Source organism: Micromonospora sp. NPDC023737 (assembly GCF_040639715.1).
GTDB lineage: Bacteria > Actinomycetota > Actinomycetes > Mycobacteriales > Micromonosporaceae > Micromonospora.
Genome location: NZ_JBFAAL010000002.1, coordinates 226956 through 283953, shown reverse-complemented (window position 1 = coordinate 283953; position 56998 = coordinate 226956). Strand labels below are relative to the sequence as shown.

Annotated in this window: 49 protein-coding genes and 1 pseudogene (2 of these 50 only partly in view); 20 read left to right on the top strand and 30 right to left on the bottom strand. The window is 73.0% G+C overall.

The window, feature by feature from the left end:
- A protein-coding gene (locus AB0F98_RS06720) for a response regulator transcription factor (protein WP_357730874.1) crosses the window boundary here: on the bottom strand, positions 1-209 show its beginning. The gene continues 478 nt to the left of window position 1, outside the view; only the first 209 of its 687 coding nucleotides appear in the window; the start codon lies at positions 207-209; the stop codon falls past the left edge of the window.
- Between the two features lie 2 nt (positions 210-211).
- Entirely contained in the window at positions 212-1459 is a 1248-nt protein-coding gene (locus AB0F98_RS06715; RefSeq protein WP_357730871.1) for a PspC domain-containing protein, read from the bottom strand.
- Between the two features lie 202 nt (positions 1460-1661).
- On the opposite strand from AB0F98_RS06715, the gene AB0F98_RS06710 reads away from it, so the two are divergent.
- From AB0F98_RS06710 to AB0F98_RS06700, 3 genes and pseudogenes are all read left to right on the top strand, one after another.
- Positions 1662-3569 carry a PspC domain-containing protein gene (locus AB0F98_RS06710; RefSeq protein WP_357729759.1) on the top strand — a complete coding sequence of 636 codons (1908 nt, stop codon included), beginning with the start codon at positions 1662-1664 and terminating at the stop codon, positions 3567-3569.
- Positions 3566-3748, top strand: a pseudogene (locus tag AB0F98_RS06705) (hypothetical protein); the annotation flags it as partial. The gene AB0F98_RS06710 and the pseudogene AB0F98_RS06705, both read left to right, overlap by 4 nt.
- Before the next feature lie 677 nt (positions 3749-4425).
- Complete coding sequence (locus AB0F98_RS06700) at positions 4426-5679, top strand: phosphatidylserine decarboxylase (protein ID WP_357729756.1); 1254 nt, start codon at positions 4426-4428, stop codon at positions 5677-5679.
- A gap of 81 nt (positions 5680-5760) precedes the next feature.
- Here the strand turns inward: AB0F98_RS06700 and AB0F98_RS06695 are convergent, their stop codons facing one another.
- From AB0F98_RS06695 to AB0F98_RS06685, 3 genes are all read right to left on the bottom strand, one after another.
- Positions 5761-6669, bottom strand: coding sequence for a CDP-alcohol phosphatidyltransferase family protein (locus AB0F98_RS06695; protein ID WP_357730869.1), 909 nt, complete (start codon positions 6667-6669; stop codon positions 5761-5763).
- Between the two features lie 373 nt (positions 6670-7042).
- Complete coding sequence (locus AB0F98_RS06690; protein ID WP_357729753.1) at positions 7043-7942, bottom strand: NUDIX domain-containing protein; 900 nt, start codon at positions 7940-7942, stop codon at positions 7043-7045.
- Between the two features lie 147 nt (positions 7943-8089).
- A complete protein-coding gene (locus AB0F98_RS06685; RefSeq protein WP_357729750.1) occupies positions 8090-9037 on the bottom strand; it encodes an NUDIX domain-containing protein in 948 nt (315 codons plus the stop codon).
- 144 nt (positions 9038-9181) lie between these two features.
- Between AB0F98_RS06685 and AB0F98_RS06680 the strand changes: the two genes are divergently transcribed.
- Positions 9182-9547, top strand: a complete 366-nt coding sequence (locus AB0F98_RS06680) for a PspC domain-containing protein (RefSeq protein ID WP_357729747.1) — start codon at positions 9182-9184, stop codon at positions 9545-9547.
- 7 nt (positions 9548-9554) lie between these two features.
- Here the strand turns inward: AB0F98_RS06680 and guaA are convergent, their stop codons facing one another.
- Together guaA and AB0F98_RS06670 are read right to left on the bottom strand one after the other, a co-directional pair.
- Positions 9555-11108, bottom strand: coding sequence for a glutamine-hydrolyzing GMP synthase (gene guaA, locus AB0F98_RS06675; RefSeq protein WP_357729744.1), 1554 nt, complete (start codon positions 11106-11108; stop codon positions 9555-9557).
- A 97-nt stretch (positions 11109-11205) separates the two neighbouring features.
- The gene (locus tag AB0F98_RS06670; RefSeq protein WP_357729740.1) at positions 11206-12891 is read right to left on the bottom strand and encodes a GMC family oxidoreductase; all 1686 of its coding nucleotides are present in this window, start codon (positions 12889-12891) and stop codon (positions 11206-11208) included.
- Between the two features lie 142 nt (positions 12892-13033).
- On the opposite strand from AB0F98_RS06670, the gene AB0F98_RS06665 reads away from it, so the two are divergent.
- On the top strand, positions 13034-14149 hold the full coding sequence (locus tag AB0F98_RS06665) for an LCP family protein (protein WP_357729737.1): 1116 nt from the start codon (positions 13034-13036) through the stop codon (positions 14147-14149).
- 26 nt (positions 14150-14175) lie between these two features.
- Here the strand turns inward: AB0F98_RS06665 and AB0F98_RS06660 are convergent, their stop codons facing one another.
- The 4 genes from AB0F98_RS06660 to guaB all read right to left on the bottom strand — a co-directional run bounded on the left by AB0F98_RS06660 (position 14176) and on the right by guaB (position 19984).
- The gene (locus AB0F98_RS06660; RefSeq protein ID WP_357729734.1) at positions 14176-15630 is read right to left on the bottom strand and encodes a M1 family metallopeptidase; all 1455 of its coding nucleotides are present in this window, start codon (positions 15628-15630) and stop codon (positions 14176-14178) included.
- 182 nt (positions 15631-15812) lie between these two features.
- On the bottom strand, positions 15813-17216 hold the full coding sequence (locus AB0F98_RS06655) for a M1 family metallopeptidase (protein ID WP_357729731.1): 1404 nt from the start codon (positions 17214-17216) through the stop codon (positions 15813-15815).
- A gap of 49 nt (positions 17217-17265) precedes the next feature.
- Positions 17266-18384: a GuaB3 family IMP dehydrogenase-related protein gene (locus AB0F98_RS06650; RefSeq protein ID WP_357729728.1), complete on the bottom strand. Its 1119-nt coding sequence runs from the start codon at positions 18382-18384 to the stop codon at positions 17266-17268.
- A 37-nt stretch (positions 18385-18421) separates the two neighbouring features.
- Complete coding sequence (gene guaB / locus AB0F98_RS06645) at positions 18422-19984, bottom strand: IMP dehydrogenase (RefSeq protein WP_357729725.1); 1563 nt, start codon at positions 19982-19984, stop codon at positions 18422-18424.
- Between the two features lie 183 nt (positions 19985-20167).
- On the opposite strand from guaB, the gene AB0F98_RS06640 reads away from it, so the two are divergent.
- Positions 20168-20590, top strand: coding sequence for a DUF5319 domain-containing protein (locus AB0F98_RS06640; protein WP_357729722.1), 423 nt, complete (start codon positions 20168-20170; stop codon positions 20588-20590).
- Positions 20591-20638: 48 nt separating this feature from the next.
- On the opposite strand, the gene AB0F98_RS06635 is transcribed toward AB0F98_RS06640, so the two are convergent.
- Complete coding sequence (locus AB0F98_RS06635; protein ID WP_357729719.1) at positions 20639-21466, bottom strand: helix-turn-helix transcriptional regulator; 828 nt, start codon at positions 21464-21466, stop codon at positions 20639-20641.
- 255 nt (positions 21467-21721) lie between these two features.
- Here AB0F98_RS06635 and AB0F98_RS06630 point away from each other — a divergent pair, with 255 nt between their 5' ends.
- Positions 21722-22135: a WhiB family transcriptional regulator gene (locus tag AB0F98_RS06630; protein WP_357729716.1), complete on the top strand. Its 414-nt coding sequence runs from the start codon at positions 21722-21724 to the stop codon at positions 22133-22135.
- 90 nt (positions 22136-22225) lie between these two features.
- Here the strand turns inward: AB0F98_RS06630 and AB0F98_RS06625 are convergent, their stop codons facing one another.
- From AB0F98_RS06625 to groES, 3 genes are all read right to left on the bottom strand, one after another.
- A complete protein-coding gene (locus AB0F98_RS06625) occupies positions 22226-24064 on the bottom strand; it encodes a molybdopterin-dependent oxidoreductase (RefSeq protein ID WP_357729712.1) in 1839 nt (612 codons plus the stop codon).
- Between the two features lie 125 nt (positions 24065-24189).
- Entirely contained in the window at positions 24190-25836 is a 1647-nt protein-coding gene (gene groL, locus AB0F98_RS06620) for a chaperonin GroEL (protein ID WP_357729708.1), read from the bottom strand.
- A 69-nt stretch (positions 25837-25905) separates the two neighbouring features.
- A complete protein-coding gene (gene groES, locus AB0F98_RS06615) occupies positions 25906-26220 on the bottom strand; it encodes a co-chaperone GroES (protein ID WP_018222648.1) in 315 nt (104 codons plus the stop codon).
- 250 nt (positions 26221-26470) lie between these two features.
- On the opposite strand from groES, the gene AB0F98_RS06610 reads away from it, so the two are divergent.
- The 6 genes from AB0F98_RS06610 (at position 26471) to AB0F98_RS06585 (ending at position 32937) form a co-directional block, all read left to right on the top strand.
- Complete coding sequence (locus AB0F98_RS06610) at positions 26471-27697, top strand: methyltransferase domain-containing protein (protein WP_357729705.1); 1227 nt, start codon at positions 26471-26473, stop codon at positions 27695-27697.
- Positions 27698-27707: 10 nt separating this feature from the next.
- Positions 27708-28187 (top strand): Cys-tRNA(Pro) deacylase, encoded by a 480-nt coding sequence (gene ybaK / locus AB0F98_RS06605; RefSeq protein WP_357729701.1) that lies wholly within the window; start codon positions 27708-27710, stop codon positions 28185-28187.
- A gap of 246 nt (positions 28188-28433) precedes the next feature.
- Positions 28434-29531 carry a sugar ABC transporter substrate-binding protein gene (locus AB0F98_RS06600; RefSeq protein WP_357729698.1) on the top strand — a complete coding sequence of 366 codons (1098 nt, stop codon included), beginning with the start codon at positions 28434-28436 and terminating at the stop codon, positions 29529-29531.
- 121 nt (positions 29532-29652) lie between these two features.
- Positions 29653-30477, top strand: a complete 825-nt coding sequence (locus tag AB0F98_RS06595) for an ATP-binding cassette domain-containing protein (protein WP_357729695.1) — start codon at positions 29653-29655, stop codon at positions 30475-30477.
- Complete coding sequence (locus tag AB0F98_RS06590) at positions 30474-31733, top strand: ABC transporter permease (protein ID WP_357729692.1); 1260 nt, start codon at positions 30474-30476, stop codon at positions 31731-31733. The genes AB0F98_RS06595 and AB0F98_RS06590 overlap by 4 nt, the downstream gene beginning before the upstream one ends.
- Positions 31734-31755: 22 nt before the next feature.
- The gene (locus AB0F98_RS06585; RefSeq protein WP_357729689.1) at positions 31756-32937 is read left to right on the top strand and encodes an ROK family transcriptional regulator; all 1182 of its coding nucleotides are present in this window, start codon (positions 31756-31758) and stop codon (positions 32935-32937) included.
- Positions 32938-33161: 224 nt separating this feature from the next.
- Here AB0F98_RS06585 and AB0F98_RS06580 read toward each other — a convergent pair whose 3' ends face one another.
- The 6 genes from AB0F98_RS06580 to tsaB all read right to left on the bottom strand — a co-directional run bounded on the left by AB0F98_RS06580 (position 33162) and on the right by tsaB (position 39366).
- Entirely contained in the window at positions 33162-35024 is a 1863-nt protein-coding gene (locus AB0F98_RS06580) for an ABC transporter ATP-binding protein (RefSeq protein WP_357729686.1), read from the bottom strand.
- Positions 35024-36724: an ABC transporter ATP-binding protein gene (locus AB0F98_RS06575; RefSeq protein ID WP_357729683.1), complete on the bottom strand. Its 1701-nt coding sequence runs from the start codon at positions 36722-36724 to the stop codon at positions 35024-35026. The genes AB0F98_RS06580 and AB0F98_RS06575 overlap by 1 nt, the downstream gene beginning before the upstream one ends.
- A gap of 81 nt (positions 36725-36805) precedes the next feature.
- Positions 36806-37060: a hypothetical protein gene (locus tag AB0F98_RS06570; RefSeq protein ID WP_357729680.1), complete on the bottom strand. Its 255-nt coding sequence runs from the start codon at positions 37058-37060 to the stop codon at positions 36806-36808.
- Positions 37057-38118, bottom strand: coding sequence for a tRNA (adenosine(37)-N6)-threonylcarbamoyltransferase complex transferase subunit TsaD (tsaD, locus tag AB0F98_RS06565; RefSeq protein WP_357729677.1), 1062 nt, complete (start codon positions 38116-38118; stop codon positions 37057-37059). Before tsaD ends, AB0F98_RS06570 begins: the two co-directional genes overlap by 4 nt.
- Positions 38119-38121: 3 nt before the next feature.
- On the bottom strand, positions 38122-38574 hold the full coding sequence (gene rimI, locus AB0F98_RS06560; protein ID WP_357729674.1) for a ribosomal protein S18-alanine N-acetyltransferase: 453 nt from the start codon (positions 38572-38574) through the stop codon (positions 38122-38124).
- Positions 38575-38688: 114 nt separating this feature from the next.
- Positions 38689-39366 (bottom strand): tRNA (adenosine(37)-N6)-threonylcarbamoyltransferase complex dimerization subunit type 1 TsaB, encoded by a 678-nt coding sequence (gene tsaB, locus AB0F98_RS06555; RefSeq protein WP_357729671.1) that lies wholly within the window; start codon positions 39364-39366, stop codon positions 38689-38691.
- A 507-nt stretch (positions 39367-39873) separates the two neighbouring features.
- Between tsaB and AB0F98_RS06550 the strand changes: the two genes are divergently transcribed.
- On the top strand, positions 39874-40572 hold the full coding sequence (locus AB0F98_RS06550; RefSeq protein ID WP_357729668.1) for a helix-turn-helix transcriptional regulator: 699 nt from the start codon (positions 39874-39876) through the stop codon (positions 40570-40572).
- Between the two features lie 42 nt (positions 40573-40614).
- On the opposite strand, the gene ung is transcribed toward AB0F98_RS06550, so the two are convergent.
- The 6 genes from ung to AB0F98_RS06520 form a co-directional block, all read right to left on the bottom strand.
- Positions 40615-41313: a uracil-DNA glycosylase gene (gene ung, locus AB0F98_RS06545; RefSeq protein ID WP_357729665.1), complete on the bottom strand. Its 699-nt coding sequence runs from the start codon at positions 41311-41313 to the stop codon at positions 40615-40617.
- Between the two features lie 113 nt (positions 41314-41426).
- Positions 41427-41915, bottom strand: coding sequence for a tRNA (adenosine(37)-N6)-threonylcarbamoyltransferase complex ATPase subunit type 1 TsaE (tsaE, locus tag AB0F98_RS06540; RefSeq protein WP_357729662.1), 489 nt, complete (start codon positions 41913-41915; stop codon positions 41427-41429).
- Positions 41909-42985: an alpha/beta hydrolase gene (locus AB0F98_RS06535; protein ID WP_357729659.1), complete on the bottom strand. Its 1077-nt coding sequence runs from the start codon at positions 42983-42985 to the stop codon at positions 41909-41911. The genes tsaE and AB0F98_RS06535 overlap by 7 nt, the downstream gene beginning before the upstream one ends.
- 31 nt (positions 42986-43016) lie before the next feature.
- Positions 43017-44135 (bottom strand): alanine racemase, encoded by a 1119-nt coding sequence (alr, locus tag AB0F98_RS06530; RefSeq protein WP_357729656.1) that lies wholly within the window; start codon positions 44133-44135, stop codon positions 43017-43019.
- A 131-nt stretch (positions 44136-44266) separates the two neighbouring features.
- Positions 44267-45736, bottom strand: coding sequence for an NAD(P)H-hydrate dehydratase (locus tag AB0F98_RS06525; protein ID WP_357729653.1), 1470 nt, complete (start codon positions 45734-45736; stop codon positions 44267-44269).
- A gap of 53 nt (positions 45737-45789) precedes the next feature.
- Positions 45790-46158, bottom strand: a complete 369-nt coding sequence (locus AB0F98_RS06520) for a holo-ACP synthase (protein WP_357729650.1) — start codon at positions 46156-46158, stop codon at positions 45790-45792.
- Between the two features lie 175 nt (positions 46159-46333).
- Between AB0F98_RS06520 and AB0F98_RS06515 the strand changes: the two genes are divergently transcribed.
- Both AB0F98_RS06515 and AB0F98_RS06510 read left to right on the top strand, forming a co-directional pair.
- A complete protein-coding gene (locus AB0F98_RS06515) occupies positions 46334-46630 on the top strand; it encodes a type VII secretion target (protein ID WP_357729647.1) in 297 nt (98 codons plus the stop codon).
- Complete coding sequence (locus AB0F98_RS06510; protein WP_357729644.1) at positions 46627-48219, top strand: alpha/beta hydrolase; 1593 nt, start codon at positions 46627-46629, stop codon at positions 48217-48219. The genes AB0F98_RS06515 and AB0F98_RS06510 overlap by 4 nt, the downstream gene beginning before the upstream one ends.
- Positions 48220-48366: 147 nt before the next feature.
- Here AB0F98_RS06510 and glmS read toward each other — a convergent pair whose 3' ends face one another.
- Entirely contained in the window at positions 48367-50280 is a 1914-nt protein-coding gene (glmS, locus tag AB0F98_RS06505) for a glutamine--fructose-6-phosphate transaminase (isomerizing) (protein WP_357729641.1), read from the bottom strand.
- A 257-nt stretch (positions 50281-50537) separates the two neighbouring features.
- On the opposite strand from glmS, the gene AB0F98_RS06500 reads away from it, so the two are divergent.
- Together AB0F98_RS06500 and AB0F98_RS06495 are read left to right on the top strand one after the other, a co-directional pair.
- Positions 50538-51314 carry an MmpS family transport accessory protein gene (locus AB0F98_RS06500; protein WP_357729638.1) on the top strand — a complete coding sequence of 259 codons (777 nt, stop codon included), beginning with the start codon at positions 50538-50540 and terminating at the stop codon, positions 51312-51314.
- A 31-nt stretch (positions 51315-51345) separates the two neighbouring features.
- Positions 51346-52539, top strand: a complete 1194-nt coding sequence (locus tag AB0F98_RS06495; RefSeq protein ID WP_357729635.1) for a pyridoxal phosphate-dependent aminotransferase — start codon at positions 51346-51348, stop codon at positions 52537-52539.
- A gap of 128 nt (positions 52540-52667) precedes the next feature.
- Here AB0F98_RS06495 and AB0F98_RS06490 read toward each other — a convergent pair whose 3' ends face one another.
- Positions 52668-53270, bottom strand: a complete 603-nt coding sequence (locus AB0F98_RS06490; RefSeq protein ID WP_357729632.1) for a PadR family transcriptional regulator — start codon at positions 53268-53270, stop codon at positions 52668-52670.
- A 76-nt stretch (positions 53271-53346) separates the two neighbouring features.
- Here AB0F98_RS06490 and AB0F98_RS06485 point away from each other — a divergent pair, with 76 nt between their 5' ends.
- Together AB0F98_RS06485 and AB0F98_RS06480 are read left to right on the top strand one after the other, a co-directional pair.
- Positions 53347-56181 (top strand): FtsX-like permease family protein, encoded by a 2835-nt coding sequence (locus AB0F98_RS06485; protein ID WP_357729629.1) that lies wholly within the window; start codon positions 53347-53349, stop codon positions 56179-56181.
- Between the two features lie 3 nt (positions 56182-56184).
- Positions 56185-56931, top strand: coding sequence for an ABC transporter ATP-binding protein (locus AB0F98_RS06480; RefSeq protein WP_357729626.1), 747 nt, complete (start codon positions 56185-56187; stop codon positions 56929-56931).
- A gap of 23 nt (positions 56932-56954) precedes the next feature.
- Here AB0F98_RS06480 and glmM read toward each other — a convergent pair whose 3' ends face one another.
- On the bottom strand, positions 56955-56998 hold the 3' end of the coding sequence (gene glmM / locus AB0F98_RS06475; RefSeq protein ID WP_357729623.1) for a phosphoglucosamine mutase. It continues 1315 nt past the right edge of the window; 44 of the gene's 1359 nt are visible here — the last part of the coding sequence; its start codon lies beyond the right edge, outside the window — the gene reads right to left on this strand; its stop codon occupies positions 56955-56957.

Genomic DNA, 56998 nt, shown 5'->3' with positions numbered 1-56998 from the left:
ACGTCGAGCAGGACCACGTCCGGCACGGTCGCGGCGATCCGGTTGACCGCCTCGGCCACCGTGCTCGCCTCACCCACCACCTCGACGTGCGCACCGAGTTCGGCGCGTACGCCCGCGCGGAACATGGCGTGGTCGTCCACGAGGAACACCCGCAGCCGTTCGGCGCGGGCACCCGCTCCCTCGACCGGTTCCATCGGCTGGTCGACCATGGTCATCTGTCCCTTTCCGCTGTGGACGAGTCCCGGGAGATCGGCAGGATCAACCGGATCTCGGTGCCCTCCCCCGGCGCGGACCGGATCTCGGCCCGACCGCCGTGACGCTTCATCCGCCCGATGATCGAACCACGTACCCCGTGCCGGTGGTCCTCCACCGTATCCGGGTCGAACCCCTTCCCCCGGTCGCGAACGAAGACACTGACCTGTTCCGGCTCCACCTCGGCGTAGAGGGAGACGGTCTGCACCCCGGCATGCCGGGCGGCGTTCACCAGTGCTTCCCGGGCGGCGGCGACCAGCGCGCCGACCCGCTCGTCGGTCTCCCGGTCGCCGACCACCACCGGCTCGACCGTGATCGCGAAGGTGTCCTCGACCTCCGCGGCGGCCTGCTCCAACGCGGCCGCGAACCGCTCCGTCGGCGAGCCCGTCGGCTTGTAGAGCCAGTTGCGCAGCGACCGCTCCTGCCCCCGAGCGAGGCGCTGAACGGTCTTGACGTCGCTGGCGTTGCGCTGGATCAGGGCCAGGGTGTGCAGCACCTGGTCGTGCACCATCGCGGCGAGCTCGGCCCGTTCCTGCTCGCGGATGCGCCCCTCACGCTCCGAGCGGAGCTGGTTGTACGTCCGCCACAGCACCGGCGCCGCGACCACGCCCACCCCGGCGAGGCCGACCAGCGCGAAGATGACGCCGTTGATCACCGCGTCGAGGTTCTGCGCCGGAGAGTAGACGGCCGCGACACCGATGATGCCGACCGCCACCAGCACCCCGCCGCCGATGAAGCGGAGCACGAACGCCCGCCGATCGCTCTCCTCGACCACGGCGCCGAGCCACGGCACCGGCAGGGACTCCCCCCACCGCCGGCGACGCTCGGGTTCCGACTGGTGCCAGATCACCCCCGCGCCCACCGCGATGATCGCCACCAGCCAGCCGGCGGTGCCCGCCGCGCCGATCGAGTCGAAGACCATCACCTGGACCAGCAGGACACCGAGCCCGATCGCCACGAACGGCAGCAGCTGGGCCACGTCGCGACGCGGCGGGACACCGGTGTCACCGGGCCGCAGCGGCACCACCGCCCAGAAGGCCGCGTAGAGCAGCAGGCCGAGCCCGCTCAACCCGAGCAGGATCATGAAGGCCACCCGTACCCGCAGCACCGAGATGCCCAGATGTTCGGCGATCCCGGCGGCCACCCCCGCGGCCATCCGGTGCTCCGGGGCGCGGTAGAGGCGCGGTGGTGGGCTGACGCTGCTGATCGGAAGCTCCCTCGTCGCGGCGGTGGCGTCGAGTCCGCACGGGGTGCGGCCGGCGCTGACGGCGGTACGGGTTCGATCGTCACACGCTGCGACGGGTACCGGCCACGGGGACGCCCCGGACATTCCGGCACCGCGATATCAGGGTGCCGTCAGGGTCGGCTCCTGAGGTCACTCGGGCGGGTGAAGCAGCAGTATCGAGAGCATGACCGAGGAAGCTGCCCAGCCGCCCCACGCAGGGGCGGCACCGCCGGGCGGAGCAACGCCCCCACCCCCCGCGGCCACCGGCTGGACCGGGTCCACCCCGTTCGACCCGCCACCCGCGGCCGGCCCGTACCCGCCGGGAGCGCAGGTACCCGGCCCAGCGCCGGCCACCGGAGCGCACCCCGGCTCAGGACCGGCCGGGTACGGCCCCGGGCCGGGCCAGGGGGCGCCCGCCGGAAGTGGCGGGCCCACCCCGGGCTTCGGCTCGGGCGGCACCGGTCCGGCCTTCGGATGGGCCGGGGCAGGCGATGCCGGGGGTACGCCGCCACCACCGCACGGCGGTCCGGCCGGCGCGCCCGGCGGCCCACCACCCGGCGCGGCCGGGTTCACCACGCGGTACGGGCTGGTCCGCCCCCGCGAGGGGCGCTACCTGGCCGGCGTCTGCGCCGCCATCGGCCGCGCCACCAACACCGACCCGGTGCTCTGGCGAGTGCTCCTCGCGGTGCTCGGGTTCTTCGGCGGGATCGGCATCCTGGTCTACATCACCGCGTGGCTGATCATTCCCGGCGAGGGCGACACCGCGTCACCTGTCGAGTCGATGCTCGGTCGCGGCCGGTCCAGCATGTCGCCGGTCACCGTGATCGTGCTCGGCATCGTCGCGGCGGTCGGCTTCGGCTACATCGTCACCGACGCGTTCCGGGCGGTGCTGCTCGGCGCGGCCATCCTGATCGGCGGCGCGCTGCTGCTGAACCGGGAACGCCGCCGCACCCAGCCGGTTCCGGCCGGTCCACCGCCCGCGGCGCCGCCCGGCCCGGTGCCCCCGGTCAGTTACCCGGCACCGGCCCCGTACGCCGCGCCGCCGGCCGCCGACCTGGCCACCGTGCCCGGTGCGCCCACGTCCGGGGTCGGTCCGGCGACCGGACCGCTGCCGTTTCCCGGCGGGCAGCCGACGAGCCAGGAGGTGAGCGCTCCGCACGGGGGGAGCGCTCACCACGCCCAGGCGCCGGCCGCCACGCCGGTGACCGGGCAGCCCGCCGACCGCACGGCCGAGCTGCCCACCTGGCCGCCGGCCGAGCCGCCCGCACCCCAATGGCCGGCTCCGGCGACGAGAGGCGGTTGGCAGGCCACGCCGACGGGAGCCGGCTGGCGGACCACTCCGGCAGCCAGCAGTGGATACCCACCCACCGCGCAGACGCCCACGAGCGGCTACCGTCCACCGTTCGCCCCGCGCGGCCCGTACGCCACGCAGTCACCGCCCGCCCCGCCACCGAAGCCACCGAAGCGCCCGAAGCGCCCGAAGGAGCGGTCGGCGCTCGGCCCGGTGACCTTCTCACTGATCTTCCTGGCCCTCGGCCTGGTCGCCGTTCTCGACCTCCTCGGCGTCTTCGACGTCGGCGCGTCGGCGTACTTCGCCGCGGCGCTGGCCACCATCGGCCTCGGGCTGCTGGTGGGCACCTGGTTCGGCCGGGCCCGCTGGCTGATCGCGCTCGGGCTGGTGACCGCGTCCGCGCTCGCCGTGGCCACGGTGGCCGAGTCGTACGACCGGTTCCGGGGCGTCGACGGTGCCGTGACCTGGGCTCCGGCCGGCTACCAGGATCTCGCCACGCGCTACGAGAACAGCTTCGGCGACGCGGTGCTGGACCTGCGCTCGGTCGACTTCGCCGGACGCAACACGGAGATCACCGTCTCGGTCAACTTCGGGAAGGGCACGGTCGTGGTGCCGCCGAACGTCGACGTGACCGCGGTGGCCGACGTCAACGCCGGCGACGCGACCGTCTTCGGGCAGCACCAGCCCGGGCCCGCCGGGGGGGCTCGGGAGTTCACCGACCTCGGCCCGGACGGTGCCGGGGGTGGCACGCTCCGCCTCTTCGTCCACATCAATGCCGGAAGCCTGGTGGTGACCCGATGAAGGCGCACCGTACCGATCTCGTCTCCTTCGCCTTCGGGCTGCTCTTCCTGGTGCTCACCGCCTGGTGGCTCTCGGCCAAGATCCTCGGACTCGCCGTACCCCCGGTCGGCTGGTTCCTGGCCGGCGCGCTGATCCTGATCGGAGTATTCGGTCTGGTGGGTGCGCTCCGCTCGGGCCGGCACGCCGACCGCGAGGTGGCCACGGACGACACCGCGTCGGCAGGTGACGCCCCCGCGGCCCAGGGCACGGACGTCCCGGCCGACGGCATGCCGTTCGCCGACGCGGGATCGGACGCGGACCGGCCGGTCTCCGGAGGCGGCCACGCCGGCTGGCACCCGGACCAACCCACGTCCGGCGGGACGCTCCCCGGCTGGGAGCGGTACCCGCCGGCCTCCGGCGGGATCCACCCGGCCTGGCAGGTGGACCGCACGACGGAGGAGTTCCGGGCGGACGGGATCGACGCCGGGCACGGTGCGGACCCGACGGCCACCCTCGATCAGGTGGACGCCCCGACGACCAGGGTCGAGCGGACGGACGCCGGTGCCCGCCCCGATGGTGTGGACGAGCAGCCGACCGAGGCGGTCACCGGCGCGTCGGGCGGCGTGGCCGAGGACCGCCCCGAAGACGGCCCGAGCGGCGTTGCCGGTTCCTCGTCCGGTCGTCCGGGGCAGGGGGACGACCCGCGGATTTGACCGGGCCCGGCGGTGGGTGCTCGATCCGGCTCACGGCGGCGGTGCGATCGGCGCGCGTGGACGCCTATGCTGGCCGATGGAGTTCCGCCTCCGTGGGTCGATCCCGCCCCGCCGCGGCGGTCCGTCGCGCTTGCCGTGTCTACCCCGTCAGGAGCCCTTCCGAGATGACCCAGTCCCCCGCCGTGCGTACCCCCGGCCGGCCCGGTCCGGTCCGCATCGGCGAGCGAGCCGCCCGTACCCTCGTCACCGAGCTCGCCCGGCTCAACGAAGCGAAGGCCGCGCTGCTCGTCGGCGTGAACCCGCAGTCCGCGGTACTGGCCGCGGCGATCGAGGCGTTGCTGCCCGGTGACCAGCTGACGGTGGCGCCCGCCGAGGGAGGGTCGGCCACCGCGCTGCGCGAGCACATCACCGCCCAGGGCCGGTGGGTCGCCGACCGGGTCCGGGTGGTCGACTCCCTCGCCGAGGCCGATCCCGCCGAGGTGGTGATCGCGGGTGAGCCGCTCCTCGGCACGGCCGAGGAGACCCGCATGACGATCGAGACGCTCGGCAAGCACCTCGGTGACGGGGCGGTGCTCAGCGTGGCGACCGCCGCCGCGCCGGGCCGGACCGCGGGTGCGGCGGCGGAGTTGGAGCGGCAGAGCGCCCTCCACGGCGTCGGCACCGACCTGGTGCTGCGCAACACGCCCCCGGTACGTCTGCACCGACTCCGGTTCACCCCGGCGAGCCCGGCCACCGCGACGCTGCTCGCTCCCGCCCACCGGCCGTCGAGCGTGCCGCTGAGCCGGTCCATGCACATCGACTCCAACGGGGTGGCTGCGGCCGGCATCAGCCTCGGTCTGGCCGCGCTGGCCCGGCTGACCAGGCCGAAGTCGAAGCTCTGGCTGCTGCCGGCCCTCGCCGCCGCACCGGTCGCCGCGTTCTTCCGCGACCCTGAGCGGGATGTGCCCGAGGACCCGTCGGCGGTGGTCGCCGCCGCGGACGGGCAGGTCCTGTCGGTGCAGCGCCTGCACGACGAGCGCTTCGGTGACGGGGAGTGGCTGCGCATCGCGGTGTTCCTGTCCGTGTTGGACGTGCACGTCAACCGTGCGCCGGTGGCCGGCAAGGTGGTCGACTACTTCGTGGCCGACGGTGGATTCGTCAACGCCATGAAGCCGGACGCCGAGCACAACGTGGCCGCGTACACGGTGCTGGACACTGTGCACGGCGCGGTGGTGGTCGCCCAGCGCACCGGCCTGATCGCCCGCCGGATCGTGCAGCGAGCGCCCATCGGCTCCCTGCTGGCCAAGGGCGAGCGCTTCGGGCTGATCCGCTTCGGCTCGCGCACCGACGTCTACCTGCCGGCCGCCGCGGCGGAGCCGCTCGTCGGCCCCGGCGACAAGGTGGTGGGCGGCGCGACGGTGATCGCCCGCTGGCGTTGAGGCCGCAAACGTGGGGAGGGGGCGCCGCGGGTCGCGGCGCCCCCTCCTGCTGTTTCGGGTCGGGCGGGTCTCTCCGCCCGGTCAGGCGGCTCGCCGCTGGCGCAGCCAGAGCACCGGCCCGCTGACCAGGTAACCCACGACGATCAGCGCGAAGGTGAGCCGGATGTCGACCAGCGCGCCGACCACCGGGGCGAGCCACAGCCACGGCGGCAGCTTCACCAGCCGGGCGAGCTTGGCGTACGGGAAGCTCGACACCATCGCGAAGGCCAGCAGCGCGACCCCGGCCAGGAGCACGGGCCCCGGTACGCGCAGCCCGATGGCGACGGACATCGCGAGCACGGCGGCGGCCATGGTCGTGGGCACGCCGCAGAAGAACCGCCCGTCCTTGGGCGAGACGTTGAACCGGGCGAGCCGGATCGCGGCGCAGGCCGCGACGAGCGCGCAGGCGACAGCCGCCGCCGCGGTCGAAACGGAGCCGGCGAGCGAGGCGTAGACGACCACCGGCGCGGCGATGCCGAAGGAGCACATGTCGGCCAACGAGTCCATCTGCGCGCCGAACGGACTGGCCACACCGAGCTTGCGGGCCAGCACGCCGTCCAGGCCGTCGAACGCGACGCAGGCGATGAGGGCGAACGCGGCGACGCGTACCTGCCCCTGCATGGCCAGGAAGATGGCGAGCACGCCGAGGGTCAGACTGCTCAGTGTGCACGCGTTGACCAGGGCGAACTTCACCCGGCGGGTGATCGTACGTTCGCCGGGGAGCAGCGGGATCGACCGGGCCGCGGCGTCGTCGGACTCGCTGACCGGCGGCAGCGCCGGGCTGACCGGCGGCAGCGCCGGGCTGACCGGCATGACGGCCTCGACCTCGGCCCGGCTGAACCGGTTCAGGCCGTAGCGGCGACGGCGGTCGACGTAGCGGGGCTCGACCAGCGCCGTGTCGGCACCCCCGGTCAGGTCACCGTCGCGCCGGCCCACCCGGACCAGCAGCACCTGCCGGGCGAATGCGCCGCCGCGGCGGAGCGGGCCCGCCCAGCGGCGCCCTGCGGGGCGCGGACTGTCAGTCGTACGACGCCGGCGCCATGGGGCTCTCGGCACGCTTCCTCCATCACCGGATCGGCTCTACCGCCTCGAGGACGGACATCCGGCTGTCTCGTACCGAGCCTCTCGCGGCCCGGCAGCCGTTGTGCGGAGTACACCATTGCACAGGGAACGGCGCTTGGCGATAGCCGTCCGAGGGGCTTTATATCTCCATATTCCGCTCAGGCGGCTCTGTCGTTCGCAACCAGGGCCTCATCGCCCGTTATCCATCATTCCCTACCTCGACTGTAGCCCAGACGGCCGAAGGCGGCTCGAGCGGCGGGGCTTATCTTCCCCGTCGTCCGGTTGCCCAGGCAGCGACATCGGTCAACGGCAGGCCGTCCAGCCGATCGGGCGTGAACCAGTCGGCCCTGGCGGTCGAGCCTCCGGCCGCCTCGGTGACCCGGGCCTCGGTCGGCGCATCGACCACCACCCGGTAGATCACCCGCACCCCGTGCCAGTCCAGCGGACGCCCCTCGGGCCCGAGCGCGGCCGGGTTGTGCAGGTTGTCCACGCCCATCAGCTCGGTCACCCGGCCGAGTTGGCCGGCCTCCTCGACCAGTTCGCGCAGGAGCGCGGGCACGGGCTGTTCGCCATGGTCGGTACCGCCCCCGGGCAGGTGCCAGAGCCCGGCGCCGGGATACCCCTCGGCGATCATCGTGAGCAGCACCCGACCGTCCGGGTCGGTGACCAGCCCGTACGCGCCGAAGCGCAGCCGGCGGTCGCCGAGCGGCGGGAAGGACGACGGGTCGGCCCGCCCCGCGGGCAGCGGCTCGACCGGCAAACCGAGCAGTTCGGCGGTGAACGGCATCAGCGGCACCTCCGCCGCCTCCTGCGGGTTGAACCAGCGGGTCGAGTCGGTCGTCCCGGCCCGCCCGTCGTGCGGCGCGCCCCCGGTCACGGCCAGGTCGAAGACCAGCCGGTCGGTGTGCAGTGACACGTCGACCTCGGGAAACGGGATCACGTCGGCGACCACCGCGCGCAGCCCGGCCACCTCGACGGTCAGCCCGGTCTGCTCGGGGACCTCGCGAAGCACGGCGCGCACGGGGTGTTCGGCGTGCTGCACGACACCTCCGGGCAGGTGCCAGACACCCGGGAACTGGGCGCCGGCCGCACCGCGTACGAGCAGCACCCGATCGTCGTCCCGGTAGAGCCCGTACGCGCCCACCTGCCGCCGCTGCTGCATGCCGTGGCCCCCGCCCCGCGTCCCGTTCGGTCGATCATGAAGTTATCGCCGTCCATCCCGGCGTGTCCCGACAATAACTTCATGATCAGCGGGGCGACCCTCGGGGGGAGAGGGGGGAGGGAGGGGGTTGGGAAGGGGGTTGGGGGGTTAGGTTAGGTGGGCGGCTTGGACGGCTTCGGCGGTGACCTCGGTGAGGCGTTCGGCCGGGAGGGCGCCCAGCTCCGCGGGAGCGAACCAGCGAGCCTCGCTGGTGGAGCCGCCGACATCGGCCACGGTGGGCGGGGCCGGACGGTCGACCACCACCCGGTAGAAGGCGCGTACGCCGTGCCAGTCGATCGGGTAGCCCTCCGGGCCGAGCGAGGCGGCGTCCCGGTGGCTGGCCACCCCGAGCAGCTCGACGAGTCGCCCGTCCTGCCCGGTCTCCTCCACCAGTTCGCGGATGAGCGCCGCGCCGGGCTGCTCGCCGTAGTCGGTGCCGCCGCCCGGCAGGTGCCAGCAGCCGGCGCCGGGATAGCCGTCGGCGACGCGGGTGAGCAGCACCCGGCCCTCCGGGTCGGTGCAGACCGCGTACGCGGCGAAGCGCTGGGCCCGGTGCAGCCCGTCCGGGCCGGGCACCGCGTAGAACGAGGGGAACTCCGGCGGCTCCTCCGGAACCACGTCGCCCGAGGAGGCGGGCAGGTCGAGGGCGCGCGCGGTGAACGAACGCAGCGGCAGCTCGGCGGCCTCCTCGCGGGTGAACCACCGGGCCAGATCGGTCGGCCGGTCGACCCGGTCGGCGAGCGTCCCGCCACGCACCGACACCCGGTAGATGAGCCGGTCGGTGTGGATCGTGATCCCCCGCTCGGGCAGGGCCCGCATGTCCGCCAGCACGTCGTGCAGCCCGGTCACGGCCACCGACAACCCCGTCTCGGCCGCCGTCTCCCGTACGACCGTGTGGTTGGGGTCCTCGCCGTGGTCGACCGCCCCACCGGGCAGCGACCAGGTGCCGGGTGTGCCGGAGCGTTGTGATGCGCGGACCAGCAGAACCCGGTCGGCCGAATCAGCACAAACTGCGTATGCCGCGATCCTGCGGAGCGGCGTCAGCGCGGTGGTCACGGGAGAAAATTCTCCCCCGGGCAGGTTACCGGCATCGAGAAGAGTCGGATTGCTGACTCATGGCTGTCGACTCAGGGGGCGGTCAGGGTATAGATCCGGGCGCTCACCGAGGCCGTCCACGCGCCGGGCGCGGAGGGTGGAGACATGACGACCAACACCCCTCCGCAGACCCCGTACAAGCAGCTCCGGCGACCCACCACCGACCGCATGGTCGCCGGTGTCGCGAGCGGGCTCGGCCGCTACCTCAACGTCGATCCCACGCTGATCCGGGTGGCCTTCGCGGTCACCGGACTGCTCACCGGCGGGCTGGCGCTGCTGGCGTACCCGATCATGTGGTTCCTGATGCCCGAGGAGCCGTCCGGCGCCCCCGCATGGCCGCATCCGGCGGGCGCCGCGCCACAGCCGCCGCCGGGCGCCGCGCAGACGAGCCCACCGGGGTACGCGCCGACGCCGCCCTACCCGCCGGCCACCTTCCCGCCGAGCGGGCCCGTGCCGCCGGCCGCGGCCTGAGCCGGGATCACTCCCACTCGATGGTGCCCGGTGGCTTACTGGTCACGTCCAGCACCACGCGGTTGACCTCGGCCACCTCGTTGGTGATCCGGGTGGAGATCTTCGCGATCACGTCGTAGGGCAGCCGCGACCAGTCCGCCGTCATCGCGTCCTCGCTGGAGACCGGGCGCAGCACCACGGGATGCCCGTAGCTGCGCCCGTCACCCTGCACCCCGACGCTGCGTACGTCGGCCAGGAGCACCACCGGGAACTGCCAGACGTCCCGGTCCAGGCCGGCGGCGGTCAGCTCCTGGCGGGCGATCAGGTCTGCCTTGCGCAGCAGGGCCAGCCGCTCCTCGTCGACGGTACCGATGATCCGGATGGCCAGACCCGGACCCGGGAACGGGTGACGCCAGACCATCGCCTCGGGCAGCCCCAACTGCAGGCCGAGCGCACGGACCTCGTCCTTGAAGAGCGCGCGCAGCGGCTCGACCAGGGCGAACTTGAGGTCCTCCGGCAGCCCGCCGACGTTGTGGTGGCTCTTGATGTTGGCGGTGCCGGTGCCGCCGCCGGACTCGACGACGTCCGGGTAGAGGGTCCCCTGCACCAGGAACTCGACGTCTCCGTGCGCGGCGACCTCCCGGGCGGCGGCCTCGAAGACCCGGATGAACTCCCGGCCGATGATCTTGCGCTTCTGCTCCGGGTCGGTCACTCCGGCGAGCGCACCCAGGAACCGTTCCCGCGCGTCGACCACCTTGAGCTTGATGCCCGTGGCCGCCACGTAGTCCTTCTCGACCTGCTCGGCCTCGCCGGCCCGGAGCAGACCGTGGTCGACGAAGACGCAGGTCAGCTGGTCGCCGACGGCCTTGTGCACGAGCGCGGCCGCGACCGCCGAGTCGACGCCGCCGCTGAGGGCGCAGATGACCTCCTTGTCGCCGACCTGCTCGCGGATCCGGGTTACCTGCTCGTCGATGATGTTCTCCGGCGTCCAGGTGGGCTCGATGCCGGCGATCTCGTAGAGGAAGCGGGTGAGCATCTCCTGGCCGTGCGCGGTGTGCCCGACCTCCGGGTGGAACTGCACGCCGGCCCGCCGCCCGGCCAGGTCCTCGAACGCGGCGACCGGCGCCCCGGCGGACTCGGCGGTCACCGTGAAGCCGTCCGGCGCCTCGGTGACGCAGTCGCCGTGGCTCATCCAGACCGGCAGGTCGGCGGGGAGGTCCTTGAGCAGCACGCCGGCGTCCGGGCGGGCCTGCAACGGGGTGCCGCCGTACTCGCGGTTGCCGGTGTGCGCCACCGTGCCGCCGAGCGCCCGGGCCATGGCCTGGAAGCCGTAGCAGATGCCGAAGACCGGCACTCCGGCGGTGAACATGCCGGCGTCGACCTGCGGGGCGCCCGGCGCGTAGACGCTGGCCGGGCCGCCGGAGAGGATGATCGCGGCCGGGTCCTTCGCCAGCATCTCGGCGACCGGCATCGTGTGCGGGACGATCTCGGAGTAGACCTTCGCCTCACGTACCCGGCGCGCGATCAGCTGGGCGTACTGGGCTCCGAAGTCCACCACGAGGACGGGGCGAGGCGTGCTCATGTGGCCAAAGCCTACCTACTGTCACGGCCACCCCTGGCCGCGCCCCGCGCTGTCCGCGCGGCGCGCCGGCTACGGCGGCGATGACCGGTCCCGCCCGCTACGGTCGCAGCGCCGCGGGAGCGTGCGCCGGCACCGCCGGTTGCCGAGGTGCGACCGGGTCGACCCGGCGGTACGGCTCGCCGAGCGGCGGCCGCGGGTCCTCCTCGCCCTTGTTCGGCCAGAGGGACATGGCCCGCTCGGCCTGCGCGGTGATCGTCAGCGACGGGTTCACCCCGAGATTCGCCGAGACGGCCGCCCCGTCCACCACGTGCAGCCCCGGATGGCCGAACACCCGGTGGTACGGATCGATCACCCCGTCGGCCGGAGTGGCGCCGATCACCGCCCCGCCGAGGATGTGCGCCGTCATCGGGATGTCGAACGGCTCGGTCAGCGCCCCGCCCGGCGTACCGCCGATCTCCTCGGCGAGCAGCCGGGCCGCCGCGTGGCCGGCCGGAATCCAGGTCGGGTTCGGGGTGCCGTGCCCGGGGCCGCTGACCAGCCGACCGCGCCGGAACCGGAGGGTGAGCGAGTTGTCGGCCGACTGCATGACCAGGGCGATCACGGTCCGCTCGGACCAGCGTCGTACGGAGATCAACTGGGCGGCGGTGCCGGGCTGGCGCAGCAGCGTGCCGACCCAGCGCCGGACGCGGTGCGGCCCGCCCTCGACCAGCAGCGACTGCAGCAGTCCCATCGCGTTGGAGCCCCGTCCGTAGCGGACCGGCTCGATGTGGGTCTGCGGGTCGGGGTGGAACGAACTGGTGATGGCCACGCCCTCGGTGAAGTCGAGCCCGGCGGCCCGGGCCTGCCGGCCGGGCACCGACGCCCCCAGGATCGCCTCGGAGTTGGTGCGGGTCAGCTCGCCGAGCCGGGGCGAGAGCGCGGGCAGCGCGCCGGTGCCCTTCATCTCGTGCAGCAGCCGCTGGGTGCCGAGCGCCCCGGCGGCGAAGACGACCTGGTCGGCCCGGATCACCTGCCGCCGCCGGCGCAGCCAGGCACCGGTCCGGACGGTGTGCACCTCGTACCCGCCCGCCGGGTGGGGACGTACGGCGGTCACCGTGGTGAGCGGGTGTACCCGCGCACCGAGCCGCTCGGCCAGCCACAGGTAGTTCTTGACCAGAGTGTTCTTCGCCCCGACCCGGCAGCCGGTCATGCAGGAGCCGCAGTGGGTGCAGCCGGTGCGCTCCGGGCCGACGCCACCGAAGTAGGGGTCGGCGACCCGCTCGCCGGGTCGCCCGATGTGCACGCCCACCGGGGTGGCGTGGAAGGTCTGCCCCACCCCCATCCGCTCGGCCACCGCCCGCATCGCCCGGTCCGCGCCGGTGTCCATCGGGTACGTGGTGACGCCGAGCATCCGTTTCGCCTGGTCGTAGTGGCGGGCCAGTTCGTCCCGCCAGTCGGTGATGTCCCGCCACTGTGGATCGGTGTAGAACGCGGGCAGCGGCTCGTAGAGGGTGTTCGCGTAGACCAGGGAGCCGCCGCCCACGCCGGCGCCGGATAGCACCAGCACCCCGCCACCGGCCCGCCGGTCGGCGGCCCGCAGCAGGGTGACCCGCTGGATGCCGTAGCAGCCGAGCCCCGGAGCCCACAGGAACCGTCGCGCCCGCCACGACGTGCGGGGGAACTCGTCGTCGGCGAAACGCCGCCCGGCCTCCACGACGCCGACGGAGTATCCCTTCTCGGTCAGCCGTAGCGCGGTGACGCTGCCGCCGAAGCCGGACCCGATGACGAGCACGTCGTACCGCATTCCGGCATCATTACCCGCCGGTAGCCGTCGCGCCAGAGCCGAGGACGCGCGATCATGCTCTGCACCCGCCACATCGGCGCCCCCGGGCCGCAACCCGCGGCACCCTTCGGAGCGTTGTTCAGTACAGGTGGAAGGAGGCCGGATGAGCCTCGGATCCGGTGCGGGCCGTCGGGGTCGCCTGCTGATCGGGTTGCTGCTCGCCGCAGTGGTGCTCGTGACGGCAGGCGGCGTGGTGATCAGCCGCCTGGTCGGCCGGGCGAGCCCAGAGCACGGGGCCGCGCCGGCGCCGGCGCCGACCACGACCACGCCCGCCGCCACGCCCAGTTCGCCGCCGCCCCCTCCGGGCGCCGACATCACCGGCCCGCTCAACCTCCTACTGGTCGGTGTGGACACCCGGGTCAGCGTCCCCGGCTGGGAGCCGCACGCCGACGCGGTGCTGGTCCTGCACGTGCCGCGCGGACTGGACCGGGCCTACCTCTTCTCGCTCCCCCGCGACCTGTTGGTCGACATCCCCGCGTTCCCCAAGGCCGGCTACCGCGGCGGGCGGACCAAGCTGACCCACGCGATGAGCTACGGCAGCCGGGTACCCGGCCGCGCCAAGCAACCGAGCGCCGCGCAGGGGTACGAGTTGCTGCGCAGCACCGTGAGCGGCTACACCGGCTTGCGCATCGACGCCGGCGCGGTGGTCACCTTCGCCGGGTTCGACCGGCTGGTGGACAGCCTCGGCGGCGTGGACATCCACGTCGACCAAAGGGTCGTCTCCCGCCACCGGCAGCCCGACGGCCGGCACCGGGAGAGCGCGCCGGGTGGCTACACCGGCCCGCAGATGGTGTACGAGAAGGGCGACCGCCACCTCACCGGGTGGCAGGCACTGGACTACGCCCGGCAGCGCTACATCCCCGGCGGCGACTACAGCCGGCAGCGCCACCAGCAGCAACTGATCCGAGCGCTCGTCGGCAAGATCCTCGACCAAGGGCTCGCCCGCGACCCGGACCGCGTGCAGCAGGTCGTCGACGCGCTCAGCGACACGCTGATCTACGTCGGCGGGCGCAAGCTGATCGACATCGCGTACGCCCTGGGCGGCCTTCCCGCCGACCGGTTCGCGCTGGTCGGCCTACCCGGGAGGTCGGTCGGCTCGGGTGGCGACTACCGCGGTGAACAGCTCACCTCGGTCGGCCGCCGCTTCCTCACCGAACTGCGCGCCGGCCGCGCCGACGCCTACCTGGCCAAGAACCCCAGCCTTCGCAGCAAAACCTGACCCCTCCCCCGCTGGATCCCCGTCGGTCAGAGGGGTTTGGGCTCGGCCGGGCGTTCGGTGCCGTAGAGCCAGGCGTCGAAGAGCTTGTCGAGCTTCTTCCCCGAGACGCGTTCGGCGAGCGCGATGAACTCGTCGGTGCTGCCGTTGCCGTTGCGTTTCTCCGCCGACCAGGTCCGCAGGATCTCGAAGAACGCGTCGTCGCCGACGGCCACCCGCAGCGCGTGCACGGTCATCCCGCCCCGCTGGTAGACCGAGTTGCTGAACAGGTTCTCCACCCCGGGCTTGCCGGGCGGCGTACGCCAGACCTGGCCCGACGAACCGTGGTAGCCGGAGGCGAACGACTCCTCGACCTTCCGGCCGCCGTCGTGCTCGGTCCAGAGCCACTCGGCGTACGTGGCGAGCCCCTCGTTGAGCCAGATGTCCTGCCAACGGGTCAACGCCACGCTGTCGCCGTACCACTGGTGGGCCAGTTCGTGCGCGACGACGTCGGTGTTGACCCCCTGACGGAAGAAGTCGGCCGAGTAGACCGGCCGGGACTGCGTCTCCAACGCGTACCGGATCCGCGGGTCGGAGATCACGACGCCGCCGTACGCCTCGAACGGGTAGGGACCGAACACGGTCTCCAGGTAGTCGGCGACCTTGACGGTCTCGGCGATCGAGTCGTCCGCGGCGCCCTTCGGCACGTCGGTCTGGACGGCGCTGTAGATCGGCCGTCCCTTGTGCTTCCCGGTCGTCACCCGCAACTCGCCGATCACCACGAAGCTCAGGTAGCTGGCCATCGGCGCACGCTCGGCCCACTTCCAGGTGGTCCAGCCGGCGCTGCTCGCCTTCCCGCCCGGCACCCCGTTGCTGACCGCCGTGAGCCCGTCCGGCACGGTGATCTCGAAGTCGTACGTGGCCTTGTCGGACGGGTGGTCGTTGACCGGGAACCAGGTGCTCGCCGACTCCGGCTGGCCGAGCGCGATGGCGCCGTCCTCGGTGTGGATGAAGCCACCACCACCGAGCAACTCGTTCTCCAACTGCTCCGGCTCGCCGTCGTACCGGACCTCCGCCACGAACCCGTTACCCGCGATCAGGCCCTTCACCGGGGTCACCGAGAGCTCGTCGCCCTTACGGGAATAGCTGGCCGCAGCGCCGTCCACGGTCACCGACCGCACGGTCAGTCCGGCCAGATCGAGGTTGAACGCGGACAGGTCACTGGTCGCCGAGGCATGCACTGTGGTGGTGCCGGTGAGCCGGTCCTTCGCCGGGTCGTACCGGACCTTGACCGTGTACCGGCCGACGTCGTAACCGCCGTTGCCGTAGCTGGGGAAGTACGGGTCGCCCGCACCCGCCGCGCCCGGCTTGAAGTGCCGCTCGGCGGGCTGCGACGGCGTGGCCGCCGACTCGGGCGCGTCCGGCGTCGAGCCGCACCCGGCCAGCACCGCCCCGATCAGCAGTAGACCGACATGCACCCGCAGAGACCGCCGTGGCTGCCTCATCGCCTCGTCCTTTCGAAGTGCCGGCGGGCACTCCGGCCCGACCGCCGCCGAACCGCCGCCGCAGGACCCGTACCGTCCATGCTCTCGCCCGGTCCGTTCGCGGCAGCCTACCGAGCATCGATCGCATCGTCGTCACGCGGCCGGGCGCGGGCGCGGCCGGGCACGGTCTCCTGAAACAGGCCTCAAGGCAGGGCGGGTGCGCTGCCGCCGATCAGCCAGGCGTCCATGAGCGAGCGCAGCTGCCGGCCGGAGATCCGCTCCGCGAGGGCGACCAGGTCGGCCGTCGTGCCGTTGCGGTCCCGTCGCTCAGTCGTCCACTGTCGCAGGATGCGGAAGAACGCGTCGTCGCCGACGGTGCGGCGTAACGCGTGCACGGCCAGCGCGCCGCGCAGGTAGACGGCGGTACCGAACATCGCCTCCCGGCCGGGGTCCACCGAGGGCTGCGTCCAGTCGGTGGTCGCGTACCGCGCCTCGAACGTTTCCTGCGCGCTCCGACCGCCGTCGTGCTCCTCCCAGAGCCACTCGGCGTACGTGGCGAAGCCCTCGTTCAGCCAGATGTCGCTCCAACGGCTCAACGAGACGCTGTCGCCGAACCACTGGTGGGCCAGCTCGTGCGCCACCACGTTCGGGTTCGGGCGGCCGTCGGCGAAGAAGCCGGGCCCGTACACGGGCCGGGACTGGGTCTCCAGCGCGTACCCGATGCGTTCGTCGGCGACCGCGACTCCGCCGTACGCCTCGAACGGGTACGGCCCGAACCGGCCGGCCAGGAAGTCGACGATCTCGCCGGTACGGGCCAGCGAGGCGGCGGCCGGGCCGTTCTGCGGCTCACCCGACGGAACGGCGGTGACGATGGGCCGGCCCTCGTGTGTGCCGGTGGTGACCCGGTAGTCGCCGATCACCAGCGTGGTCAGGTAACTCGCCATCGGCGATCGCTCGCTCCAGCGCCACGTGGTCCACCCGCCGTCGCTGCGCTTCGGGCCGGGAACACCGTTGCTCAGCGCGGCGAGCCCGTCCGGAACGGTCACCGCGAGGTCGTAGGTGGCCTTGTCGGACGGGTGGTCGTTGACCGGGAACCAGGTCGCCGCCGAGTCGGGCTGGCCGAGCGCGATAGCGCCGTCGTCCGTGTGCAGGAAACCCCCGGAGCCCAGCGGGCCGTCGGTGACCGGGGCGGGCACCCCGGCGTACGCGACCTCGACGGTGAACCGGGCACCGCGAGGCACCCCGCGGGCCGGCTCGACCACCAGCTCGTTTCCCGTCCGCCGGTGCTCGGCGGTGGCGCCGTCGACGGTCACCTGGTCGACGTCCAGTCCGGCGAGGTCCAGGTTGAACCGGGAGAGCCCCTGGGTGGCGGTCGCGGTCAGCACCGCCTGCCCGGTGAGCCGGCCGGTCGCCGGGTCGTACCGCACGTCCAGGGCGTAGTGCGCCACGTCGTACCCGCCGTTGCCGTACCCGGGCACGTACGGGTCACCGGCATCCGCGCTGCCCGGCCGGAACGCATCGTCCTCATCGGACCAGGTGCAGCCGCTCGCCGCGAGCAGCACCGCCAGCGCGGCGGCGACCACGATCCGGGGACAGGTACGTCGCACCGGCCGAGCCTAACGGCGCGGCCGGTGCGACACGACGTGTTCGCGCAGGTCAGCGGTCGAGGACCAGGCCCACCTTCTGGAACTCCTTGAGGTCGCGGTAGCCACACTTGGCCATCGCCCGGCGCAGCCCGCCGAAGAGGTTCAGCTGGCCGTCGGGCTCGTCGGCCGGGCCGAAGAGGACCTGCTCCATCGAGCCGATCGGTGCACTGGCCACCTCGAACGCGCCGCGCGGCAGCGACGGGTGGCTGGCGGCCGAGTGCCACCAGGCGCCACCGGCCGGCGCCTCCTCGCAGCGGGAGAGCGGCTCGCCGAGCATCACCGCGTCCGCGCCGCAGCCGAGGGCCTTGGCGATGTCGCCGGAGGTCTGCATGTCCCCGTCGGCGATCAGGTGCACGTACCGGCCGCCGGTCTCGTCCAGGTAGTCGCGGCGGGCCGCCGCCGCGTCGGCGATCGCGGTGGCCATCGGCACCCGGATGCCGAGCACCGACTCGGTGGTCGACCAGTCGTCGCCGCCGATGCCGACGATGACGCCGGCGGCGCCGGTACGCATCAGGTGCAGCGCGGTCTTGTAGTCGGTGCAGCCGCCCACGATCACCGGCAGGTCGAGGTCGGCGATGAACTCCTTGAGGTTCAGCGGCTCGTCGGTGGTCGAGACGTGCTCGGCGGAGACGATCGTGCCCTGGATGACCAGGATGTCCACGCCGGCGTCCAGGATCACCGGGGCCAGCGCCAGGGTGTGCTGCGGGGACACCCGCACCGCCACCGTGCCACCCCCGGCACGCAGCTCGCGTACGCGCTCCGCGATGAGGTCGGGACGGATCGGTTCGGCGTACACCTCCTGGAGCCGCTTGGTCGCCCGCGCGTCCTCGTCCAGCCCGGCCAGCTCCTCGAGCACCTTGGTCGGGTTCTCGTAGCGGGTCCAGAGCCCTTCGACGTTGAGCACACCGAGACCGCCGAGCGCGCCGAGGCGGACGGCGGAGCTCGGGCTCATCGTGGCATCGGAGGGGTGCCCGACGCAGGGGATGCCGAACTGGTAGGCGTCGAGCTGCCAGGCGGTGGAGACGTCGTCGACGTCCCGCGTCCGGCGGCTCGGGACGATGGCGATGTCGTCCAGGTGGTAACCGCGTTGCGCGGTCTTGCCCAACCCGATCTCGACCACGTCACGCATGGCTCACTCCAGTTGTTGTCGGGGGTGGTGGTGGGGGTCAGCGGGTGTGGTAGTTGGGCGCCTCGGTGGTCATCTGGATGTCGTGCGGGTGGCTCTCCTTGAGCCCGGCCGCGGTGATCCGGATCAGCTGGCCGCGCGCGTGGAGCTCGGGGATGCTCTCCGCGCCGGCGTAGCCCATCGCCAGCCGCAGTCCACCGACCAGCTGGTGGGCGACCCGCGAGAGCGGCCCGCGGTACGGCACCTGACCCTCGACGCCCTCCGGGACCAGCTTCTCGTCGTTGGTCACGTCCTGCTGGAAGTAGCGGTCCTTGGAGTACGACTTGGCCTGCCCGCGGGACTGCATCGCGCCGAGCGAGCCCATGCCCCGGTACGCCTTGAACTGCTTGCCGTTGACGAAGATCAGCTCACCGGGGCTCTCCTCGCAGCCGGCGAGCAGGCTGCCGAGCATCACCGTGTCGGCACCGGCGACCAGTGCCTTGGCGATGTCGCCGGAGTACTGGATGCCGCCGTCGCCGATCACCGGGACGCCCGCCGGACGGGCAGCCCGGGCGGCCTCCATGATCGCGGTGATCTGCGGCACGCCGACCCCCGCCACGATCCGGGTGGTGCAGATCGCGCCCGGTCCGACGCCGACCTTGACGCCGTCGGCACCGGCCTCGACCAGCGCCCGGGCACCGGCGTAGGTGGCGATGTTGCCGCCCACGATGTCGATCGTGACGTCCTTCTTGAGCCGGCGGACCATGTCCAGGACCGCGCGCTGGTGGCCGTGCGCGGTGTCCACGATCAGCACGTCGACACCCGCGTCGACCAGGGCCCGAGCCCGCTTGTACGAGTCCTCCCCGACCCCGATGGCGGCGGCCACCCGCAGCCGGCCCGCCTCGTCCTTGGTGGCGTCCGGGTACTGCTCGCTCTTGGTGAAGTCCTTCACGGTGATCAGCCCGCGCAGCCGGCCCGAGCCGTCAACGATCGGCAGCTTCTCCACCTTGTGCTGGCGCAGCAGAGCCAGCGCCTCGTCCTTGCTCACGCCGACCGGCGCGGTGATCAGCGGGGCCCGGGTCATGATCTCGCGGACCGGCGTGCCGGGGTCGGAGACGAAGCGCATGTCGCGGTTGGTCACGATGCCGACGAGCTGACCGTCGCCGTCGACGACGGGCACGCCGGAGATCCGGTAGCGGCCGCAGAGCGCGTCGACGTCACGCAGGGTGTCGTCGGGGCTGGCGGTGACCGGGTTGGTGATCATGCCGGACTCGGAGCGCTTGACCAGGTCCACCTGGAGCGCCTGGTCCTCCACCGAGAGGTTGCGGTGCAGCACGCCGATGCCGCCCTGGCGGGCCATCGCGATCGCCATGCGCGCCTCGGTCACGGTGTCCATCGCGCTGGAGAGCAGCGGCACGGAGAGCGTGACGTTGCGGGTCAGCCGGGTGACGGTGTTCACGCGGCTCGGGACCACGTCCGACTCGCCGGGCTGGAGCAGTACGTCGTCGAAGGTGAGGCCGAGGGGTACCACCCGGGCGGAGCCTGCCGGCAGCTCCGGCAGGTGGCCGCCCAGCTCGCCATGGTCGGCGCCGGCCGGAAGATCGGTGCTGGGCGAAATTTCCACGATTGCTCCCCTGAGCTGGTCGAACGGGCTTCAGCGAGGTGGCGCGGCGGGCACCGGAGGAGCGCCGCACGCGGCGCGTCGCTCCATCGTACCCATGCGGCTGAGCTGCTCCTCGTCGCGCCGGGCCGCTCGGCGCGCGTCCGGGGGCGGGCGTCGCTGCGGCGTTGGGTCTACGGTGAGGGGGTGCACGACGAGCCCATCGACCCGTTCAACGGCGACCCGGCCGATCCGGCCTCCGGCCTGCACGACTCGGGCGACGACGCACCGCTGGACGCGCTGACCGACGTCGAGCGGCAGGACGTGCTGGAGGATCTCGCCGACCTGGAGATCTACCAGGCCCTGCTGGCCCCGGTCGGGGTTCGCGGCCTGGTGATCGAATGCGAGGACTGCCGCGAGCCGCACTACTTCGACTGGGACCTGCTCCGGGGCAACCTGCGCCATCTGCTGAGCTCGGGCCGGCCCCGCGTGCACGAGCCGGCCTACGACCCCGACCCGGACCACTACGTCACCTGGGAGTACGCCCGCGGCTACGCCGACGGCGTGCACGACACGCTCACCGACGGCAACGACGAGGAACCCGACCGCGAGGAATCCACCGGCAGCTGAGGCGGGCGCCGGTCGCGCCCCCGGTGGCGAGGACCGAGTGCGCGGGGCTCAGGCGACCAGCCCGGCGCGGAATCCCGCGGCCACGGCGTGGGCCCGGTCCCGGGCCCCCAGCTTGCGGAAGAGCCGGCGCGCGTGCGTCTTGACGGTGTCCTCCGAGACGAACAGCTCCCGCCCGATCTCGGCGTTGCTCTTGCCCTCCGCCATTCCGAGCAGTACCTGGAGTTCGCGCTCGGTCAGCCCGACGGAGGCGCGCGCGGCCCGGGCGTTCGGTGCCGGCCGCTTGCCGTCCGGTGGCGTTCCCTCGGGCTCACCACCGTTGCCCTCCGGCCCGTCGTCGCCGCGTTGCACCGGCACCATGGTCGGTGCGCCGTTCGGCCCCTCCACCGGCCCGGCCGACCAACCCGGGCCCGGGTCACCGCCCGGCCGGCCGGCGGGCGCGGAGCGGTTCTTCCCGCCGACAGCCGCGGCGTCCCGCACCGGGTCGGTGACCCGGTGGCGGGCGGCCCGGCCGGGCGCGGAGAGCAGCAGCAGCGCCTTGGCCACCGCGCTGGTGAGATCGTGGTCGGCACCCTGGATCAGCCCGCGGGCACCGGCGCTGATGGTCGCGGCGGCGGCCTCGGACTCCTCGGCGCCGAACAGCAGCACGGCGGCCTGCGGGGCGCGGGCCAGCACCCGGCGGACGAAGCCGGCGCTGTCCGGGCGGGTGAGCGCCGTGTCGGCGAGTACCACGTCCGGTTGCCGTTCGGCGAGCCGAAGCATCACCTCAGGATCGGAGACGGCGGTACGAACGACCGCCGACAGCCCGAGGCGGGCCGCCGCGGAAGTGAGATGTTGCGCCGCAAGTGGTGTCCGGACGCACACAAGAACCGTACGCACTGTGGGGTCTCCTCTCCGCCAACGAGCAGACCATGAGCGGGTCGGTCCGGGAGGAGGTTCCCGGCAATCCTCCGAACTTTTCCGACAGATGGGTCATATGCGGCAAAGTGCCGGACGTTTTGGATCACACGCGTGTGAATCGTGGGGCTCCCGGGTAACGGGAGACCCAGGCCGGGATCGGTGTGCCTGTGCGGCCCGCCGCCCGAAGGCCCGGCCATGAGGATCTCGCGGTGCCGCGCGGGAGGAGGGGTGCTGATGTCGAACGTACGTAGACTGCCCGGACCCATCGTCGATCTCTGGGACTGGCAGCGGCTCGGCGCCTGCCGGGGACGAGACAGCGCCCAGTTCTTCCACCCGGACGGGGAACGGGGCTCGTCCCGGCTGCGCCGGGAGTCCGGCGCGAAGGCGGTCTGCCGCACCTGCCCGGTGCGGGCCGAATGCGCCGCGCACGCCCTGTCCGTACGCGAGCCGTACGGCGTCTGGGGTGGCTTCAGCGAGTCCGAGCGCCTGCGGCTGCTCGCCGTCGGCTGGGAGGACCTGGCCGACCGCCGGGGCACCCGGGTCGACGTCGCCCGGCTGGAAGCCCGGCTGGGCCGGCCGCACAATTCGACCGAGCACCTCGCCCCCACCCCCAGCGCCGCCACCCCCACTCAACGCAAGGTCGCCTAACCCCACCCCCGCTCCCGACCAAGCCCTCCCCGGCTCCGCGCCCCCTCCCCGGGGCGCGGAGCCGGTCTACGGGTCGGACGGGATGGGTGGTCAGCGGACGGTGACGCGGACGGTGTGCCAGCCGCTGGCGCCGTCCGGGACGACGTCCTGCCTGCGGTCGGTCTGCGTCTCACCGGTGGCGTCCGTGGCCCGCACCTGGAGCTGGTGCGTCCCCGGTGTGGCCTCCCAACGCCACGACCACTGCACCCAGGTGTCCACGGAGACCGTGGGGGCCAGCTCCGCCTCCTGCCAGGGCCCGTCGTCGACGCGTACCTCGACGCGGCGGATTCCCCGGTGCTGGGCCCAGGCCACCCCGGCGACCATGACCGGGCCGGCGGTCAGCCGGTTGCGCGGCCGAGGCGTGTCGATGCGCGACTGGGTCTTGATCGGCCCCTGCGGCGACCAGCCCCGCGGCACCCAGTACGCGTCGAAGTCCGCGAAGCTGGTCAGCTCCAGCTCGGTCACCCACTTGCAGGCCGACACGTAGCCGTACAGGCCCGGCACGACCATCCGGACCGGGAACCCGTGCTCGACGGGCAACGGCTCACCGTTCATCCCCACCGCGAGCAGCGCGTCCCGCCCGTCGCGCAGTGCCGCCGTCGGGGTGCCACAGGTCCAGCCGTCGACCGAACGCCCGACCACCTGGTCGGCGCCCTCCTCCGGCTCGACCTCGTCGAGCAGGTCCCGGATCGGTACGCCGAGCCAGCGGGCGTTGCCGATCAGCTCCCCGCCGACCTCGTTCGAGACGCAGGCGAGGGTGACGTACCGCTCCACCATCGGCCGGGCGAGCAGATCCGCGAAGCTGAGCGTGATCGGGTTGCGTACCCGGCCGTGGATCCGCAACCGCCAGGACTCCGGGTCGACCTGGGGCACCACCAGCGCGGTGTCGATCCGGTAGAAGCCGAAGTTCGAGCTGACGTACGGGGCGAGCTGGGGTAGCGACAGGTCGGCCCCGGCGGGCACCGCGGGAGCCGGGGAGGCCGGGGCGGGCAGCACCACCGCCTCGCGGGCCGCGGACACCCCGCGCCTGCCGGCCAGCCAGCGCCCGCCGAAGCCGGCCACGGCGGCGGTGCCGAGCAGCACTCCGGTTCCGGTCAGGAACCGACGCCGGGACTCCGGGTCGATCCCCTCCCGGGCCGCAGGTGCGGGCACGGATTCGACGATCTCGCGGGGCGCTGGTGCCGATCCGGTTCCGGCCGGCGGCTCTCCAGGAGGTGTGTCCCTCACCTCCTGTCGAGCTGCCCCAGATGTGGGGCGCCCCGGATCCGGGGCAGCTCGACAGGGGCCGGAGTCCACCACCTGCGCCACCGGCGACGGCAGGCCGGGACCGCCCGCGTCACCGCGACCTCCGCCACCACCGGGGCCGCCGGCTCCACCAGGGCCGCCGGCTCCACCAGGGCCGCCCGGGGTGCCGGACGGGAGGTGACCGCCGGGCGGGCTCCACGGCCACGGATCGAGTTCCAGCGGACCGGCGATGAAGGCCCAGAGCACCAGCGCGCCGAACCCGGCGCCGACCAGCGACGGCAGCGCGTCGGCGGCGTCCGCGCCGGCCCTGGTCAGGGCGGCGGCCACACCGAGCGCCCCGAAGGCCGTGACACCCGCGAGGCCGACGGCGAGCCGGCGTACGGAGAGCACGCCGAGCAACGCGGCGATGGCGGCCAGCAGCACCGCCGTCCCGATCAGCAGGGCGATTTTGTCGTACGTGCCGAAGACGTCGATGGCGAACTGTTTGAGCCGTTCCGGCACCTTGTCGACGACCACTCCGCCGACCGCGACCAGCGGCGCCGACCGGGGACCGGTCAGCACGGCCACCGCTTCGGCCACGCCGATCGCCACGGCGGCGGAGGTGATCCCGGCCAGTGCCCCGTACCGGGGGGTGGTGGTGCTCATCGGCCCAGTGTTTCCGATCAACCGGGCCGGCCGGTAGTGACGTCAGCGTCTCGTAAGAGCCACCACGAACGCGTCGGGGCACACCGCCGGATGACGGTGTGCCCCGACCGGGCGTACGACGTGGGTCAGAAGCCCGGGCCGTGCTGGTGGCCGTGGCCGTGCGAGTGGCCGTGCCCACCGGCGGCGGCCGGCTCCGGCTCGGCCGGCTTCTCCACCACGAGGCTCTCCGTGGTGAGCAGCAGGCCGGCGATGGAGGCGGCGTTGGCGACCGCGTTGCGGGTGACCTTGACCGGGTCCAGGATGCCGGACTTGGCCAGGTCGACGTACTCGCCGGTGGCGGCGTTCAGGCCGTTGCCCCACTCGGCGGCGGCGACCTTCTGCGCCACCACGTAGCCGTCGTGGCCGGCGTTCTCGGCGATCCAGCGCAGCGGCTCGACGAGCGCCTTGCGGACGATCGAGACACCGACCTTCTCGTCACCGGTGTAGCCGAGGTCGTCGGCGAGCGCCGGCAGGACCTGCGCCAGGGCGGCGCCACCGCCGGGCACCGTACCCTCCTCGACCGCGGCCTTGGTCGCCGCGATGGCGTCCTCGATGCGGTGCTTGCGCTCCTTCATCTCGACCTCGGTCGCGCCGCCGGCCTTGATGACCGCGATGCCGCCCGACAGCTTCGCCAGCCGCTCGGCGAGCTTCTCCCGGTCCCACTCGGAGTCCGAAGCCTCGATCTCCTTGCGGATCTGGGCCACCCGGTCGGCGACGTCGGCGGCCTGGCCGCCACCGTCCACGATCGTGGTGTTGTCCTTGTCGACCACGACGCGCCGGGCGGAGCCCAGCACCTCCAGGCCGACCTGGTCGAGCTTGTAGCCCAGCTCCGGGGCGACCAGCTCGGCGCCGGTCAGGATCGCCATGTCCTGGAGCATCGCCTTGCGGCGGTCACCGAAGCCGGGCGCCTTGACCGCGCAGACCTTCAGGGTCTTGCGGATGGAGTTGACCACCAGGGTCGAGAGCGCCTGACCCTCGACGTCCTCGGCGATGATCAGCAGCGGCTTGCTGTTCTGCAGGACCTTCTCCAGCAGCGGCAGCAGCTCCTCGATCGCCGAGATCTTCTGCGTGGTGATCAGGACGTACGCGTCCTCGAGGACCGCCTCCTGCGACTCCGCGTCGGTGACGAAGTGCGGGGAGACGAAACCCTTGTCGAACTGGAGACCCTCGGTCACCTCCAGCTCGGTGGCGAGGGTCGAGCCCTCCTCGACGGTGATGACACCGTCACGGCCGACCCGCTCCATCGCCTCGGCGATCATGTCGCCGATCGTGGAGTCCTGCGCGGAGACCGTCGCGACGTGCGCGATCGCCTCCTTGCCGGCCACCTCGACGGCCCGGGCCAGCAGCGCCTCGGAGACCTTGGCGCTGGCCGCGTCGATGCCACGCTTCAGGCCGGTCGGGTTGGCCCCGGCCGCCACGTTGCGCAGGCCCTCGCGCACCATCGCCTGGGCCAGCACGGTCGCGGTGGTGGTCCCGTCGCCGGCGACGTCGTTGGTCTTGGTCGCCACCTCCTTGACCAGCTGCGCGCCGAGGTTCTCGTACGGGTTGGTGAGCTCGATCTCCTTGGCGATGGTCACACCATCGTTGGTGATCGTGGGCGCACCAAACTTCTTGTCCAGGACGACGTTGCGCCCGCGCGGGCCGAGGGTGACCTTGACCGCGTCCGCGAGGGCGTTGACACCGTGCTCCAGCAGGTGTCGGGCGTCGTCCGAGAAGCTCAGGATCTTCGCCATGAATGTCCCTTCAAGCGGCGTTGCCCCGGCCCGGCGAACCGGACCGGGGCAACGACACTGATCGGTTGCTTACTTCTCGATGACCGCGAGGACGTCGCGGGCGGAGAGCACCAGGTACTCCTCGCCGGCGTACTTGACCTCGGTGCCGCCGTACTTCGAGTAGAGGACGGTGTCGCCGACCTTGACGTCGATCGGCACGCGGTTGCCCTTGTCGTCGATCCGGCCGGGGCCCACAGCGAGGACGGTGCCCTCCTGCGGCTTCTCCTTGGCGGTGTCGGGAATCACGATGCCCGACGCCGTGGTGGTCTCAGCCTCGTTCGCCTGGACCACGATGCGGTCCTCAAGCGGCTTGATCGCAACCTTGGTCGCGGTAGTCACGGGCATACCCTCCTGGGGTACTGGTTTCTGTGCCGGCCGGCAAGGCCGACCAGCGTCAATCTGCCACATGCCACCGGGCGGGGCCGTCGTCGCGGGTGCCGGTCCGCCTGGCGTTCAGCACTCGGGTCGAGTGACCCGGGAGCTGGCACCCTCAGGTTGAGAGTGCTAATCGCAGGTTATTCCGTGGCTAGCACTCCGTCAAGGAGAGTGCCAACCCGCCGGGCGGCGCGTCGAGGTCGGCCACCACAATGACCGGGTGGATCTCGATCAGCTGGCCGCCCTGCGTACCGCCGAGGGCGCCGCCGCGCTGGACTCGGCGACCCGGGTGACCGGCGGCGACCCGCTGGCCGCCGCGTCCGCCCTCCGCGCGGCCGGGGTGCCGGCCGGGCTCGCGGCGGCCGCGCTGACCCAGGCCGAGTTGCGCCGGCGGGCAACTGCCAAGTTCGGGCCGACCGCCGCCGGGATGTTCCTCACCCGCGCCGGCCTCGAACAGGCCACCCGGGGCGTGGTCGCGGCGCGCCGCGCCGCACGGCTGCGGGCCGCCGGGGTACGCACCCTGGCCGACCTCGGTTGCGGACTGGGCGCGGACGCGCTCGCCGCCGCCCGCGCCGGCATCCGGGTGTACGGGGTGGAAGCCGACCCGCTGACCGCCGCGATGGCCGCCGCCAACGCCGAGGCCGCCGGGCTGGCCGACCTCTTCACCGTGGAGTGCGGCGACGCGACGGCGTTCGACGTCAGCCGGGTCGAGGCGGCCTTCTGCGATCCGGCCCGGCGCGCCGGCGGCACCGGCCGGCGGATCTTCGACCCGAACGCGTACTCGCCTCCCTGGGACTTCGTCACGCGGCTCGCGGAGCGGACGCCACGGACCGTGGTGAAGGTCGCCCCCGGGATCGACCACGGACTGATCCCGGCCGGCGCCGAGGCGGAATGGGTCAGCGTCGACGGCGACCTGGTCGAGGCGGCGCTCTGGTGCGGCGAACTCGCCGAGGTCCCCCGCCGCGCCACCCTGCTGAGCGAGAAGGAGGGGACCCCTGTCGACGCGTCCGACCGTGACCGGGGCGCCGCCGATCAGCTGACGGGCGCCGGTGACCGGGAGGCGAACGTCGGCCCGGTACGCCGGTTCCTGCACGACCCGGACCCGGCGGTCGTGCGGGCGCACCTGGTCGCCGAGCTGGCCGACGAGTTGGACGCGACACTCGCCGATCCGACCATCGCCTACCTGTACGCGGACACTCCGACGCTCGGCCCGTACGCCCGCTGCCTGGAGGTCACCGACGTGTTGCCGTTCTCGTTGAAACGGCTGCGCGCGCTCCTGCGGGAGCGGGGCGTTGGCCGGGTGGAGATCCTCAAGCGCGGCTCGGCGCTGACCCCGGAGCAGCTCCGGCGGGACCTGCGGCTGGCCGGCGACGCGGCGGCGAGTCTCGTGCTCACCCGGATCGCCGGCGCGCCGACCGTGCTGGTCTGCCGCCCGGTGCAGGACTAGATTCCCGATCGTGGCGGGACGGGGCACACCGGCGACGGCACTGCTGACGAAGCGGAAGGTCGCACACAGCACCCACCCGTACGACGTGAGCCCGGACGCGCCCAACTACGGTGCGCTGGTCGCGGCGGCGCTCGGCGTACCTCCGGAGCGGGTGTTCAAGACCCTGATCACCGTGATCGACGGCGCGCTCGCCGTGGCGGTGGTGCCGGTCACCGGGGAACTGGACCTGAAGGCCCTGGCCGTGGCGGTCGGCGGCAAGCGGGCCACGCTCGCCGACCGGGCGGCCGCCGAGCGGGCCACCGGCTACGTCCGGGGCGGCATCAGCCCGCTCGGCCAACGCAAGCGGCTGCCCACCGTGCTCGATTCCTCCGCGCTGGGCTTTCCCACGATCTACGTCTCGGCGGGCCGTCGCGGGCTTCAGCTCCAGCTCACCCCGGCCGATCTGGTGGCACTGACCGAGGCACGCACCGCGCCGCTCGCCGCCGGTTGACCGATCGCGCGCCAGGACGAGGCCCGCGCGTGCACGGCACCGGTCGACCGACCGACAGGCTCTTCGCACCCCCGAGCGGTTGAAGCGCTCCCAGCCCTGGTGACCCGAGGCGGGTGCGCGTTGCCGAATTGTTACTGCCCGCAACAAAGTCGGTCCATCGACTCTCTTGTGTCGGGCCTCACAAGCGCCATACGTTGCCGGGCACAACAAAACAACACCTTCCCCCACCCCGAAAGGACCCTGCACATGCGTAAAGGGCTCCTCACCTTCGCCACCGTGGGTCTGCTGGCGACGGGCAGCTTGGCCGCCTGCGGCGACAACTCCGGCGGGGACGACCAGGCCGGCTCCGGCCAGACCCCGAAGATCGGCGTGATCCTGCCCGACAGCAAGTCCTCCGCCCGCTGGGAGGGCGCCGACCGCAAGTTCCTGGAGGAGGCCTTCAAGGCCGCCAACGTCGAGTACGACATCCAGAACGCGCAGGGCGACAAGACCCAGTTCCAGACCATCGCCGACCAGATGATCACCAGTGGCGTGACCGTGCTGATGATCGTCAACCTCGACTCCGGCACCGGCAAGGCAGTGCTCGACAAGGCGAAGTCCCAGGGTGTGGCCACCATCGACTACGACCGGCTCACCCTCGGCGGCTCGGCCGAGTACTACGTCAGCTTCGACAACGTCGCAGTGGGCAAGCTCCAGGGCGAGGGCCTGGTCAAGTGCCTCACCGACAAGGGCGTCAAGAACCCCGCGGTCGCCTACCTCAACGGCTCTCCGACCGACAACAACGCGACGCTGTTCAAGAGCGGGTACGACTCGGTGCTCAAGCCGAAGTTCGACTCGAAGGAGTACACGAAGGCCGCCGACGACGCCGTGCCGGACTGGGACAACGCCCAGGCCGCCACGATCTTCGAGCAGCAGCTCACCAAGACCGGCGGCAAGATCGACGGAGTGCTCGCCGCGAACGACGGGCTGGGCAACGCGGCCATCTCCATCCTGAAGAAGAACGGGCTCAACGGACGGGTCCCGGTCACCGGCCAGGACGCCACCCCGGAGGGCCTGCAGAACATCCTCGCCGGCGACCAGTGCATGACCGTCTACAAGGCGGTGAAGGAGGAGGCGAAGGCCGCCTCCGACCTGGCCATCGGGCTCGCCAAGGGTGAGCGGAAGGAGACCGGTCAGACGGTGAAGGACCCGGAGGGTGGCCGGGACGTCCCGTCCGTGCTGCTGAACCCGAAGGCGATCTCCAAGGAGAACGTCAAGGACGTCATCGACGACGGCTACGTGACCAAGGACGAGGTCTGCACCGAGGCGTACGCCAAGTTCTGCACCGAGGCCGGTATCAGCTGACCTGACGCCGTACCCGCCGAGGCGCAACCGCCGCCCGGCACGGGAGTCACCTTCCCGTGCCGGGCGGCACCCGCCGGACGGGCTGAGGAGAACCTGCCGTCCATCCAAAGGAGACACGCCCGTGCCCGCAACTCCCCTGCTGGAGCTACGTGGGATCGACAAGAGCTTCGGTCCCGTCCAGGTTCTGCGCGACGTCGCCCTCACCGCCCACGCCGGCGAGGTGACCGCGCTCGTCGGTGACAACGGCGCCGGCAAGTCGACCCTGGTCAAGTGCATCAGCGGCATCCACCCGACCGACGCCGGCGAGTTCCTCTTCGACGGCCGGCCGGCGGCGATCCACAGCCCCCGGGACGCCGCCGCCCTCGGCATCGAGGTCGTCTACCAGGACCTTGCGCTCTGCGACAACCTCGACATCGTGCAGAACATGTTCCTCGGCCGGGAGAAGCTCAACGGCATCGTCCTCGACGAGCCGACCATGGAGCAGATGGCAGCCGAAACACTGGCCGGTCTCTCCGTACGCACGGTGAAGTCGTTGCGCCAGCACGTCTCCAGCCTCTCCGGCGGGCAGCGCCAGACGGTGGCGATCGCCAAGGCGGTGCTCTGGAACAGCCGCCTCGTCGTCCTGGACGAGCCGACCGCCGCGCTCGGCGTGGCGCAGACCGCGCAGGTGCTCGAACTGGTCCGCCGGCTCGCCGACAACGGTCTCGCGGTCGTGCTCATCTCGCACAACATGAACGACGTCTTCGCCGTCTCCGACCGGATCGCAGCCCTCTACCTCGGTCAGATGGTCGCCCAGGTGAAGACCACCGACATCACCCACGCCCAGGTGGTCGAGCTGATCACCGCCGGCCGGTCCGGCGGGCTCGGTCTCACCGCCGAGCCGGGCCAGGGCGGCAACGGCACCGACGGGCAGCCGGCCGGCAAGACCGCAGGAGGCGACCGATGACCACCACAGCCGTACAGCAGCAGGGTCCGGCGGCCGTCACGCCGGCGCCGACCGTCGCGGGTCACGCACGCAACTACTGGATTCGGGTACGCGGCGGCGACATCGGCGGGCTGCCCGCGATCCTCGGACTGATCGTGCTCTGCACGATCTTCTCGATCGCCCGCCCGTCGTTCCTCACCGCCGGCAACTTCGCCAACCTGCTCACCCAGGGCGCGGCGACCACGCTGATCGCGATGGGGCTGATCTTCGTCCTGCTGCTCGGCGAGATCGACCTCTCCGCCGGCTTCGCCAGCGGCGTCTGCGCGGCCGTGCTGGCCAACGTGGTGACGGTGCTCGGCTTTCCCTGGTACGTCGCGGTGCTCGCCGCGGTCGTCACCGGCGTGGTCATCGGCACCACGCTCGGCTTCCTGGTAGCCAAGGTAGGCATTCCGTCCTTCGTGGTCACGCTCGCCGGGTTCCTCGCCTTCCAGGGCATCGCGTTGATGCTCATGGAGGAGGGCAAGAACATCGCCGTCCGTGACGAGGTGCTGGTGGCCATCGCCAACCGCAACCTGACCCCGCTGCTCGGCTGGCTGCTCGCGCTCGTGGCGGTCATCGGGTACGGGGTCACGCAGCTGCTCCGGCAGCGCAACCGGGCCGCCCGCGGGCTGGTCACCGACCCGATCGCGGTGGTCCTCGCCCGGATCGGCGGCCTGGCGCTGATCCTCGGCGTGGCGGTCTTCATCCTCAACCTGGAGCGCAGCCGCAACGTGCTGATCACCTCGCTCAAGGGCGTGCCGATCGTGGTGCCGATCGTCGCGGTGCTACTGGTGCTCTGGACCTTCGTGCTCCAGCGCACCCGCTACGGCCGGCACGTCTACGCGGTCGGCGGCAACCGGGAGGCCGCCCGGCGGGCCGGCATCGACGTCGACCGGATCCGCATCTCGGTCTTCGTGATCTGCTCCTCGATGGCGGCCATCGGCGGCATCGTGGCGGCCAGCCGGGCGAACTCGGTGGATCCGAACACCGGCGGCAGCAGCGTCCTGCTCTACGCGGTGGGCGCGGCGGTGATCGGCGGCACCAGCCTCTTCGGTGGCAAGGGCCGGGTGCTCGACGCGGTGCTCGGCGGCGCGGTGATCGCCGTCATCGACAACGGCATGGGCCTCATGGGGTACAGCTCGGGCGTCAAGTACGTGCTCACCGGCGTGGTGCTGCTGCTCGCCGCGAGTGTGGACGCTCTCTCCCGTCGCCGCTCCGCCGCGACCGGCACCCGCTGATCCCGCACCACCGGAGCGCCACATGCCCCCAGGACCGAGCCAGGACGAGATCCGTCGGCAGAACCTCGGTGCCCTGCTGCGTCACGTCCACGTCCACGGGGCGACATCGCGCGCCGAGCTGACCACCGCGCTCGGGTTGAACCGCAGCACCATCGGCGCGCTCACCGCCGACCTCGCCGCAGCAGGGCTGGTCAGCGAGGGCGCGCCGAAGGAGACCGGCCGGGCCGGGCGACCGTCGCCGGTCGTCCGGCCCGAGTCGAACCGGATCCACGCGTACGCGTACAGCATCGAGGTGGACCGGCTGCGGGCCGCCCGCGTCGGTCTCGGCGGCGTGGTGCTCGACCGCCGGGAGCTGGACCGGCCCCGGGGCCTGCTCGTCGCGGAGGCCGCGCCGCTGCTCGCCGGCGCGGTCAAGGAGATGCAGCAGCACGTGCCCGGCGACGCCGTCTGCGTCGGCACCGGGGTGGCCGTCTGCGGCATGGTGCGCCGCGACGACGGCCTGGTCCGGCTCGCCCCCACCACGGGCTGGGTGGACGAGCCGATCGGAGCGGCGCTCGGGGCCGAACTGGGCATCGACGCGCCGATCACGGTCGGCAACGTGGCCGACGTGGCGGCCTTCGCGGAGCATGCGCGGGGCGTCGCCGCCGGCTGCGACAACGTCGTCTACCTGTACGGGGACGTCGGCGTGGGGGCCGGCATCATCGCCGGCGGCCGGCGGGTGACCGGGCACGGCGGGTACGGCGGCGAGGTCGGGCACATGAAGCTGGTCCGCGACGGCGAGCGCTGCGAGTGCGGCTCCCGGGGCTGCTGGGAGACCCAGATCGGCGAGCAAGGCCTGCTGCGCAACGCCGGTCGCGCCGGCGCCCAGGGGCGGGCGGCGCTGCTCGCCGTCTTCGACGCCGCCGACCGCGGCGACGCCCGGGCCGGTGCTGCGGTACGGCAGGCCGGCGACTGGCTCGGCTTCGGCGTGGCGAACCTGGTCAACATCTTCAACCCGGAGATGGTCATCTTCGGCGGGACCCTGCGGGACCTCTACCTCGCCGCGGCCGCCCAGATCCGCAGCCGCCTCAACGCCAACGCGCTGACCGCCTGCCTGGAGCACGTGCGGCTGCGTACGCCGAAACTGGGCGACGACGCCGCTCTCGTCGGCGCCGCCGAGCTGGCCTTCGAACGACTGCTCGCCGACCCGCTCGACATCGGCTGACGCCTCGCCGTCCGGTCTCCCTCCGCCGCCGGCCACACCGGACGGGCCCGGCCCCGCCCGGCCCTGCCCTGCCCGGACCGGCCGGCTGGGCCCGGACCGTTGATCATGAAGTTATTGCGCATCGGCTCGGCGTGTCGCCGCAATAACTTCATGATCACGCGGGCGGGGCGGGGTGGGGGGAGGGTTGGGGTGGGGTGGGTTGGGGTGGGGTGGGTTGGGGTGGGTTAGGGGGTGCCGTGCCAGGAGTGCCAGAGGGCGGCGTAGGAGCCGTTGGCGGCGACCAGTTCGTCGTGCGAGCCGAGCTCGGTGATCCGCCCGTCCTCGACCACGGCTACCCGGTCCGCGTCGTGCGCGGAGAAGAGCCGGTGCGCGATGGCGATCACCGTCCGTCCCGCCAGCACGGCGGCGAGAGACCGTTCCAACTCCCGGGCGGCACGCGGATCGATCAACGAGGTCGCCTCGTCCAGCACCAACGTGTGCGGGTCGGCGAGCACGAGCCGGGCCAGCGCCAGCTGCTGCGCCTGCGCCGGGGAGAGCGGATGCCCGCCCGAGCCGACCAGCGTGTCCAGCCCGTCCGGCAGTGCCTGCGCCCAGTCCAGCGCGGCCACCGCCGACAACGCCGCCCGTACGTCCGCGTCGGTGGCCGCCGGCCGCACCATCCCCACGTTCTCGCGGAGCGTGCCGATGAAGACGTGATGCTCCTGGGTGACCAGCGCGACGTGCGAGCGCAGCTCGGTGAGCGGCAGCGTGTCCAGCGGTCGGCCGGCCACGGTGACCGTGCCGCCGTGCGGGGTGTGCACCCCGGCCAGCAGCCGGCCGAGGGTCGACTTGCCGGCACCGGACGGCCCCACGACGGCCAACTTCTCCCCTGGTTCGGGCACCAGGGTCACCCCGTGCAGCACGTCCCGCCCCGCACGGTACGCGTACCGCACGTTCCGGGCGACCAGCCGCCGGTCCCCGTCGACGCTCCCGTCCGGGCCGGCCACGCCGGCTGCCGCATCGCCCGAGCGGGCCGCCGAAGCCCCGGTCGAGGCGGCAGTGGCGGACCCGTGCCCGGCGGCCTGCTCGCCTCGCCGCACAACCGCTGCCGCCGGTTCGGTGGTGGGCTCCGCCGGCTCGGCCACGCCCAGCAGCCGGGCCATCGAAGCGCCACCCACCTGCAACTCGTCGAGCCAGGACAGCAGCCGGTCCACCGGATCGACCAGCTGTTGCACGTAGAGCGTGGCGGCAGTGACCTGGCCGAGGCTCACCCAGCCCTTCAGGTAGAACCAACCGCCGATGACGAGGGTGGCCACCACCGGCACCACGTAACCGATCTCGGCCACCGGAAAGAAGACGGTCCGCAGGAACAGGGTGTAGCGCTCGGCGGCGTACGACCGGGCGATGTCGGCGTTGGTGCGGGCCCGGCGGCGGGCCTGCTGGCGCAACGCCTCCGTGGTCCGCGAGCCCTCGACCGTCTCGCTGATCCCGTCGGTGATGTCCGAGTAGGCGGCGTTCTCCCGCAGGTAGCCGGCCGGTGCCCGGCGCAGGTACCACCGGGTGCCCGCCCAGAGGACCGGGACAGCGATCAGGCAGGGCAGCGCGAGCAGCGGGCTGACCAGCAGCAACGCGCCGATGATGAAGGCGGCCGTGACGACCGCGATGAGCGTCTCGGGCACCGCGAGACGGACCGTCCGAGACAGCGCGGAGACGTCCCGGGAGGTACGGGTCAGCAGGTCACCGGTACCCGCCCGTTCCACCGTGGACAGCGGCAGCGTAAGTACCCGGTCGACGAACTCCTCACGTAGCCGGGCCAGCACCTGCTCGCCGAGCCGCGCCGACGCCAGGTGGGCGAAGCGGACCAGCACCGCCTGCACCACGACGAACCCGGCGATCAGCAGGGCGATCCGGTCCACCGTCACCCGGGAGGTGCCACGGGAGATGCCCTCGACGAGGTCACCGAGCAACCTCGGGGCGACCAGACCGGCCGCGGCGGCAACCGCGTGCAGGCCGAGCGCCGTGGCGAGTGCCCGCGGATGCCGGCGGACCAACGTACGTGCGTAACGGCGTACCTGCGTCGCGTCGGCGACGGGCAGCGCGGCGGCCATCAGCTCTCCCCCCGGCTGACCGTCGCCCGGTAGCGCGGCTCGCTGTCGTACAGGTGGGCGTGGCTGCCCTCGGCGACGACCTTGCCGTCCTCGACGAAGATCACGTTGTCGGCGTGCCCGAGCAGCAGCGGACTGGTGGTGCAGACCAGGGTGGTCCGGCCGGCCCGGGCGGCGCCGAGCCCGGTGGCGATCCGCGCCTCGGTGTGCGCGTCGACGGCGCTGGTCGGTTCGACCAGCAGCAGGGTGTCCGGGGCGGCGACCAACGCGCGGGCGAGCCGCAGCCGCTGCTGTTGCCCGCCGGAGAACTCCCGGCCCCGCTCGGCGACCCGGCTGTCCAGCCCGTCGGGCAGCGCCTCGACGATGTCGGTGGCGCTCGCCGCCCGGAGCGCCGCGTCGAGCGCCGCCCGGTCGCCCCGGTCGTGCGGGTCGAGTTCCTTCAGGAGCGGGCCGGTGAACAGCTGTGCGTCGTTGTCGGCCACCAGGATCCGCTTCCGCACGGTCGCCAGCGGCAACTCCCGCAGCGGTACCCCGTGCAGCGTGGCGTCCGAGTCGACGTACCGGCCGAGCCGGTCGACGATCGCGGCCGCGTCCTCGGGCACGGTGGCCGCGATCGCGGTGAACCGGCCCGGCGGCAAGCGCACCCCGGACTCGACGTCGACCAGTTCCCCCGGGCCGTCGGGCACCGTCGCGGGTCGGGGCGGGTCGACCAGTTCCGGCGTGAGCTGGAGCAGCCGGACCACCCGGCGGGCCGCCACGTGTCCCCGGATCAGCTTGTCCACGGCCTCGGTGAGCTGCCGCAGCGGGCTGACCAGGAACGCCGTGTAGCCGTAGAAGGCGACGAGCTGGCCGGGGCTGATCCTGCCGTCCAGCGCGAACCGCGCCGCGAGCCAGGTCACCAGCACCAGGAAGGCACCGGGGAGCAGCACCTGCGCCGCCTCCAGCAGCGACTCGACCCGGGCCACCCGTACGCCGTGCGCCCGGAGCGCCTGCGACTCCGCCTGGTAGCGGGCCGAGAGCACGGGCTCGCCGCCGACGCCGCGCAGCACCCGAAGCCCGGAGACGATGTCGCCGGCCCGGGTGGTCAACTTTCCCTCGGCGTCCCGGTACGCGTGCTGCTGCCGGTGCAGCGGCCGGATCAGCAGGCCGACCACCGCCATCAGTACCGGCACGCCGAGCACCACGACCAGCCCGAGCGGCACCGACGCGTCGAGCAGGATCACCGCCACGGTCACGATCGCCACCAGGGCGCCGGTCCCCCGCGCCGTGATGTCGACGGCGTGGCCGATCTGGTTGATGTCGGAGGTGCCGATGCTCACCACCTCGCCGGTGGCTACCCGGCGGGGCAGGGCCGCACCGAGCCGGTTCGCGGCCGTCACGGTCAGCTGCACCGTCCGGTAGGCGGCGGCGAGCCAGTTGCGTACCGCGCACTGGTGCCGCAGTACGCCGGCGACGGCCTGGAGCACGCCGAGCCCGAGCAGCACCAGAGCCCAGGTGAGCAGCGCGCCGTCGTCCCGGCGGCTCAACCCGTCGACGGCCCGGCCCACGGCGGCCGGCATCAGGGCCTGGGCGACCATCCAGGTCACGCCGAGCAGGATGCCCGCGCCGAACATCAACTTCTGCCGGCCGGCCAACCAGATCAGGTAACGGGTCGCCGACCGGTCATCGGGTACGCCGGGATCGCCGGCCGGTGAGAAACGCATGGCCCGTCGACGCTAGGCGTCCGACGGTTGCCCACGCGAACCAATTACCAGCTGGCGGACGAGGTCTTCGTCACCTGCTGATCAGCGATCGACCTGCGTGAAGTCCCACGAGTGCGGCGGCCGGGCGACCAGCATCGGCGGCGGGTCAGGTAGCGCCCTCGGGTCGCTGCGCCACTTCGAGATCACCACGACCCGGTGGTCGGTGGAGGAGAAGACCTCACTGGAGAGGTGGCGGGGGTCGTGCTCGAACTCCGGCAGGGCCGTGTCGCAGACCCAGGTGATCAGGTCGGCGAGGCCGTACGACTCCGCACGCGCCTCCCACATCCGGACGATCACTCCGCGTCCCCGGGAACGCTGACGACGGTCAGCGGCATGGCCGAGTCGGCGGGCAGGTCGAGCCGGCTGGGTGCCACCCCGGAGGCGACCAGGTGCGAGCCGAGCGCGGCGACCATCGCCCCGTTGTCGGTGCAGAGCCGGGGCCGGGGCACCCGGACCCGGATGCCGTACTTCTCGGCCCGGTGCTCGGCCATCGCCCGCAACCGCGAGTTCGCCGCGACTCCCCCGCCGATCACCAGCGTGTCGATGCCGTTGGCGCGGCACGCGTCCAGCGCCTTCGCCGTGAGCACGTCGCAGACCGCCTCCTGGAAGGAGGCCGCCACGTCGGCGACCGGCACCGGCTCACCGGCCCGCTGGCGGGCCTCCACCCAACGCGCCACGGCGGTCTTCAAACCAGAGAAGGAGAAGTCGTAGCGGTGGGCGGCAAGGTCCTTGGCGGCGGTGAGCCCGCGCGGGAAACCAATGGACTCCGCGTCGCCGGACCGGGCTTCCCGGTCGATCGGCGGCCCACCGGGGAAAGGCAGCCCGAGCAGCCGCGCCACCTTGTCGAACGCCTCGCCGGCCGCGTCGTCGATGGTGGCGCCGAGCGGCGTGACGCCGCGGGCCAGATCGTCGACGAGCAGCAGCGAGGAGTGCCCACCGGAGACCAGCAGCGCGACCGCCGGCTCGGGCAGCGGCCCGTGCTCCAGGGTGTCGACGGCGACGTGCGCGGCGAGGTGGTTCACCCCGTAGACCGGCTTCTCGGCGGCGAGCGCGTACCCCTTGGCGGCGGCCACGCCGACCAGCAGCGCGCCGGCCAGCCCCGGACCGGAGGTGACGGCGATCGCGTCGATGTCGGCGATGGTCACGCCGGCCTCGGCCAGCGCCCGGTCCATCGTCGGCACGATCGCCTCCAGGTGGGCCCGGCTCGCCACCTCGGGCACCACACCGCCGAACCGGGCGTGCTCCTCGACGCTGGAAGCGAGCGCGTCCGCGAGCAGGGTGTGCCCGCGAACGATCCCGACCCCCGTCTCGTCGCAGGAGGTCTCGATGCCGAGGATGAGGGGTTCGTCAGCCATGGGTCAGTCCTCGTTCCGCTGCATGACCAGCGCGTCCGTGTTACTCGATTGGTAGTAGCCACGCCGGATGCCGACCGGCTCGAAGCCGTACATGGCGTAGAGCCGCTGGGCCGGCGCGTTGTCCGCCGCGACCTCGAGCAGGGTGCGTCGGGCGCCGAGCCGGGCCGCCTCGGCGAGCAGATCCTCGAGGAGGAGCCGGCCGATCCCCCGCCGCTGGACGTCCCGCCGTACCGCGATGTTCTGCACCCACGCCTCATCGGGTGGCACCATCGTGAGCCCGGCGTAGCCGAGCAGATTGCCGCCGCCGTCGGTGGCAACCCGGTAGTAGTGCCCGTTGGCCAGCTCGTTCCAGAACATCGCCGCCGACCACTGCTCGGCGCCGAACAGATCCGCCTCGGTCGGAAGTACCTCGTCGATGTGCCACCAGCGGAACCGGCCGAGCCGGACCGCGCTCACGGTGCCACCTCGGTTCGCGACTGCGGGGCTCGCAAACCCGGCTCACTCCTCGCGCTCACGGCGACACCTTCGTTCGCGACTGCGGGGCTCGCAAACCCGGCTCACTCCTCGCGCTCACGGGAGGACCGGCTTGCGGGCGATCGACGCCACGGCGTCCGGGCGGCGCAGATAGAGCGGGGTGAGCCGTTCGCCGGGCGCGCCGGCACGGATCCGTTCGCCGGCCAGCCGGGCCAGGGCGATCGGATCCGGGTAGCGGGGCTCCGGGCGGACGGGCAGCCCCAGGACATCGCCGTACCGGTGCGCGCCGTCCCCCACCGCGACGGTGACCGCCAGGTCACGGGCCCGCTCGCCGACCACCGCGGGGGCGTCGACCTCCGGCCCGGCGATCCGCTGGCCCGCGCCGTCGTAGACCGCCCAGTAGACCTCCTTGCGGCGCGCGTCGCTCACCGCCAGGACCGGCTCGCCGGCGGCCGCCGGGTAGCCGATGCCGTCGAGCGAGCAGACGCCGTACGTGGGGACGCCGAGCACCTGGCCCATGGTGGCGGCCGTGACCAGACCCACCCGCAGTCCGGTGAACGGCCCCGGGCCGAGCCCGGCGACGATCGCCGCGAGGTCGGCAGGGCGAGCGTCCGCCTCGGCGAGGACGGCGTCCACCTCAGGGGCGAGCAGTTCACCGTGCGCCCGGGCGTCGACCGTGCACCGGTGCGCCCGCAACGCGACGCCGTCCGCCGAGACCTCGACGAGCGCCGCGGTCACCGCAGGGGTCGAGCTGTCCACTACGAGTACGAGCACGGTATGCCAGCCTAGCCGCCCGTCTCGTCACGCCGGGTGACGCCCCGCCCCCCGCCGGACGCTCCGGACGCCCGCCGTCGCCGGCCGCCTCTCGACCCGCTGCCGCGTCCCCACCACCGCGCCGTCCACTACCGCGCCGTCCACTACCGCGTCCCGGTGCCGCCCCTCCACTGCCGGTCCCCGCCACCGCGCTACCCGCGCCCACATGCTCCATCCGTTGGTCCTTGCCACCACCCGGATCATCGCCATCTGGCTATCGAGTCGCGGTCGTCGGGGGGGGGCAACTACTCATGAGCCTGATACCTCAGAGGCATAAAAATGCCTCTGAGGTATCAGGCTCACTACCAACACACGCTGCTGGGCGGGTGCGGCGGGCAGTCGGCTCGGGCCACGATCGGCGACGGGCCGGCGGAGCCGGTCGAGCCGGTCGGGTCGGTCGGGTCGGTCGAGTCGGGTAGTTGCCTCTGCGGTACCGCGGCGGCAACGTCATGCTCCACGATTCCCGCCATGTCGAGCCGCCTGGTGAGCATCCTCGGCCGTACCGTGCGGCAGCAGCGCGAGTCGCACGGGCTGACCCAACGGCAGCTGGCCGACCTGGCCGGAGTCAGTCAGGCCTCTGTGGCCCGCATCGAGCGTGGCGACCGCACGCCTGGCCTGCCCGTGCTGGAGAGCCTGCTCGCCGCGATGAACGTGCAGCTCACGGTTGCGGTCGAGCCGCTCGACGCACACCTGGACGCCGAACTGGCCCAGCTCGCCACCCGGCCGCTGGCCGAGCTGATCGACCGCTTGAACCTGGACCGGCTGCTCGACCGGCTCGGCGACCTGCCGAATGCCATCACCGGGGCGACCGCCGCGCTGCTGCAGGGGGCACCGCTACCGGTCGACGCGCCGGAGCTGGCGATCCGCTGGCGCGACTCCGCCCGCTTGACCCGCTGGCTGGAGACTGCGTACGGGCAGCGGTGGAACGCCCGGTGGAGCGAGTTCGGCGGACTGCACCTGGAGCCCGAGGAGCCCGGCGAGCATCGCTGGCGAACCCGGTACGGGGAGATCCGGGCGGTCATGTGCGACGAACTGCCCGACACTGTCGAGGTCCGGCACGGCGGGCGGAGCTACCGAGTGGTGCCGCTGGTCGAGCTGGAGGTGACCGATCCGCGCACGGCCGCCCTGCTGCGCCGCTACCGCGAAGGGCACCTCCGCCGGACATGACGACCGCCACCGGCGGCACCGACCACCGATCGGGACGAACCGTCAGCCGGCGGACCGCTCCCAGTCGATGGTGGGACGGCCGGCGTCGGCGAGGGCCTTGTTGGCCGCGCTGAACGGCCGGCTGCCGAGAAAGCCGCGCGGGTTCATCGGGCTGGGGTGGCCGGCCTCCAGCACCACGTGCTGCGGGTTACCGACCAGGGCCGCCTTCTTGCGGGCGTAGCCGCCCCAGAGCAGGAAGACCACCCGCTCGGGGAGCGCGTCGAGCGCCCGGATGGTGGCGTCGGTGAACTCCTCCCAACCCTGGTTGGCGTGGGAGCCGGGGGTGGCCTGCCGGACGGTCAGCACGCTGTTGAGCAGCAGCACACCCTGGGCCGCCCAGCCGGCGAGATTGCCGCTGCGCGGCTTCGGCACCCCGAGATCCTCACCGAGCTCCTTGAAGACGTTGCGCAGCGACGGCGGGACGGTCACCCCCTCGCGGACGCTGAAGCTGAGCCCGTGGGCCTGTCCGGCCCGGTGGTAGGGGTCCTGCCCGAGGATCAGCACCCGACACGCGTCCGGCGGGCAGAGCCGGTAGGCGGAGAAGAGGTCCTCAAGCGGCGGGAACACCGGCCCGGCCGCGTATTCGCGGGCGACGAACTCGCCCAGCGCAGCCGTGCGGGCCGGGTCGAGATGCGGGGTGAGCAGGGCACGCCACTCCTCCGGCAGGAGCGCCGGCAGGTCCAGGGCGGGAACGTCGGCCATCGGCAACCTTTCGCAGTCTGTCGGCCCTCTTCCTACCAGCCGCCCCTGACACGGCCGTACCCCTCCCGTGATGCACCCGCCCACCGCCGGGAGACCGGGAGAGGTTCGGCAGGTCAGGCGAGGGTGTCGAGGCGGTGCGGCCAGTCGCCGCCCACCGGCTCGAGCTCGACGATCCGGGTGTCGTCCTCTCGGCGGTCGATGCGTACGCGCAGGTGGGCGTCGGTGAGCTGCTCAACCAGGCCCTCGCCCCACTCGACCACGGTCACCGACTCGTCCACCGAGGCATCCAGGTCCAGGTCGTCGATCTCGGCACGCGGGTCGGCGGCGTCCCCCAGCCGGTAGGCGTCGGCGTGCACCAGCGCCACCCGCCCGCCCCGGGCCGGATCCGGCCGGTGCACCCGGGCGATCACGAACGTCGGCGAAGTGATCTCGCCCTGCACCCCGAGCCCGGCGCCGATGCCCTGGGTCAGAGCGGTCTTACCCGCGCCCAGCGGACCGGTCAGCAGGACCAGGTCACCGGCGCGCAGCAGCTCGGCCAGCCGGCGGCCGAACTCGTGCGTGTCGGCCACGGTGGGCAGCTTCACGACGACCTTGTTCAACACTCCTCCAGGAACCTCGCCAACGCGGCGTTGACCTCGTCCGCGTGCTCCAGCATCACCACGTGCCCACTGTCGGGGATCTTGACGAACTCGGCGTGCGGCAGCCGGCGGACGATCTCCTCCGAGTGGGTCACCGGCGTGATCATGTCCTTGTCACCGACGACCACCAGCACCGGCGTATCGGCCAGCGCGGCCAACGCCGGGTACCGGGAGTGCGTGGCCAGCGTACGCAAGTACCGGGTGACCGTGTCCGCCGAGGTACGCGAGTTCATCGTCTCCACGTACGACACGAGGGCCGGGCTGGGGTTGCGGCCGCCGAAGCCGTACTTGCGGGTGAGCAGCCACGCCACGTTCGAGGTCGACTTGCGGGCCTTGTCGATGACCGTGCCGCCGTAGCGGGTGGCGTTGCTCATCATGTACAGCACCGGCCCACCGACCCGGCCGAGCAGCGCCGGCGCCACCAGTTTGGTCTCGGCGAGCAGACCACCCGACGTGGCCATCAGCACAGTGCCCACGACGCGGTCACCGAACATCTCCGGGAACAGTTCGGCGAAGGCCATGATGGTCATCCCACCCATCGAGTGACCGACCAGCACCAGCGGCCCCTCCGGGGCGGTCCGGTCGATCACGCGGCGGAGGGTGCGGCCGAGCACGGCTAGGTCGTACTCGCCGGTCTCCAGCCTGCCGGAGCGGCCGTGTCCGGGCTGGTCGTACGCGACCACCCGGTGCTCGCCGCGCTCGGTGAGCATCTTGCGCTGGAAGTAGAACGTCCCCATGTCCAGGCAGAAGCCGTGCACCAGGATCACCGTCGGACGGCCCGACCCCGGCCGGCTCGGCTCGACGACCTCGACGTGGATGTCGGTGCCGTCCGGCAGCTCCAACTGGAACGTCTCGTCGTACGGCTGCTGACCGAACGGCTCGCCCGCGTACGGGTCGGTCGAGCGGGACTTGAGCCGACGGACCAGGACACGTTCGGCGGCAAGGCCGGCGGCGGCGACACCCACCGCGGCACCGACCGCCCCGGCGACCCGCCCCGCCGCGCTGCGCGGCCGGGGGATGCGGTACGGACTCACGGCACCACCCCGGCTGGGGACCTCATGACGCTCACGGCCGCTCGCCGTCGTAGACGCGCGGCACCCGGCTGCTACCGAACCGGGTGACGACCTCGTAGTTGATGGTGTCCACGGCCTCGGCCCAGTCGTCGGCGGTCGGTTCACCGTCGGCGCCGCTGCCGAACAGGGTCACCACGTCGCCGGCCGCCACCTCGTCGTCGCCGCAGTCGAGCACGAACTGGTCCATGCAGACGCGGCCCGAGATGGTTCGCCGCGTGCCGGCGAGATGCACCGGACCGCAGTTGGAGGCGTGTCGGGGCACCCCGTCGGCGTAGCCGAGCGGCACCACGGCCAGGTTCGTCTCCCGATCCGTGGTGTACGTGTGCCCGTACGAGACGCCGGTGCCGGCCGGCACCCGCTTGGCGAGGATCACCCGGGCGCGGGCGGTCATCGCCGGGCGCAGGCCGAAGGTCTCCCCCGCGACCGGGGAGAGACCGTAGACAGCCAGTCCGGGCCGGACCAGGTCGAAGTGGGTGTCGGGCCGGGTCAGCGCGGCCGCCGAGTTGGCCAGGTGCCGGTAGCGGGGGCGCAACCCCGCCTGCTCGGCCATGGCCAGCCCCTCATGGAAGACGGCCAACTGCCGGTCGGTGGTCGGATGGCCCGGCATGTCGGCGTAGACGAAGTGGCTCCACACCCCGACCACCTCGACCAACCCGTCGCTCTGCGCCTTGGCGGCGGCCTTGAGCAGGGCCGGCCAGTCCGCGACGGTCGCCCCGCCCCGGGACAGCCCGGTGTCGATCTTCAGGTGCAGCTGGGCCGGGTGGTCGGCGCGTCGGCTCGCCTCGATCATCTCGTCGAGCTGGGGCAGGCTCGCGACGGCCAGGTCGACCCCGGCAGTGATCCCCTCCTCCAGCGGCAGCCCGGGTGCCAGCAGCCAGGCCAGCACGGGCGCGGTGATCCCCGCCCGCCGCAGCGCGAGCGCCTCGTCGAGCGTGCAGACGCCGAGCCAGGAGGCTCCGCCGTCCAGCGACGCGCGGGCGGCCGGAACCATGCCGTGCCCGTACCCGTCGGCCTTCACCACCGCCATCACCTCGGCGGTGGTGCCCGACCGGAGCCGGTTCACGTTCTCACGGATCGCGTCAAGATCGACACGTACCTCGGCCTGCCACATGCGCCCAGCGTACTTTCCGCAGTGATCACGGCGCGGGCCGACGCACACGTGCGTGACCAGCGACGTGTCGGCTGCTCAGGTGTCCGCGCCGACGGAGGGCCGAGCCGGACGAGGCCACCTACCGGGGACGATCAGCCCAGCCGGGCGACCACCGGGCGGAGCGCCGCGGCCACGTCCGGCGCGGTCACCGGACCGCCCCGGGCCGCCTCCCGGCCGGCCAGCCCGTGCAGGTACGCCGCCGCGGCCGCCGCCCGCTCCGCCGGCAGGCCACCGGCGAGCAGCGAGCCGAGCAGCCCCGCCAGCACGTCACCGGTGCCGCCGGTGGCCAGCACCGGCGTTCCGGTCGGGTTGACGTACGCCCGACCGTCGGGGGTGCCGATCACCGTCCGGTCCCCCTTGAGCAGCACCACGGCGTTCATCCAGGCGGCGAGCCGCAGCGTGGCCCCGACCCGGTCGGTGCCCGGCGCCTCTCCGCAGAGCCGGGCGAACTCCCGGTCGTGCGGGGTGACCACGGTCGGGGCGTCCCGTTTGCGCAGGCTCTCGGCGAGGGAACCGTCGACGAGCAGGGTGAGCGCATCCGCGTCGAGCACCACCGGCACCGGCGCGGCGAGCACGGTGCGCAACTCGCTGGCGGCGTCCTCGCCGGTGCCCAGCCCGGAGCCGCAGACCCACGCCTGCACCCGACCGGCGTCGGCGACCCGAGCGGTGGCGATCACGGACGGGTGCTGGTGCAGCACCTCGGCGCGGGCGCCGCCGGCGTAGCGCACCATGCCGGTCGGCCCGGCCAGCGCCCCACCGACGGAGAGCACCGCCGCCCCCGGATACGTCGACGAGCCGGTGGCCACCCCGACCACGCCCCGCGTGTACTTCTCCGAGGCCGGGCCGAGCGTCGGCCACCACCGCACGATGTCCGACCACTCGGTCACCCGCAACTGCGGGGTGCCCCGCAGCCAGGGCGCAAGCCCGATGTCGACCAACTCGACCTGACCGGCGAGCGGAGCGGCCGGGCCCACCACCAGCGCGGCCTTCAACGCCCCGAAGGTCACCGTCACGTCGGCGCGGACCGCGTTCGGCCGACCGGAGGCGGACAGCGGCACGTCACCCGTGTCGACGGCGACCCCGCTGGGCACGTCGACGGCCACCACGGTGGCGCGTACCCCGTCGCGCCCGCAGCAGCCGGCCAGGCTGGCGGCCAACTGCTCGGCGGTCTCCCGAAGGCCGCCGGTGCCGCCGATGCCGACGATGCCGTCCAGTACCAGGTCGAGCACGGCCGGCGGCCGTTCGACGACCCGCCCGCCCGCCGCGCGCAGCGCGGCGAGCCCTTCGGCGTGCGCCCGGCCCGGGGCGAGCAGCAGGGCCGACACGGCCGCGCCGCGCCGGGCCAGGTGGGCACCGGCGAGGAGCGCGTCACCGCCGTTGTCCCCCGAACCGACCAGCAACAGCACCCGGGCGCCGTAGACACCGCCCCGGTCGTCGAGGATCAGCGCGCACCGGCGGGCCAGCCCGGCGGCCGCGCGTTGCATGAGCGTCCCGGGCGGAAGCGTGGCCAGCAGGCCGGCCTCCGCCGCGCGTACGTCCGCCACCCGCCACACCGGTCTCATGGCACCGCTCCCGTCCCACGTCCCGGGCACGCCCGTCGGCGGCCCGACCGATCTCAGCGTTCCGCGACCACCATCGCCGACGCGATCCCGCCGTCGTGGGACAGCGAGAGGTGCCAGCGACTGATTCCGCGCTCGACCGCCGCCGCGGCCACCGTGCCGGAGACGGTCAGCCAGGGTCGGCCGTCCGGATCCGGCACAATCTCGCAGTCGTGCCAGCTCAGGCCGGCCGGCGCGCCGAGCGCCTTGGCCACCGCCTCCTTCGCCGCGAACCGCGCGGCGAGGGACTCGGGCAAGCGCGGATTACCCGAGCGGGTGTAGCGCTCGGCGTCGGTGAACAGCCGCTCGGCGAGCAGCGGCGTCCGTTCCAGCGCCCGGGCGAACCGGTCGACCAGCACGACGTCGATGCCGACAGCGACGATCACCAGTTCACCCTACCGGCGCGGCGGCCGCGCACATTAGCCGCCGACCACCCGCCGGGCAACGCCTGTGGACGACCCGGGCGTACGCCCACCGCACGCCGTCCACAGGTCACCCGGCGCGCGCTTCCGGCCGCCTAGCGTCGTCCTGTCGATGTCGATCCATGCAGGGGGTGCGGGGATGGCTGAGGAGCCGTTCACGGTCCGGCCGGAGGCGCTGCGCGAGACCGCCCGGGCGCTGGGGGACGACGCGTACCGGCTGGCGCACGGGCTGGCCGGCACGCCGGGGCTGACCGTGGCCGCGCCGGGCTGGTCGACGGCTGCCGCGCTGGGCGCGCTGGAGGCGGCGGTGCACGGCTGGTTCGGCCGGCTCGGCGGCCGGGTGGCCGAGACGGCCGGATCGGTCCGGGCTTCCGTCGACGCCTACCGCGACGTCGATGACCGGGCTGCCCGCCGGCTCGCCACGGTGCCTCGATGACCACCGTCGGGTACGCCCAGTTGTGGGGCGCCGACCCGGGCGCGTGGCGTACCGCAGGTGCGCGGTGGGCCGGGCTGACGGCGCTGGTCGATCGCCGTGCGGCGGAGCTGGGTGCGCGGGGCGCGGCGTTGGCCGCGGGGTGGTCCGGCGCGGCGGCGACGGCAGCCAACGCCCGGTTGAGCGGGCTCGGCACCGACCTGACCTCGGTGCGGCCGGCACTGATCGAGGCCGACCAGGTGCTCGCCGACTTCGCGGCACGGATCTCGGCTGCGAAGGGGCAGCTGGCCGACGCGGTGGCCCTGGCGGACGCCGCCGGGCTGGCCATCGACCGGGACGGGCGGGTGGGCGTCGATCCGGCCCGGTCCCGGCCGAGCGAGCGCGACGGCCCGGCCGCAGCCCGGGTGGCAGCGGCGCTGCGGGCGGCGCTCGACGTGGCCGGGGCCGCCGACCGGGCGACCGCGGCGAAGCTGGCCGAACTCGCGGCGGCCGCCTCGGCGGGCTGGCAGGAGCCGCCGCCACCCGGGCGGCCCGGGCCGTCGGCCGACCCGGCACTCGTACGCGCCTGGTGGGCGGGGCTGACGCCGGCCCAGCGGCGCTGGCTGGTGGCGCAGGAGGCGGCGCTGGTCGGCCGGCTGGACGGGGTGCCGGTGGCGGCCCGTGACCAGGCCAACCGGCTACTCCTCGGCGTTCATCGCGCGGAGCTGCTCGCGCAGCGGGAGCAGCTGCTGGCCCGGATGCCACCGGCCCCGGTCGAGGCGGCCCGGCTGCACTGGCTCGCCGGTCGGCTGGCCGGCCTGGATTCGCTCACCGACCGGCTGACCGGGGCGGCGGGGCCACGCGCGTACCTGCTCGGGCTGGATCCGGCCGGCGAGGGGCGGGTGGTCGTCGCGCTCGGCGACCCGGACCATTCCGACCGGGTGCTGACGTACGTGCCGGGGATGACCGCCGGCCTCGACGACGCGCCCGGCGAGCTCGGCCGGGCGGGGCGGGTGCTGGGCCGCTGCGTCGAGCTGGCCCCGGCCGAGCGGAGCGCGGCCGTGCTCTGGTTGGACTACGACGCCCCGGATTTCCTGCACGAGGCGGTCACGGCCGGCCAGGCCCGGGACGCCGGCCCGGCGCTGCACCGTTTCCAGGAAGGGCTGCGGACCACCCACGAGGGCCCGCCCGCCCGGCAGACCGTGCTCGGGCACAGCTATGGGTCCCTCGTGGTGGGCACGGCCGCCCGGGAGCACGGTCTGGCGGCCGACGCCCTCGTCTTCGTCGGCTCACCGGGGGTGGGCGTGGAGCATGCCGCCGAGCTGCGCGTGCCACCCGACGAGGTCTGGGCGAGCAGCGCCTCGGACGACGTGATCCGGCTGGCCCGCGCGCCGGACGACCTGGCCCGGCGCGCTCTGTTCAACGCGTCGCCGTTGGCCGCTGCGCTCGGGTGGCCGGGGCACAGCGAGCATGAGCTGTGGTTCGGCCGGGACCCGGCCACGCCAGGCTTCGGTGGGCGGGTCTTCCCCAGCGGCCGGCACGGCCACACCGGCTACTGGGACGCGGACAATCCGGCGCTGGACGGCATGGCCCGCATCGTGCTCGGCCGTTGAAGGCCTGGGCGGCGGGAGCGGCCAGGCCCTGCCGGAACGGCCGGGCAGGGTCGTGGTCGGATGCCGGGGACGCCGAGCCCCGGCCGCCGGAGAAGACCGAGCCCCGGTCGCCGGTGGTGGCGGCCGGGGCCGGACGGGTCGTCGGGGCTACTCGACGGTGACCGACTTCGCGAGGTTGCGCGGCTGGTCGACGTCGTGTCCACGGGCGGCGGCGATCTCGGCCGCGAGCACCTGCATCGGCACGGTGGTGACCAGCGGAGAGAGCAGGGTGGGCGTACGCGGCACGTAGATCAGGTGATCTGCGTAGCGGACGACCGCCTCGTCCCCCTCCTCCGCGATCACGATGGTCCGGGCGCCGCGGGCGCGTACCTCCTGGATGTTGGAGACGACCTTGTCGTGCAGCACACCCCGGCCGGCCGGCGACGGCACCACGCAGACCACCGGGGTGCCCTTGTCGATCAGCGAGATCGGCCCGTGCTTCAGCTCGCCGGCGGCGAAGCCCTCGGCGTGCATGTACGCCAACTCCTTGAGCTTGAGCGCGCCCTCCAGGGCGACCGGGTAGCCGACGTGCCGGCCGATGAAGAGGATCGTCGGCTCGGACTTCAGCTCGCGGGCCAGCTCCCGCACCGGCTCGATGCGCTCGAGCAACTCGCGCAGCTTGGCCGGGACTTCCTGGAGCTGGGCGACCACCGCGGCGACCTCGTCGGCGAACTTGATGCCACGCACCTGGGCCAGGTGCAGGCCGATCAGGTAGCAGGCGACCACCTGGGTGAGGAACGCCTTGGTGGAGGCGACGGCGATCTCCGGCCCGCCGTGCGTGTAGAGGACCGCGTCGGACTCACGGGGGATGGTGGAGCCGTTGGTGTTGCAGATGGCGAGCACCCGCGCCTTCTGCTCCTTGGCGTGCCGAAGCGCCATCAGCGTGTCCATCGTCTCGCCGGACTGCGAGATGACCACGATCAGCGTGGACCGGTCGAGCACCGGATCGCGGTAGCGGAACTCGCTGGCCAGCTCCACCTCACAGGGGATCCGGGTCCAGTGCTCGATGGCGTACTTGGCGACCAGGCCGGCGTGGTAGGAGGTGCCGCAGGCGACGATGAAGATCTTGTCGACGTCCCGCAGATCCTGGTCGCTGAGGCGGACCTCGTCCAGCGCGATCTCGCCGGACTCGGTGAGCCGGCCGAGCAGGGTGTCGGCGACCGCCTGGGGCTGCTCCTCGATCTCCTTGAGCATGAACCAGTCGTAGCCACCCTTCTCGGCGGCGGACGAGTCCCAGTCGATGTGGAAGTCCTTGCCGGTGGCGGGCTGGCCGTCGAAGTCGGTGATCTCGATCATGTCGCCGGTGATCAGGACGATCTGGTCCTGACCCAGCTCCACCGCGTCACGGGTGTGCTCGATGAATGCGGCGACGTCGGAGGCGAGGTAATTCTCCCCCTGGCCTCGGCCCACCACCAGCGGGGAGTTGCGCCGCGCGCCGACCACGGCGCCGGGTACGCCCGCGTCGACGGCGAGCAGGGTGAACGCGCCCTCCAGCCGCTGGCAGACCACCCGCATGGCGGCGGCGAGCAGCTGCGGACCGTCCGCTTGGCCGGCGGCGCGGAGGTCGGCCAGGGCGGCGGCGAGCAGGTGGGCCGCGCACTCGGTGTCGGTGTCGCTGCTGAACTGGACGCCCTCGGCCTCCAGTTCAGCGCGGAGCTTCGCGAAGTTCTCGATGATGCCGTTGTGGATCACGGCGACCCGGCCGTCCGGGGATACGTGCGGGTGGGCGTTGCGGTCGGTGGGACCGCCGTGGGTGGCCCAGCGGGTGTGCCCGATGGCGGTGGTGCCGTCACCGATGCCGATGGGGCTGGCCGCGCAGGACGTGGGGTCTTCGGCGGCGCGCTCGGAGAGCACCTTCTCCAGGTTGGCCAGCTTGCCGGCCTTCTTCTCCGTCAGCAGCTCCCCGTCGCACACGACGGCGACGCCTGCCGAGTCGTAGCCGCGGTACTCCAGCCGCCGCAGCCCGTCGAGCACGATGCCGAGCGCCGGCCGCGCGCCGGCGTAACCCACGATTCCACACATGGTCCGCAGCCTAACCCAGTTTCGCTCATCGCGCGTGCGCGAAAGCCCGGTTAACGAACACTGAACCTGAGCGAACAGCCGAGCCGAGGCGACGACCGGACTGAATCGCTGCCCGGACGTGCCGCGATGCGGACGTTCACCCACCCCCCGCCTACCCGTACATTGAGGGCCGCAACCGGCGGAGCGACGACTACCTCGCCCCGGTCGGCACCCCCTCGTCCGCGGCCCGTGCCGCGTCCGTACCCGGAGCAGACCAGATGTCCGAGCCATCCCCCTCTGCCGACCCGACCCCGTCGCCCCGATCGGATCCACCGCCGTGGGCGCCGCCCGACCCGGGAGCGTGGTCGGCCGCCCCCGGCCACGCCCCGCCGACAGGTTTCACAGCGCCGGACGCCGCCCCGCTCGCCCAACCGATCGATCCGGCATCGCCGACCAACGCCGTTCCCGCGACACCGAACGGCTGGGTCGCCCCGAGTCCGCAGTCGCCGTACGGCCAGCCGTGGCCGTACGCGCATCCACCGGCTCCCCGCCCGCAGGGCGGCAGGCGTTCCCTCGGCCCGATCGTCGCCGTCGCCGTCGTCGCGGTGCTCGTCGTCTGCGGCGGGCTCGGCGCGACCGCTCTGGTGCGCCTCTCCGATCCGCCGAGAATCCCTCCGGTCGCCGAACAGCCCTACCCGGCCCCGTACCAGTACGAGACCGAGGAACCCGAGGAGGAGTCGCCGTGGGCGAGCGAGCCCGCGCTGACCCCCTCCGCCGGATCGGGCACCGAACGCGTGATCTATCAGGTGACCGGCGAGGGGTGGGCCGAGCTGCAGTACTACGACGCCAACGGCGACCTCGTCCAGATCGAGAACGCGTCGTTGCCGTGGCGGCTCAGCATGACCACGCGGAACGGCAGTCGGCTGATGGTGATCGCGACCCAGGACGTTCAACCGTCGATCACCTGCCAGATCACAGTCAACGGAAAGACGGTCGACCGTCAGTCGGCGGTCTACGAATACGGGACGAGCTGCTTCGGTTCAGCGGCCGGTTGAACCGGCGGCGGCAGGTCGTAGGCTGACGGGCGTGACGACGACCGCCGATGCCGATCCGCTGGTGGCCCGGATGCGGCCGTTCGGCACCACCATCTTCGCCGAGATGTCCGCACTCGCCGTCCGTACCGGCGCGGTCAACCTGGGCCAGGGTTTCCCGGACACCGACGGCCCGCTCGAGATGTTGGCCGCCGCCGCCGAGGCGCTGCGCTCCGGGCAGAACCAGTACCCGCCGGGTCCGGGAATCCCTGCCCTGCGCGCGGCGGTGGCGGCGCACCAGCGCCGGTTCTGGGGGCTGGAGTACGACCCGGACGGCGAGGTCGTGGTGACGGCCGGCGCCACCGAGGCGGTCGCCGCCGCGATCCTCGCCCTCTGCGAGCCGGGTGACGAGGTGGTGTGCTTCGAGCCGTACTACGACTCGTACGCCGCCTCCATCGCCCTGGCCGGCGCGGTCCGCCGCCCGGTCACGTTGCGTCCGGTCAGCGGTGGCCGGTACGCCTTCGACCCGGACGCGCTGCGCGCGGCGTTCGGGCCGCGCACCCGCCTGGTGCTGCTGAACTCGCCGCACAACCCGACCGGGAAGGTCTTCACGCCGGCCGAGTTGACCCTGATCGCCGAGCTGTGTCAGGAGCACGACGCGTACGCGGTGACCGACGAGGTGTACGAGCATCTGGTCTTCACCGACGCGTCCGCCCCGCACCTGCCCCTCGCCGCGCTGCCTGGGATGCGCGAACGCACCCTGCGCATCTCCTCGGCCGGCAAGACCTTCTCCTGCACCGGCTGGAAGGTCGGTTGGGCGAGTGGGCCGGCGCGGCTGGTGTCCGCGTTGCTCCGGGTGAAGCAGTTCCTCACCTTCGTCAACGCGGCGCCGCTCCAACCGGCGACGGCAGTGGCGCTCGGCCTGCCCGACGAATACTTCGCCGGCTTCCGGGCCGGGATGCAGGCTCGGCGGGACCAACTGGTCGAGGGCCTGAACGACGCCGGGTTCGACGTGCTCGCCCCGGAGGGCACGTACTTCGTCACCGTCGACATCACGCCCCTCGGCGGCCGCGACGGGGTGGAGTTCTGCCGTTCGCTACCGCAACGCTGCGGCGTGGTCGCGGTGCCGACCCAGGTCTTCTACGACGACACCGAGGCCGGGCGGCGACTGGTCCGTTTCGCCTTCTGCAAGCGGCCCGAGGTGTTGACCGAGGCGGTCACCCGCCTGCGTCGACTCGCCGCGAGCTGACCTCCGCGCCCCCGTTCGCCCGGGCAACCCACCGGAAGCCCGGCAGGGCGTGAGAGTCCGGGTTTCCACCGTGCAGGTCCAGCCCGGGTCGTCGGAGCAGGATCGCCGGCCGCGCCGGCCGGGCCGGGTCATCCGGCGATCCGGGTCGGGCCCGGCTCCTCCTCGGACGCCTTCGCCGGACGGGCCGCGGCCATGGCGGAGAGCACCGAACCGCCGTCGGCGAGCAGCACCGACTCCGCGTCGTCGATGAAGGCGAGGTCCGCCTCCACGTGCCGGCAGGCGGCGGCGAGCAGCAACCCGACCACCGGGTCGGCCGAGTTACGCCGCAGAGCGTCGAGGTTGCGCAGTTCCCGCAGCAGGTGCGCGCGTTGGTTGCCGAGGACCGTCCGTACGGTTTGCGCGGCCCCCGAGCGGGCGGCAGCGGTCACCTTCAGGAAGAAGTCGTCCCGGAAGCCACCGCTGCGCGGGCTCGGCTCGCCGAGCCAGCGGTCCAGTTGGACGCGCCCGTCGTCGGTGATCTCGTAGACCACGCGGTCCGGTTTGGTGGGCTGCTCCTCGCGGTGCGCGACCACCAGCCCGTCCCGCGCCAACCGGTCGAGGATCTGGTAGAGGTGCCCGATGTTCAGCGGGCCCCACTGTGGACCGACTGAGCTCTCGAACTCCCCCTTCAGTTCGTAGCCGTAGCTTGGCCCGCCGGACAGCAACGCCAGGACCGCGTGCTGGATCGCCATCGTCTCCTCCAATTCCGGCCTTGCATTGTGACAATGTAACGCGCAGAGTGATGGGCAGCACAACGGGGAGGCGCGAATGCTCAGGTTCATCTGGAGGCAGCCTCGTGGCCGTGCGGGACGGTCGGTGGCGCTGCTGGTCGGCGTGCTGGTGGCGACCACCGGCTTCGTGGTCCTGACCGGCGCCACCACCACCTCCCGTCTGGACGTCCGGGGCACCGTCGAACACAACACCATGGCCGCCTACGACATCCTGGTCCGTCCGAAGGGGACGCGCAGCCCTCTGGAGACCGAGCGCGGGCTGGTCCGCCCGAACTACCTCGCCGGCCTCTTCGGTGGCATCACCTTGCAGCAGTACGAGCAGGTCAAGGCCGTGGACGGCGTCGACGTCGCGGCGCCCATCGCGATGCTCGGCTACGCGACCACGCCCCTGCTGACGCCGCTGGACCTCACCGACGCCGTCGACCGGTCGTTGGACCGCCAGGTGATCCGGGTCGATCCGGCCTTCGCGGCCGAGCGCGGCCTCTCCTCCGCACCCGGCAAGCCCCGGTACGTCTACGTGACCAAGCACCCGCTGATCTACCCGCGGCAGGATGCGCCGACCACCTCCTATTCGGTGCGGTACTCCGACGGTCACTCGTACCCCGTACCGCCGGAGTGTCGCGGCCCTGCCGCACGGGAGGTGCTGCCCGGCGGGCGCACCGTCGCCATCTGCAACCCCGGAGAAGGCGTGTTGGGTGCGGTGGGCACCTACTCGGAGCGCGACCACTGGTCGGTGGACGCCATCCGCCTGCTGCCGGACGGCCGGTTCGAAGGCCTGACCGCGCTGGTGACCGACTCGGACAACTATCCCGATCCCTCGACGGCCGACCGCCTCGTCCTGGCGTACCAGCTGACGGTGCCGATCCTGCTCGCAGCGGTGGACCCGGCGGCCGAGCATCGGCTCATCGGCCTCGCCGACACGGTGGTGGCAGGACGAGCCCTCCGTCCCGGGGACACGGTCAAGGTGACCCCCGACCCCAAGGTGCCCGGGTACGAGGTCCCGGTGCTCGTGACCAGCCGTCCGTTCATCGACGAGGTGCTCACCGCCCGGTTCACCCGGCTCGCGGGGGTCAGCGCGGCCGGCGTGCCGGGAGCCGACCTGGAGAAGACGCTGGGCCGGGTCACCGGGACGCCGGCCGGAACCGGCCGGTACGACGTGACCACCGGATACCGAGCCCTGATCGACAAGGGGATCGCCCAGTTCGGATGCTGCATCGGGCAGTTGCAGCGGATCGTGCAGTCGGCCGACGTGCAGTACGACCAGTTGCCCGACGGCACCCTGCGGGCCCGCGCGCATCCGGCCGGCGCGCCCGAGGTGTACGGCGGGACGGGCGCCTTCAACCCGTGGCCCCGTCCCTGGCTCGCGGACGATGTCGGATCCCGAGATGTGCGGCCGCTGCCGTTGGTCGAGGGCTACAACCGGCCGTGGCGCTCCTGGCGAGCCGTCGGTGTCTTCGACCCAGGCAGGCTGACCGGGTTCAGCGACCTCGGCAAGGTGCCGCTGGAGACGTACGAGCCACCGGTGGCGGAGGGTGCCGACGACCGGAGCCGGGCCGCGCTGGGCGGGCAGCCGCTGGAGCCGAGCGGCAATCCGGCCGGTTACCTGTCCGCACCTCCGCTGCTGCTCACCACTCTCGACAGCGTGCCGAAGCTCCTGGAGCGCGGCGGCGCGCCGCAGATCAAGACGCCGATCAGCGCCATCCGCGTACGGGTCGCCGACGTGGACGGCTACAGCGAGCGCTCCGCCGAGCGGGTCAGGCTGGTCGCCGAACAGATCGCCGCCCGTACCGGACTGGACGTCGACATCACCCTCGGCTCCTCGGCAGCGCCACAGACCGTGGAGCTGCCCGCCGGTTCCTTCGGGCGGCCCACGCTGCGGCTGACCGAGCACTGGTCGGCGCTCGGCGTCGCGTCGGTCATCACGCAGGCCGTGGACCGCAAGAGCGTGGTGCTCTTCGTCCTCGTACTGGTGGTCTGTGCGCTGTTCCTCGGCAACGCGGTGAGCGCCGCCGTCCGGGACCGCAGGCCGGAACTCGCGGTGCTCGCCTGCCTCGGCTGGCCGGTACGCCGAATCGCGACGCTGATCCTCGGCGAGGTCGCCGTGCTGGGGCTGGCGGCGGGCCTGCTCTCGCTGGCCCTCGCGGTGCCGGTCGGTATCACGCTCGGCATCGACGTGGACTGGCGACGGGCGGCGTTGGCCGTACCCGTGGCGCTGCTGCTCGCGCTGGCGGCGGGAGTGGCGCCGGCGCTGCGGGCCGCGCGCGCCCACCCGGCCGGCGCACTGCGCCCGGTGGTGGCGGGCGCCCGTTGGGTACGACGACCGCGCACCCTGGTCGGCCTCGCCGTGGTCAACCTGATCCGCACCCCGGGGCGCACGCTCCTGGGGGCCGGCGCCCTGGCGATCGGCGTAGCCGCGCTGACGCTGGTCGCCGCCGCCGCGTACGCCTTCCGCGGTGCGATCGTCGGCAGCCTGCTCGGCGATGTGGTCTCGCTGAGTGTGCGCGACGCGGACATGGCAGCGGCCGCCGCGACGGTGCTGCTCGGCGCGGCGGCGGTGGCGGACGTGCTCTACCTCAACATCCGCGACCGGGCCGGCGAACTGGCCACGTTGCGTGCGGTCGGTTGGACCGACGCCGCGCTCGCCCGGCTGGTCGGCTACGAGGGGCTCACGCTGGGTGTCGCGGGTGCGGTGATCGGGGCGGCCGTGGGGCTGGGTGGGGCGGCCTGGATGATCGGTGCCCTGCCCGCCGCGCTGGTCCTGGCCGCGGCGCTCGTCGCGATGGCCGGAGTGTTGGTGACGGCGGTCGCCGCCCTGGTGCCCACCATCCTGTTGCGTCGTCTGCGGACGGCGCGCCTACTGGCGGAGGAGTAGACGATGAGCGAGACCACCAGCAGCACGGTCGCGGTGGAGCACCTGACCCGGCGGTTCGGCAGCGGGGCCGAGCAGATCACGGCGGTCGACGACGTGTCCTTGACGATCGCGGCGGGTTCGGTGGTGGCGCTGACCGGGCCGAGCGGGTCGGGCAAGTCGACGCTGCTGCATCTGATCGGCGCAATCGAGCAGCCCGACGAGGGGACCATCGCCGTCGACGGGGTGGAGATCAGCAGTCTGCGGCGGGCGGGCCTGGCGCGTTACCGGCAGCGGGTGGGCTTCGTCTTCCAGCGCTACCACCTGCTGCCGGCGCTCACCGTGCTGGACAACGTGCTCGCCCCCGTGCTGCCCCGACGCGGCCGCGCCGACCACCTGGCCCAGGCCCGGCAGCTGATCGAGGCCGTCGGCCTGGCCGGACGGGAACGGGCCCTGCCGGCACAGCTCTCCGGCGGCCAGCAGCAGCGCGTCGCCATCGCCCGCGCGCTGATGGGCGGTCCCGGCCTGCTCCTCGCCGACGAACCCACCGGCAACCTCGACTCGACCACCGGGGCGCAGATCCTCGACCTGCTGCTCGGCCTGCGCGACCGGCACGGCATGACGATCGTGCTCGCCACCCACGAGCGGGCCATCGCCGCCCGCTGCGACCGGCTGGTCCGGCTCGGCGACGGCAGCGTGGTCGAGGACCTCGACCTCACCGAGGGTGAGGACCCGGCGGACACCTTCGACCGGGCCGCCCGGCTAAGACTCTGAGCCGGCGGCCCGTGCCGGACCGGTCAGGAGGCCACCGGGCTGGCGGTACGGACCTGGTCGGCGATCC

What these genes read in the sequence shown, in the direction of transcription:
- AB0F98_RS06710 (WP_357729759.1), top strand. Translation starts at nt 1,662, where the DNA reads ATGACCGAGGAAGCTGCCCAGCCGCCCCACGCAGGGGCGGCACCGCCG.
- AB0F98_RS06700 (WP_357729756.1), top strand. Translation starts at nt 4,426, where the DNA reads ATGACCCAGTCCCCCGCCGTGCGTACCCCCGGCCGGCCCGGTCCGGTC.
- AB0F98_RS06690 (WP_357729753.1), bottom strand. Translation starts at nt 7,942, where the DNA reads ATGCAGCAGCGGCGGCAGGTGGGCGCGTACGGGCTCTACCGGGACGAC.
- AB0F98_RS06680 (WP_357729747.1), top strand. Translation starts at nt 9,182, where the DNA reads ATGACGACCAACACCCCTCCGCAGACCCCGTACAAGCAGCTCCGGCGA.
- guaA (WP_357729744.1), bottom strand. Translation starts at nt 11,108, where the DNA reads ATGAGCACGCCTCGCCCCGTCCTCGTGGTGGACTTCGGAGCCCAGTAC.
- AB0F98_RS06670 (WP_357729740.1), bottom strand. Translation starts at nt 12,891, where the DNA reads ATGCGGTACGACGTGCTCGTCATCGGGTCCGGCTTCGGCGGCAGCGTC.
- AB0F98_RS06665 (WP_357729737.1), top strand. Translation starts at nt 13,034, where the DNA reads ATGAGCCTCGGATCCGGTGCGGGCCGTCGGGGTCGCCTGCTGATCGGG.
- AB0F98_RS06660 (WP_357729734.1), bottom strand. Translation starts at nt 15,630, where the DNA reads ATGAGGCAGCCACGGCGGTCTCTGCGGGTGCATGTCGGTCTACTGCTG.
- AB0F98_RS06650 (WP_357729728.1), bottom strand. Translation starts at nt 18,384, where the DNA reads ATGCGTGACGTGGTCGAGATCGGGTTGGGCAAGACCGCGCAACGCGGT.
- AB0F98_RS06630 (WP_357729716.1), top strand. Translation starts at nt 21,722, where the DNA reads ATGTCGAACGTACGTAGACTGCCCGGACCCATCGTCGATCTCTGGGAC.
- AB0F98_RS06625 (WP_357729712.1), bottom strand. Translation starts at nt 24,064, where the DNA reads ATGAGCACCACCACCCCCCGGTACGGGGCACTGGCCGGGATCACCTCC.
- groL (WP_357729708.1), bottom strand. Translation starts at nt 25,836, where the DNA reads ATGGCGAAGATCCTGAGCTTCTCGGACGACGCCCGACACCTGCTGGAG.
- groES (WP_018222648.1), bottom strand. Translation starts at nt 26,220, where the DNA reads ATGCCCGTGACTACCGCGACCAAGGTTGCGATCAAGCCGCTTGAGGAC.
- AB0F98_RS06600 (WP_357729698.1), top strand. Translation starts at nt 28,434, where the DNA reads ATGCGTAAAGGGCTCCTCACCTTCGCCACCGTGGGTCTGCTGGCGACG.
- AB0F98_RS06590 (WP_357729692.1), top strand. Translation starts at nt 30,474, where the DNA reads ATGACCACCACAGCCGTACAGCAGCAGGGTCCGGCGGCCGTCACGCCG.
- AB0F98_RS06585 (WP_357729689.1), top strand. Translation starts at nt 31,756, where the DNA reads ATGCCCCCAGGACCGAGCCAGGACGAGATCCGTCGGCAGAACCTCGGT.
- AB0F98_RS06580 (WP_357729686.1), bottom strand. Translation starts at nt 35,024, where the DNA reads ATGGCCGCCGCGCTGCCCGTCGCCGACGCGACGCAGGTACGCCGTTAC.
- AB0F98_RS06575 (WP_357729683.1), bottom strand. Translation starts at nt 36,724, where the DNA reads ATGCGTTTCTCACCGGCCGGCGATCCCGGCGTACCCGATGACCGGTCG.
- tsaD (WP_357729677.1), bottom strand. Translation starts at nt 38,118, where the DNA reads ATGGCTGACGAACCCCTCATCCTCGGCATCGAGACCTCCTGCGACGAG.
- AB0F98_RS06550 (WP_357729668.1), top strand. Translation starts at nt 39,874, where the DNA reads ATGTCGAGCCGCCTGGTGAGCATCCTCGGCCGTACCGTGCGGCAGCAG.
- ung (WP_357729665.1), bottom strand. Translation starts at nt 41,313, where the DNA reads ATGGCCGACGTTCCCGCCCTGGACCTGCCGGCGCTCCTGCCGGAGGAG.
- alr (WP_357729656.1), bottom strand. Translation starts at nt 44,135, where the DNA reads ATGTGGCAGGCCGAGGTACGTGTCGATCTTGACGCGATCCGTGAGAAC.
- AB0F98_RS06525 (WP_357729653.1), bottom strand. Translation starts at nt 45,736, where the DNA reads ATGAGACCGGTGTGGCGGGTGGCGGACGTACGCGCGGCGGAGGCCGGC.
- AB0F98_RS06515 (WP_357729647.1), top strand. Translation starts at nt 46,334, where the DNA reads ATGGCTGAGGAGCCGTTCACGGTCCGGCCGGAGGCGCTGCGCGAGACC.
- AB0F98_RS06510 (WP_357729644.1), top strand. Translation starts at nt 46,627, where the DNA reads ATGACCACCGTCGGGTACGCCCAGTTGTGGGGCGCCGACCCGGGCGCG.
- glmS (WP_357729641.1), bottom strand. Translation starts at nt 50,280, where the DNA reads ATGTGTGGAATCGTGGGTTACGCCGGCGCGCGGCCGGCGCTCGGCATC.
- AB0F98_RS06500 (WP_357729638.1), top strand. Translation starts at nt 50,538, where the DNA reads ATGTCCGAGCCATCCCCCTCTGCCGACCCGACCCCGTCGCCCCGATCG.
- AB0F98_RS06490 (WP_357729632.1), bottom strand. Translation starts at nt 53,270, where the DNA reads ATGGCGATCCAGCACGCGGTCCTGGCGTTGCTGTCCGGCGGGCCAAGC.
- AB0F98_RS06485 (WP_357729629.1), top strand. Translation starts at nt 53,347, where the DNA reads ATGCTCAGGTTCATCTGGAGGCAGCCTCGTGGCCGTGCGGGACGGTCG.
- AB0F98_RS06480 (WP_357729626.1), top strand. Translation starts at nt 56,185, where the DNA reads ATGAGCGAGACCACCAGCAGCACGGTCGCGGTGGAGCACCTGACCCGG.